Genomic DNA, 52,876 nt, shown 5'->3' on the forward strand with positions numbered 1-52,876 from the left:
GAAGGGGAATCATCACTATCCCGCAATCGTAAAGCAGCAGGCGGCAGAGCTGTATCTGTCCGGTCAGATAAGTATAGAGGCAGTCTGCAAAAAATATCAGCTGCGGTCAAGATCGCAGCTGGAACAGTGGATTAAGTTGTATAATGGTCAAAAAGGATTCCGTTCTCCCGGAGGCAGAAGGAGTGTTCCGTTGACCATGGTATCTTATGAAGAGCGTAAAGCAGCGGTGGAGTATTGCATCACTCATGGAAAAAACTACAAGCTGACCGCGGCTTGCTTCGGGTTCACATATCAGCAGGTTTATGGCTGGGTACAGCGATACCACAAGGCAGGCTTGGAGGGGTTGGACGGTGACCATCGTTCGTCCGGCCTTGCCGCGGAGAACCAGCGCCTGCGGATGAACAGCCTGGAACTGGAAATGAAAATGGCGGTACAGCAGAGATACCAGCAGATATGCTGGCCCAGAAATCAGCTGCCGGACTTCAGCGGGGTCCGGCATGAAACGGCCTATCAAACCGTCAAGGAACTGCATGAGACGTATCACTGGCCTGTGTGCAAGCTCTGTATGGCAGCAGGCGTCAGCCGGGCTGGGTATTACAAATGGCTCAACCGAGCGGCAAGTCCCAAGCAGAGGGAAGACGAAAAGCTGGCTCATCTAATTGTTGAAATATACCAAAGCCAGCACGGCGTTCCCGGTTACCGGCAGATGCAGATCATTTTGGAACGACGGTATGGAATCAAGTGTAATCTGAAGAGGGTATACCGGCTGATGCGGCTCCTTGACCTCCGCTCTGTATGCAGGAGAAGAAAGCGGACACGCAGGAAGAAGTCTTCGGATGAATATCTTGCGGAAAATATTTTGAACAGGGGCTTTGCGGCAAAGAAACCAAATGAAAAGTGGCTGACGGATGTAACAGAATTCAAATATGGGACAAGCGGAAAAGCTTATTTGTGCGCAGTCCTGGATTTGTACGGAAGGAATATTGTAGGTTTTTCATTCGGGCAGCGTAATAACATCGCTTTGGTCTTCGAAGCCTTTGAATGGGCGTTCCGGCAGTATCCCGATGCGCATCCGCTGGTTCATAGCGACCGGGGCGCACAATATACCAGCCGCGCCTTTCAAAAAAGGATGAAGGAGGCCGGTGTCTGTCAAAGTATGTCCCGTCCAGGAAAATGCCTGGACAATGCGCCCATGGAAGGATTTTGGGGTACTTTGAAATCCGAGATGTACTATTTACATCATTTTGATGACTACAGCCAGCTTTGCGAGGCGGTCGCCGCATACATCTATTTCTACAACCATGAACGATACCAAAAAAAGCTTGGGTGTGTGACGCCTATGGAATTCTTGGCAGCTGGGGTGAAATAGAGGCAAAAGCTATCTCATTGCCATTCCTGCCTTTCTTTTTCTCTGTTTTGTCTACTTGACAGGGGGCACTTCACAGAAAGGAGGTCTATCCAAATGAGCAGTGAAACCTACTATATTCCTGCCAACTTTACTGACGCAGGCCGGGTAATGGGCCTGTTCGAGCTCCGAAATCTCATTGAAGCGATCCTCCTGACCCTGCCCATGCTGTACCTGTGTCTCGCCTTTGTTCCTTTGGCTCTGACGCCGAAGATCATCGTCACCCTCACGGTGCTGGTGCCTGTGGGCGGCTTTGGGCTCATCGGCGTTAACGACGACAGCCTCACTCGCTGGCTGGGGGTCTGGTGGCGCTGGCGGAAGGGACGGAGGATCATTACCTACCGAGGGGAGTGCAAAAAAACATGAATGTAAAAGAACTGATTTTCGGCGGCGCGGTCAAAGCCTCCGCCGGGGACGGGGCCTACCGGGACAGCATCCAGGCGTGGCTCCCCATCAAGAATATCCGTGGCGGCGTGGTAATCACCCGGGACAACCGCTTCATCAAGATTCTGGAAGTCCTGCCCGTCAACACCTACCTGAAATCCGCCAATGACCGGCAGAACATCATCGCCAGCTACGCCGCCTGGCTGAAGATCGCCCCGGACAATTTCCAGCTGGAGGCCCGGGCCCTCCCCGCGGACACTGCCGACTACGTGGAGCGGATGAAGGGCTTCGCCGAGCAGGAGGAGAACGAGTCCTGCCGGGAGATGATCGAGGACAACATCGCCCAGATCGGCCAGGGTGTGGCCAGCGACGCCATCCGGCACCGCTTCTTCCTGATCTTCCAGTACGAGGCGCACATGAAGTCCAAAGGGCACAGCGTTGCCGCCATCATCCAGCGGCTGAACGAGGAGGTGGACACCGCCCGGCGGTATCTGGACGTCTGTGAATTGGAGGTGCTGGAGCCCCGGTACACGGACGATTTTGTTTTGAAGCTGCTGTATGAGATCATCAACAAGCGCACCAGCCGCCGGGTGAAGCTGCCGGAGGGCGTGTTCGACATGACCACGGTGGTGCATGGCATTTATGAGGAATAAACAAAGGGACGCCGCAGCGCCCCTTTAAAGTTCTATTCATTTTCAGAGAGTTGTGTTTCGCAAAATTCTTTCAATGTGGGAATATCGGTGGCAACTGTGTCCCAAAGAATATCCAGCTTGATGCTTCCATATGCGTGGGCAACAATGTTTCTCAGCCCCCTGATGGCGTTCCATTCCACATCTTCCCCGGTCAGTTTGCGATATTCTTCCGATAAACCGTTGCACAATTCACCGATCTGCAAGACAGAAAACGCAACAGATTGCTGGAAATCCATATCAGCTTTAAAGATATCAAATGAATCTCCGTAACGCAAGATCGTTTTTCCAACCTGGAGGCAATAATCCCGAATATGCTCGATACGCTGAAGATCAGGCGACAGCATAAATTTTCCTCCGTTCCCTACTCACGTTTTCACGAAAGTATACATCACTTTTTCTGCGGCACGGACCTTCCAGAGAATCTACTGTAAGAAAACTGATTTCTTTTTCCAATGCTTCTTCCAAATCATAACAAAGTCCGCCATACGCAAGCCCCCGCAAGCCGGAGTTTGTATCATCAATCAACAAATCAATATCACTGTCTTCGTTAGCCTCTCCCCGGGCATAGGAGCCGAACACATATACGGCTTTCAACTTGTACTTTTCCGCAACAGGCCGCACACGGCGGCTGATTTCTTCCAGGGTATAAACCATGAGACCGGCCTCCTTTCTGAAAAGCAGCAACCTTCTATATTTCTATTATACGCATTTTTCACACAAATTCAAGCAAAGGATGTGAGTATATGAATACCCTTTTGAAAAAGAAACCCGCGTAAACTCCGCCGCCCAAGGCGAAAAAGAAAAAGCCCGCCGCCAAAAAGAGCGGCCGGGAGAAATTTTCCCGCAAGCGCCTGCTGTTCGCCGAGGAAAAGCCGGACCTGACCGAGCTGGAGTCCGGCTCCACTACCATCCTGGACATCCTGTCTCCCACCACGGTGGACACCAAGAGCCGGGATTACATCGTGGTGGACGGTGTGTATCACGCCTACCTCTATGTCACCGGCTACGGCTACGCCACCACCGTCGGCTCCTGCTGGCTGGCCCCACTGGTGGAGGCCGGGGAGGGCGTGAACCTCAGCTTCATTTTCCGGCGTCAGCCCAAGGATAAGATTCTCTCCAAGATCGCCCAGACCACCATGGTCAACCGCTCCCGGATGCGGGATGTGGAGGACACCCGCAAGGACTTCGAGGAGCTGGACAGCGCCATCAGCTCCGGGCTCTACCTGAAGAACATGATGAACCGTCAGGGGGAGGACTTCTACTACATGCACACTCTGTTGGAGGTCGTGGCCGACAACCCGGAAACCCTGGAGCAGCGGGTGACGGCGGTGGAAAAGCTCTGCATCTCCATCGACATGATCGCCCGGCGCTGCGACTACAAAAATGAGCAGGTGTTCCTCTCCGCTCTGCCGCTTCTGGCCCTGGACCCAGATGTGGAGCGGAAATCCCGGCGGAACGCCTTGACCTCCGGCGTGGCGGCGGCGTTCCCTTTCGCCTCCTATGAGCTCAGCGACCGCAACGGCGTGTTCCTGGGGCTGAACCTCTACAACCGCTCCCCGGTGTTCCTGGACCCCTATGACGACTACAAGTACACCAACGGCAACTGCTGGATCGGCGGCTCCTCCGGCGCGGGCAAAACCTTTACCCTTCAATGCCTGGGCGGGCGGCTCCGGCAGCAGGGGCGGCGGGTCATCTTCATTGTCCCCAAGAAGGGCCATGAGTTCCGGCCCCTCTGTGAGCTGCTGGGCGGGCTATACCTGCGGATGTCCCCCTCCTCCCGGGACTGTCCCAACATCATGGCCATCCGGCGGAAGTCGCTGGATTCCTATGCGGGCCTCCGGGATATGGCGGCCCGGGACGATTCCGTTCTTGCGGATAAGATCTCCCGGCTGATTATCTGGTACTCCCTTCAGAAGCGGGACCTCAGTGACGAAGACAAGAATTATCTGGATTCCTCCCTGGTGGAATGCTACCGGCAGTACGGCATTACCTTCGACAACGACACCATCACGGACGAAACCGGGGCCTTTGTGGAAATGCCCATTATCGCGGACTGGTACAAGGTCCTGACGGAGAACCCGGAGACAAAACACCTCTCCGTGGTCCTGGCCCGGTACGTCACCGGCTCCGCCTCCGCCATGGGACAGCGGAACGACATTGACCTGGATAACAAGTACATCGTCCTGGACACTTCCGGGATGCCGGACGACCTGCTGCTGCCCGGCATCTTTTGGGCCACGGACATTGCAAACGACCTCATCATGGACTCCCGGGAAGACCTCTCCGCCCTGGTCGCGGACGAGCTGTGGAGCCTGGTGGGGGCCAACTCCAACCCTCTGGCGGCAGGCTTCGTCCAGGAGATGGTGAAGACCATTCGGGGCCTGGGCGGCATTGCCGTCACCTCCACCCAGGGGATGCAGGACCTGTTCGGCCTGGACGGTGGCAAGTACGGTAAGGGCATCCTGGACTCCAGCCGGATCAAACTGGTGATGCAGATGGAGGAACAGGAGGCCCGGCTGATCCAGGGCGTGCTGAACCTTTCAGAGGATGAAGTCCGGCAGATCACCCGCTTCCGCCGGGGAGAGGGACTTCTCTGCATCGGCTATAATCACGTCCCCATTCAATTTCACGCCACGGCGAAGGAGTACGACGCCATCACCACCTTCCCCACGGACCTGCGAGCCAGGAGAAAGGCGACTGAATCATGAACGAGCTGAAAAAAGATATTGAACAGATGCAGGGGTTGACACAGGGGATCGTGCGTCAGACGGAGAGTCTGGCTGCGCTGGCTGGTCAGGATATGCCCGCCCCGGAGAACCTGCAGAAGCATCTGGAATTGATCTCCGGTCGTTTTGAGCATTCTGCTATTGCGATGCGGAAACTATGCGAAAAGCATTGTCCAGGTGCCGGTGGCTATGGAAGTTTTCCGGAGCTGCCCCGGATGGAGATCGCAGGCTCTGTGGAGCAGTTTAGCTATGGCTGGCTGCATATCCAGCTCAACACTCAGCTCCCCCACTGCCGCTACCGGCCATCGGAATGGCTCAGCGATACCATCCGCCGCCTGTTGGACGACTATGAGGCGGGGGGGGGAGTCAATTGCCCTTCTACCGCAAGGCCATGCTGGTGATCGACGAACACTGCGGCGTGGATGGGCGGCACATCTTCGACCAGGACAACAAGGGCTGGAAGGTGGTCTCCAATGCCATCAAGGGGCGGCTGGTGCCGGATGACGACCAGTTCACTCTGGTCCTGGTGCTGCTGTCTGAGAAAAGTGAGCTGAATGTCTGCCATATCACCCTGCTGGACCTCTCCGACGCGGCGGATTTCTTTGCCACCCGCTCTGGGGACTATGCCGTCCCGGACTTCTATGGAGGCGGCTGGGAACATTAGACACCCATCCGGTATCCATCAGAATTGCGATATTTTTCCGCCCTTGGACAGAGGTAAGCCCCTGATGGGTATTTGCTGGCAAAAGGCCTTGCAAACACAGCCTTTTTTCCATGGCGGCGGTCCTGGAAACAGCGGTTTTGCTGACTACTATGCAGAGCCATCAGAATGGCGCTGCATAGAGGTCTCGAAAGGGGCCGAAACCGTTCTTTCGCCGCTCAGGCGAAAGGGCGGTTTCGGCCCAGCGCAGGAACAGCGGCAAAGCCAATTTGAGATGTGAAAGAGGTTATGATATGAAGCGTTTTCTGATTGTCGCGCTGGCAGCCCTGCTTTGCGGAACCGCCTTGCTCATCCACGCGTCCAGCCCTTCCACCGGCGATACCCCTGATCCTCCCGAGGTCATCCACTTTACGGATGTTTCCGGCGATTATCTGTTCGTTGAAAATCGCTGTGAGACGGAGCGGATGCTTCGCTCCCTCCAGGAGTATCTGGGAGACGGCAGCATCCAGATCCAGTCCTCTGTGCCGGAGGATGTAACCTGCTATGCCGAGAGCGAGTGGGACCCGGCGTGGGCTGCGGCGCTGCCCGGCGAGTCGGTCTACTGCGTAGAGGCATGGGATATCTTCAAAAATGGGACCTTCCAAAAGACCGCCTATCAGGTATGCAGAACATGAGGGACGGCCATGCTGTTCAGCGAACGGGAAATTGACGCGCTGCGCCTGCTCGGCTAGTGTCAATCTATTCTTCCAGAAAATTTGAAAAAGCTGTTGAGCGAAACAGAATGTGAAAACCTGATCGCCTTGAAGCTGATCCGGCGTCATGAAAAAAGCGGTGCCCTCATGCTTACCGCCAGCGGTGCTCTATTGCTGAAAACGATTTACGGGGACAACGCGATACCGAATATCTCCCCATCCTACCGGGAGTCCATCCTCCAGCGGCGGCTTCGCCTGTCCAGGATAGTCCTGACCGCGTACCAGGGGAAAGTAAATCCTTTCGCCGCGACAATGGCGGAGATTGCGGAATCCCCATCCCTGTTCCTCACGGCGCTCACACGGGACCGGGGCGCAAACCCTGGGGCAGACCCGCATCGCCGCCATCGCCCACCTGGGAGACCTGCTCTGCGCCATACATTACGTTTGCTCCGGTATCGGCAAGCTGGCCCTGACAGATGAACTGAACGCCTTTACCAACCAGACCGCCCGCTTCCGGAACGCCCGGCGGGCTTTTCTCTTTGCCGGAGAAAGCTGCGGCGATATCCTGACGGAGCTAGAAGCCTCCGAGCCCAGGACGGACACCAAGCTCATTTCCTACGGTGCAGCCCACCGCTGCGTACAGCTTCCGGTCCATTTGCTCCCCTGCGACGATACCGGCGCGGTCCAGCTCCAGATCATGTCTGTGCCGGACTACCGCCGGAGGCTCACCCAGGCCGCACTGAAATCCCAATACCAGCCCTCGCCTAATCCGGCTTGGGACGCTCTCTTTCAGGGGATGCCCTTTGTCATGGCGGCGGATATGGACCTCCGGCGGCTGGATGCCGCCGTTTCCATTGCCCGGCAGGAAGGTCATCCGCAGATCGCCCTTGCCGCTCTGGAGGGCCAGGCCGAGGCGGTCCTCTTCCCCCGCTACCGTGACACCGGAAAAGCCCGGGTCTTTATCCTCACTGGCGAGACGATCTCGGAGGTAACAGGCTGGCCGCCTGTTACCTACTCGCCGCCACGTACACAATTTTTAACAGCGGAAGGAGATGTGATTGATGCGCCGTCCCTCCAGGCTCCTGGAAGAGCTGGAAGATAAACTGGCTCAAAAATGCGGCCCTTGGTATGACCGCCACAAGAAGAAGTTTTCCGTTTATATCCCATTGGGCCTGACAGCCTGGTACTTCTACGGGATGTTCCTCAACTCACTGAAGCTGGGGACCGCCCTCACCTTCTGCCCGCCCGGCGAAACGCCGCCGGAAACTATTTGGGTGCTGAACCCGTTCCGAAACCTGTTTGTGCTGTTCACTCCCTTCGGTCTGGGCGTCACCGCCGTGATCGTACTGCTGATCTGCCTCATCACGAAAAAAGGCTATATCTGGTTCTCCGGCTATAAGTACACCCACGACCCCAGAGGCTTCGACATCCTCCCGGACGCCACCCACGGGTCCTCCGGCTTTCTGACAAAAAAGGAGATGGCGGAGTTCCTGGAGATCGGCCCGGCGCGGGAAGTCAAAGGCATGATGCTGGGTAAAATAAAGACCCGCCCCGACGACCTGGACAAGTACGCCGTCTACGCCGCCCACCGAATGGTCCCCGGCGACAACAACAACCTGCTCTGTATCGGAGCCCCTGGCAGCGGGAAGTCCAGGGGCTTTATCATCCCCTTCCTTATGGGCTGTGCGCAGAGAAACGGTGGAAAAGATTCTGAAGGCCATAGAGAATCCGTCATCGTCACAGATCCCAAGGGAGAGCTGTTTGAAAAAATGGCGCCCTACTTTAAAGAAAGAGGCTTTAATGTCAAGGCCATCAACTTTTTGGACATGGCTCACTCTGACGGCTGGAACTGTCTGTACTCCTTGGAGAAGGAAACCCAGCTGGTCCAAACTGTAGCCAACACCATCATCCAGAATACCTCCGGGACGAAGGAGGCCGACGACTTCTGGAGCCGGGTGGAGCTGAATCTGCTCATGGCCCTCATCCATTATGTATGCAATCTGAAAGACGACCAGGGGAACCTGCTGCCCATAGGACAGCGCGGCTTGGGAGATGTGTACCAGCTTCTGGCCAACAAAAGCATCAATGAGATCAACCGCATCCTGGCTGCCCTGCCGCCGGAGCATCCGGCAAAAGGCCACCACGGCCTGTTCCTCAAGGCCCGGGAAAATCTCTGGGGCAGCGCCTGGGCAACCGCCTCGCCATTTTCCAGAACAAACTGGTGGATAGCATCACCCGAAACCATGACGTAGATCTGCTCCTGCCGGGCCAGGAGCCTTGCGCCTACTTCGTTATCATCTCCGCCCAGGACAGCGCCTACCGTTTCCTCAGCTCTCTTTTCTTCTCCCTGGCGTTCCCACGGCTCTCCGACTATGCCCGGCTTCACGGCAAAAATGGCCGCCTGCCGGTACTGGTGAACTTCTGTCTGGACGAATACTGCAACATCGGCTACATGGAGGGCATCGCGGATTCTCTGAACAGCATCCGGGGCTTCAACATGAGCTGCCAGGTGGTGGTCCAGTCTCTCAGCCAGTGGCAGGAAAAGTATCCCGGCAAGGAGCGGGAGAACCAGCTGGCCACCTTCGACCAGACCCTCTATATGGGCTGCAACGACCTGACCTCGGCGGAGTACATCTCCAAGAAGTGCGGCAAGATGACGATTTCCGTCACCAATAACCAGATGCCCCTCATGCCGCTGTTTGTCAACGCCAATTTGAAATTGTAAGAAAACGCCGAAGAAATTTTGTAGTTTTTCGGCGGGGGGGGGGGTAACAGAATCAGTTATTTCCTTGCAGGAAAAGAGTATTTACGATTTGCTGTTTCTGGCGCATAAATTCCTTGCGCTCCTTCAGGCGGTAAGACTCACCCTTGATGTTGATAACGGTGCAGTGATGCAGTACACGATCCAGGATGGCGGAGGCGATGGTGACGTCGGCAAAGACCTCGTTCCACTGGGAGAAGGTTTTGTTGGAGGTGAAGACGGTGGATGTTTTCTCGTACCGCCTGGCAATGAGCTGAAAGAACAGGTTTGCACCCTGGATGTCCATGGGGAGGTAGCCGATTTCGTCGATGATGAGCATCCTGTACTTGGCCAGAACCTTGAGCTTGTCCGGCAGACGGTTCTCAAAATGGGCCTTCTTGAGCTGTTCAATGAGCTGGTGGCAGTTGATGTAGTAGGTGGAGAAACGGTGCTGTGCCGCCACCAGGCCCAAAGCGGAGGCCAGATGGGTCTTGCCCACGCCGGGCGGGCCGAGGAAGACCACATTCTCCCCGTTTTCCAGGAAGCGCATGGTAGCCAACTCATCGATCTGGCGCTTGTCGATGGAGGGCTGGAAAGAGAAATCGAAGTCGTCCAGGGTTTTCTTAATGGGAAAGCCAGACATCTGGATCTGCTTCTCATAGGCCCGTCTCCGCTTGGATTTGGCTTCTTCTGAGAAAATGTGATCCAAAACCTCCACAATGTTGAGCTTGTCCGCCACCGCCCGTTCCAGGTAGTTGTCCAGAATCTCCAGGGTGTTTTTCATTTTAAGGGCTTCCAGGTTTTCCCTCAGCCTGTCCATAGTAAATTCAGTCATACAGCACCTCGTCATATCTGGATAAATCGGAGGGCTTCAAGGGGAAATCTATTACTTTGCCCTGTTCCAGCAGAACATTTTCCGCATCTATTGTCTGTTTCAGCGTAATCCTTCTATAGTGCTGAGGATTGACAACCATGTCCTTCCTTTGATACGATATTCGATGCAGAGCGATCTGCTTTCCCTCATAGTAGGCGGCCAGCATACTGTCGAGGGCCACGACTGCCACATCTTTGCCGATGTACTCCGCTGGCACGGAGTACTGATTCCCGGCGTATGAGATGAGGCAGTCTTTTTGTACCCGCCTAAGGTTGATCTTGTCGATGATGTACTCACGGGAAAGAGGACTCAGCCCCTCTTTTTGCAGCCGTTCAAAGGGAATCTCGTTGGTGGTGGCATGGACTTTGCCATTGACCTTATTACACCAAGCCAAGGCTTGTCCATTCAAATCTGCCAGGCTGTTGTACTTGATCCCGACCATGAAGTTGTCCCGCACAAACTGCACCGTCCGCTCCACTTTTCCTTTCGTCTGACCACGATATGGCCGGCACAGGATGGGTTTGAATCCATAGAATCCCGCGAAGTCCTCAAACTGCCGGTTTAGTGTGGAGTCCTCCTGCTTCAAAAGCCGCTTGATGACTACCTGCTTCATGTTATCGTACAGAATCTCCTCCGGGTAGCCTCCGAAATACCGAAACGCGTTCTGATGGCACCGTATCAACGTGTTTGTGCTCATATCTGTGACAAATTCGATGTACCGCATCCTTGAGTACCCCAGAATCATGAGAAAGCAGTACAGCTTCTTCCACTTTCCGTCCTCGTATACCAGGTGATCCTCGAAGAATCCCCAGTCCATCTGCCCTTGCTTTCCTGGCATCGTCTCAAACCGCACCGTTGCTTTCTCATTCAAGTCCATCTTCCGGCTGCTCACATACGCCTTGACAATACTGTAACCTCCGTCAAACCCCATCTCCCGCAGCTTCTCCAGTATCCGCAACGCTGAATACGGCGCCTCTTCCAGCCACTCGTCCACGATCTGCTTGTACGGGTCCATCTTTGTTGGCTTGGGTTCGCTCAATGTGTACTCCGGCTTCTGCGGCGATTCCGCGTACCGCTTTGCCGTCCGCGGGTCCATGTGGTACTTCCGTCCCAGCTCCACATAGCTCAGCCCTTTTTGTCTGTCGCTTCGGATATCCATCCACTGTGCTCCTTTCATTTTCTGACTCCCTTTCCGGGCTCTTTCTCGCCCTGATTGGGAGTCTATCTTTTTCCCTTCACCTCCGCCACTAAACTACATTTTTTCCTCGGCGTTTTCTTACATTTTATCACTGGCGCTGACATTTATCTCCACGCCATTCCAGGAGTGGGGGACATCCCGCTGAACAAGCTGTCCCAGTCTGACCTCCAGCAGTTCTTCACCGAGATGAAAAAGGGTGGGCGAATCAACAACGTGGAGCGTCACGGCGCAGGAATGGCGGACCGCTCGGTGCGCAGTTGTCATGCGGTGTGCCAGATGGCACTGGATCGGGCGGTGAAGGAGGGGCTCATCCGGGTAAACCCGGCCATCGGCTGCAAGCTGCCGCCCCTGCGGGAGCGAGAGATGAAGATTCTGACCAAGGAGGAGATCCAGCGGTTCCTGATCCAGGCCAAGGCTGAGGGGATGTACGAGCTGTTTCTTCTGGAATTGACCACAGGGATGCGCCGGGGCGAGCTGCTGGCTCTGCAATGGTCCGACCTGGATTTCAAGACGGGGCGGCTCCGTATCAGCAGGCAGGTATACTCCGTCAACGGCAGGATGGAGGTCAACGAGCCGAAGACAAAGGCTGCCGTCCGCACCATCATCCTGCCGCCCGCCATGGTGGAACTGCTGGTGGAGTACAAGTCGCAGGTATTCTCAGAGTGGATGTTCCCTTCCCGCGTCAAGCCGGAGCAGCCCGTAGATCCCGGCTATGTCCGCAAGCGTCTGCAAGTCATTCTGGAGCGGGCCAGGTGCAAAAGGGTGAGGTTTCATGACCTCCGGCACACCTTTGCCACCATGTCCCTGGAGAATGGGATGGATGTAAAGACCCTGTCCACCATCATTGGGCATGTCTCCTCCGCTACCACGCTGAACATCTACACCCACGTCACCGGCGAGATGCAGCGGAACGCAGCTCGGAATATTGACCAGGGCATCGCCGGGGTGGAGATGCAGGAGCAGGATGAAACAGAGCGGGAGGAAACTGTTCCTCCAGTACAGTTCACCCCCTACCGCCCTCCCCACCGCAGGCCAGGGACGGGCTGCATCAGCCAAATCAATGACCACCTGTGGGAGGGCCGCTACTCGCCCAAGTGGATCGACGGCAAAAAGCACGCCCGCAACATCTACGCCCATACCCGCGAGGAGTGCGAGGAAAAACTGGCGGTGCTGATCGTTCAGATGAAACGGGAACTGGCGGAGCTGAAAGCGGCACAGGCGGCGGGAATGTCCTCCAGATACTGAGGTGCCATATCCAAAGATAGGACAGCGGGTCGAGGTGATTCGCTGTTCTTTTCTGAGGCGGAGGCAATTTGTGCAGATGGAGTCTGCATAAATTCTTTTCTTCTTGATAAACGACCGATGCCGTGATATGCTTGGTTTGTTCATTCATCTCGGATTTGATGGGGGTGAAGTCGTGGGGGAGCAGCGATTTACAAAACGGGATTGGATCCTTTTCCGCAGTAAAATCGGCAGTTGGCAGGAAGCCTACATGGGCAGGCTATGCGATGAATACATAGAACTGCTGAGCGGCGATGGTGATCCGTCAGAAAAATTCTGGAAGCTGGATAAGCGGATAAGAAGTGACAAAAGAAATCCAGGCGTCCAGTTACAGATGACACGGACAAATTTCATATACAACATCATTTCGCTTATCAACAACGACGTAATCAGCATGAAAGACCTTGAAGATTTTAGCGATGACTTGAAGGAGACTGTAAGAGTCTTCCTTGAACGGCAGAGCCGGGACTACTCGGATGAAAAGTAATCCCTGGTGGACAAAGCGCAAACTGACAGGATAAGGGAAAGCGGACAAAGCCATAGCCCACCGCATGGAAATTGTCAGGTCGCCTCTAATGGCTGTCGCTTCGCTTCTAACAGCTTCCTGTCATGACGCTTGATATAGGCAAAGGTATCGGCCAGTGAGAGGAAAAGCCGGGGCTGGCGGTGATAGAGCAAAGGGTTATCAGGTGTCGTAGTCAGGTTGATATGATCCACAGCGATGGGATTGCACTTCAGATGAATCCGCCACCGTCCGAGCGGGGTGCGGATGGTGAAATAACCTGCTTCTCTGCTGTATGTAAACTGGTTTTCTTCGCACAGGGCAACCAAATCCTGGACAGATTCGTCCTGCCGCTTTTGACTGGTAATGGGGATGGAGTAGATCATATCCTGCTTTTTGGTGGGCTTGCACAGCTTGCACGGCGTGTAACCCGCACGGCTCGCGTCCTGGAAGCGGGAGAACCCTTTCAGGTTGGACAGCCCCTTCAGCTTGCGGCAGTCCCGCCGGTGAAAGGTCTGATACCCGGCGGCAGCCCAAAAGGCATAGCCCGGCTGGGTGAGGGTGAGCAGATCCGCCCGCTCCTGGCCGGTCATGGAATCCAAAGGGGCGTTCCTACGCTCCTCCTGGGACTGTTTCAGACGCTGGATGGCCCGCTGCTCCGGATTCGGCAGATTTTTCTGGAACGGCCCATGGGCCGACTTGACCGGCGCATATATCTTTTCGGGAACTTTGACCAGATCCAGCGCGGATGGCTTGCAGAGCTTGCAGGGCCGCCGCCCCGTCTTTGCGCAGGCGTCGTAAAAAACGGAACCCATAATGCTGTCGGCGGACAGGATGCGGGAACAGTCCCGCCGGTGGAACACTGAGGATGTTTTGGCGTAGACAAAATTATACTGGGAGCGGTCAATGATGCTCTGATTCCGGTTTCGCTTCGCTGAGCGGTACTCCTCTGCCAGACATGGACAGGGCCGGGCTTTGCCATTAAAGCACGGCTTAAATGAGACAAAACCGGACAGAACCGCACCGTCCGGGATATCGTCGCAGTCCTTCCTGTGGAGAAGTCCGGTATTGGTGTCCAGCTGATAGGGCATATCTGCATGAACTGGGTCCTGCCTGGAACCGTACCGGCTTGTCCGTCTCTTTGCTTGGTTGCGCAAATTTTCCTGGGGGAAGTCCAGCGCCTGGAGAACAGCCTGGATGGTTAGCACGTCATGCTCAGAGCAGTGGGCGGGCGTTGGAACTGTCAGGCCCAGGGACGTGGCAATTTTGTAGGGATTTTCCTGTACAATACCCTTTGAAATCAGGATGGGGCTCACATGATCCAGCAGAACCCGGTGGGGCACAGCGGGCGGCACCTGCAAAACCGGTGTATGGAGCCGCTTAAAAACTTTGGGCGCCTCCTCCGCCCACCAGCACAGCACATCATCTTTTTGGAGCCACATGCGAAGGTTACGCAGTGCCGCGGACAGGGTAGGTGCGCATAAAAAGTCCTCCGGCTTCCCGCCGGAAAAGGCTATATGGGTCCAGTCGGGTGTATCTGTGCGATCTGGTCTGATCCGGGAAAAGAAGCAATCCCGCCTGTTCCAGCTTTCATCAGTGCGGAGTGCCGCCAGCTGTGTGGGAAAAATTCTGCCTCCGCTGCCGCAGTACCACTCCATGTCCATCAGAACATACATAGTGCCCCTCCTCTCTGCCTGTCGCTGACAGAATATCAGAGAAGCTGTCCTATAAACTGTACTTTTACTTGCGCGCTTCCCTGTCAAGCAAACAAAAATCAAAAGGGAGTTTTATTGGACACCTCCCGCTGTATCATACAGGCACAGCTTAAAGATTCCATACAGGAAGGATGATGTCCGATGAAACGAAAAATCGGGTTTTGGGCTGAAAACCAGGAAGATACCGTCAATACTGCCCAAGCTGTACCTGAAAATCCCGCCGCCGTACCGAGAAAGTCGCTGGTTCAGGTCTATTTTCCTCAGCGAGGCATGAATCTGTCCTACTTCAACAACCAGTTTGACCTCCAGGTGGGAGATATCGTCTATGTGGACGGCAAGCTGGAGGGCCTGCGGGGGCGTGTGACCGCTGTAAACTACAGCTTTAAGATCAAGCTCTCCGATTATAAGCGGGTGGTCGCTGTGGCGGATACCCACATCTCTGGAGAACTCCGCATGGCCGGCTCCCACCTGGTATCTTTTGACTCTCAGACGATCCCCTATGAGAAAATCATCACCTGGTTCAAGGCCCCGGACAAAGAGGATGACGTCTATGTGTCCGGCAGTGATGACCACAGCTTTCGGCTGGACGACCTCAGCGGAATGAAGGTCACCAGCGCCATTGCGGAGCGTGGGCACGACTACTATACAGAGAACCGGGTTGTCTACCTCTGCATTGACCGTGGTCATGGGCGGGGGATCGTGGAAGGAACTTCCCCTTATGAGATCGAGTTTGATTATGGCGGCGGCGAGATCAAAAATCTCACCTGCAGCTGTTATTGCGGCTATCCCTGCAAGCACACTTTTGCCGCCATGCTCCAGCTGCGGGAGACGCTGAAGCTATTGGAAGAGAAGGACGGTTTCGATTGGAATGAGGGCGGTTACGCTGCGGCGATCAGTCAAGGTGCCTTTTTCTCTTTTGCCGTGGATGGAAAAACGACCGGCAGCTTCGTGTTTCGATAGTCTCACACACAGTAAAGGTTGAGGCGCTATATCCAAAGAATAGGACGGCGGGCCAAAGTAACAGTCCGCCGCCCGAAAATTTTCTGAAACCCGTCTGTGGTATTTCTGTGGTCAAAAGAAAAATCACCCCAGTTTTTACTGAGGTGATTTCTTATTTGGTGGACTCGAAGGGGATCGAACCCTCGACCTCTGCGATGCGAAAAGATTCAGAAAACTTTTTCGGCTTGTTTCTGCTCCTTTTAGCCGTTTCCGCTGGAGTTAATTTCATCTGTAAGCCTCTTTAATGGGCTGTTCTCCATGTGCTCCGGCCGCGTCTGTGGTAGGTTCTGTGGTCAGAAACGCTTCCCGCTTCTGGCCATCGGTTTTCCGCCAGCGCTGAGCGGGAAGCGTTTCACATTTTTGCTGTCTGCATTGTAACTCTGGCAGGAAGGTTTTGCAACGGTTTTCTGCCAGAGCAGGCACTCAAATTTTGCGGAACTATATCCAAAGATAAGGACAGAAGATCAAATCGCAAGGCGCAGTGCAGGATGTCGAAAGCGTGTATGGGCACTCAGTTTGCTGAGGAGTACTCAAAGCTGGCATTGGGGTCCGTATGCTGAAGCAAGAGGTTATCCCCGTGCCAGAAGCGGTAGCGCACCTCCGCACAGAGGCTTTCGTGGATGGTGCGCTCCATGCGGCCCTCTATTGGAGCCCGGAGGGCCTGCCGCTGCTCGTTCAGCAATTCGACTTCCAGGTGGTACTTCCCCTGACGGATCACCGCACCGGAGGGAGACCACTTGTCAATTTTGGCGCCCCGGTAGGTTGCCAGGCGGTATTCCCGGCCACGGTACAAAACAGAGCAGATACAGCCGGTGAAGCCGCCCACAGGCAGGGGGATCGTCGCAATTGCAAGCATCAGACTGCCGCGCTCCGGGCCGTCCCAAACGCACTGCGTCCAGAGGTATTTGCTGGGAAAAGAGCGGCCCTGATCTGTTTCGATGTATCCGATCCCGTCGGAGAAGTCCAAACACTTGCCGTTCAGCTCCAGCGTTCCACTCAGGGAATGCCCCATGCTGATGACGCCGTGGGAGCACTGCATTCCTACGAAAAATCGAAACGGCCCCATAATGTCAGACCGCAGAGCGGTAAAAGAACCGTAGCGCAGTGAGCCGCAGAGGGAAAGATTGTCCTGTTGGATATGGAGATCGATTCCCTGACTGCCAAAGCTGGACGGTCCAATCTGCACTTGAAAAGGCTGCCGGGAGACTTGCAGTTGTGCCTCCGGGTACTCCAGCCACCACGACTGATTCCTTGAAATGACTTGGAGAGAGGCGGTGCGGCGTCCATCTCTATCGATATGGAACGCGGGAATCAGCGCAAGAGTCTGTCCCTGCGGATTCTGGTGCTTGAAGTACCAGCCCTCAAAATAGGGGCCTGTCCTATTTGTACCGCGGAAAAATCCCATAATTTATCACCCCAGATTCAGTTTTCCCTAAATCTGGGGATTTTATATGGGATATTCTCTGATGCTGGAGGCCGTCAAAGCTGTCTTGGTGAAATAGTTTTGCAGATATAAACCGCAAAACTATTTCTACAAAACATCCATATATCAGCAAGCCGATAGACGAAAATTATCAGAGAATCAAAACGACACGCACCGCAGATTTCTTGTTGAGCGCAGAATATTAAGCCGCTCCCGGCCAGGAAGCGGCTCAATCCTTGGGGGACTGTATCCAAAGATAAGCGGTGTGATTCCCCACCGATGTGGAGCGGCAGAATCGATAGCCCAGCTGGTCAAAGGCCTGGAGATCCTCCGGGCTTTTGATTTGGTTCTCCGCCAGCCAGCGCACCATCTGCCCGCGGGCCATTTTGCATTTGGTACCCTTTTCGACGACCTTACCGTCTTTCAATTCTCCGAAGACGCAGGTGATAAACTGCACCGTTTTAGGCGGGTGAGTCTCCACCGCCTTGCTGTACTCCTTGGAGGCCAGATTCAGCACCATATCCGTCTCAGAGGCCAACTGTCGGGCCAGGCAATCTCCCCAAAATTGATACAGATCCCGGCAGCTGTCCACCGCCAGCTTTGCCTGCATCTCCAGCCGGTAGGGAGTTACGCCGTCGAAGGGCCGCAGCAGACCGTAGAAGCCAGAGAGGATGCGCAGGTGCTCCCGGAGGTAGTCCAAGTGAGTCGTCTCCATCACGCTGGGGGCCATGTAGCGGTACTGAATGCCCTCGTAGGAAAGAATGGCGGGGGTGAGATTATGGCGCAGGTTCATCTGTCCCAGCCGCTCAATGTTCAGTTTGGCGATGGAGTCATTGCACTTCCAGAGGGCCTGTAAGTCCTTGGAGGACATACCCTGGAGGACAGCCTTCAGCCGCTCTGTCTGCTCCAGAAACTGAGGCAGACTATCCACGGCAAAGCTGTCCGTATCCACCACCATTTTCTTCGCCGGTGCGATGATGATGCGCATAGAGCCCCCTCCTTTCAGATTTGGGAAAGCATCTCCGTTAGCCGCCTTGCCGCTGTGTCCAGGCCTTCTATTCCCGCGCAGCGGCTGAGTTTAGCGTTGACCAGCTGCTCCAGCAGGGGTTGACTTTGGCTGCTTTCGTCCAGAGCCAGTTCCGTAGCCATCACATCCTCCCAGGCGCGGTTTAAAAAGGCCACCTCCCGGCGGCCATGAGTCCTGGCGAACAGAGGCAGTTCTGAACCGCACAGCTCCTTCGTCTCTTCTTCGGGAAAACCGGCGGCGGATAAACTGAGCCGCAGATCGTCCAGGAAAATGTCCGGCAGGCGCTCCCATTTCGGATGGCTGAGATCGTACAGCACAAATGTATAGCGTGTATGGCAGTGGATCGCCAGCAGACTGGGCCTGCCCCGCAGCGGAATAATGTGAATATCCCAGCAGAAGCGGTGGTCTGATTCCTGGCCGTAAGGGAGTGTTTTGATGTGTAAGTGCCGCTGGAGGAGAATGGTCAGGCCCAGCTCTATCGTATTATTTCTTTTCATGAGGAATGATCACTTTCTCAACCTGAAAATGTTCTCCGTCAACGGTCATGACAGCAAAGGTAATCTCTTGGTCAAAGCGCCGACATCCACAACTGCCGGGATTCAGCCACAGAACGCCATTCCGCTCCTCGCAAGCGTACTTGTGGGAGTGACCGTAAATCACCACATCCGTGTTGGGCAAATCCGAAGGAACATCACTCTTATTGTGAATCAGGAAGAAATGGATACCCTAGATGGAAAATATGAGGCTTTGCGGCAACCCCTCCGCCCAGTCCTTGTCGTTGTTCCCTCGGACAATATAGATCGGGGCGTACTCCCGGAGCTTGTCCACAATGGCCTGGGTGTTGATATCGCCGCCGTGGATGATGATGTCAGCCTGGGACAGGTATCCCACCACCTCCGGCCGCAGCAGACCGTGGGTGTCGGATAAGATGATGACACGTTTCATGTATAGGCCTCCCGGTTCAAATCAGAATCCCCTCGCAGTGGTCGATCTCGTGCTGGATGATCTGTGCCGTCCAGCCGGTGAAGGTCTTGAAGCGGGTCTGAAACCGCTCGTTCTGATACTGTACCTTGATAGACTGCCAGCGCTTAGCCTTCCGGGTGCCGGTGAGGGAGAGACAGCCCTCCTCCGCCTCATAAGGGCCGGACTTCTTGATGATCTCCGGGTTAAACATGACCATATATTTGCCCTTGTTGTCAAAGGCGATAATTCGCTTGCAGACGCCGATCATATTGGCCGCCATGCCCACACAGCCGTCCTTGTGGGCAGTCAGGGTGTCCAGCAGGTCCTGAGCGACAGGCAAGTCCTCCAAAGTGGCCGGTTCAGCCTTTTGGGAGAGGAACGCTTCATCCCGCATAATCTCTCGTACCACGGCATTGCACCTCCATTGCCTACTTCCCACAAGGGGAAATTTGTGGTATACTCATATAAAATAGCATAGACAGGGGAAAAAGGCAACTTGTTCTGAGAATGGTGGGTAGCATGGAGAAGAGAGTAATCGAAGTGGTGGCGGCACCGATCTGGAACGGGGACAGGTTTCTAATCTGCCAGCGTCCAGCCCACAAAATGCGAGGACTGCTTTGGGAGTTTGTCGGCGGCAAGGTGGAACCTGAAGAGACAAAGGAACAAGCTCTCATTCGGGAGTGTCAGGAAGAACTGGCTGTCACCATCTCAGTGGGTGAAGTGTTTATGGAAGTCGATCACATTTACCCGGATTTGAATGTACATCTGACACTGTTCAATGCGGCGATTATCGAGGGAACTCCACAAATGTTGGAACATAATGATATTCGGTGGATTGCAGTGAATGAAATGTCGCAGTACGAGTTTTGCCCGGCGGACGAGATAATTCTAAGGAAACTGCGATATGAAAGATAAAGCATTTGGCAAAGATTGAGAATCAAATTGAATTGTGTTGTTATAAAAGCATAAAAAGCACTATTTATCAGATAACCTTGGTTTTGAAAAGAGATAATAGTCCGTTTTTTGGTACAGCGGCTCTGCTATTGTGAATCTGAGAACTTTCTCAGGAAAGGAGGTTAGATTATGTGGTGTAGGTGTTGCAATTTGGAAACAAACGAGAATTACTGTTCCGTTTGTGGCTCACAAACGGTTGAAGATATTCCAATTCAGATTTATTGGTGCAAAAACTGCTCAATTCCGATTATACATCTTTCTACAGCAGTTGATAAAGGTATTTGTCCTATTTGCAAAGGAAAAACATATTATCTGACTCCTGATTTAAGACCTGTTTTTCCGGAAGAAAGGCTTTTGCTCGCAATTCTTTTGAGGAAAGAGCCAGACACTTACATGAATCATTCTGTCTGGGCAGCATATAGCAGATACTATATTGATGGAAAACCATTATCCATTCCAGCAAAAATTTTTGCTGAAGCGGATACTAACAAAATCGCAAAAAAAATTGCTAAATATTCTGGGAATGTAGATTACACCTTTTTTAGTGAGAGCATTTCACTCTTTGTTCAGGCTAACCAGCACCGCTTAGCCTATCTTAAAGATGAAGCGTTTGCGTTTGTTCAACAAGCAGCGAAAAAATATAAAGAAGAGAACATCGTAATTTCTTTCTCTGGAGGTAAAGATTCGACCGTTACCGCAGATGTCGTTATTAAGGCACTTAGTAATCCAAGCTTAGTACATATTTTCGGGGATACTACTCTCGAATTTCCTGCCACTATTGATTACGCAAGTAGATATAGAGATACTCATCCATTAGCGATATTTCAAACCGCCAAAAATGATGAACAGATATTTTATGACGTGTGCAAGGATATAGGCCCTCCAGCACGAATGATGCGCTGGTGTTGTTCAATGTTTAAAACGGGTCCGATTACGAGAGTAATCAACAGTATGTACCGAAGTCAGCAAATCTTAACTTTCTATGGAATCAGAAAGTCAGAATCAGTTAGCCGCAGCAAGTATAACCGAATTGAAGACGATGCGGAATCTGTTAAAATTCAGCAACAAACAGTAGCCTCCCCAATATTTTTTTGGGAAGACATTGACATTTGGCTTTACATTCTTACTGAAAAAATTGACTTTAACTCAGCATATCGCCTCGGTTATGATCGAGTAGGGTGTTGGTGTTGTCCAAACAATAACCAGCGAGCTCAGTTCCTTTCTCGAGTATATATGCCAAAGGAATCAAAAGAGTGGCGAGATTTTCTTCTCGATTTTGCTAAAAAAATTGGGAAGCCCGATCCGGAAGTTTATGTTGACAGTGGAAAGTGGAAAGCCCGTCAAGGCGGAAATGGGCTTGAGTCTGCCGGCGATGTGAAGATACGCTTTACTAACTGTACAGCTGAAGATCACGCTAAGATTTATCGGTTGGTACGTCCATTTGATGATGAATTAGTTGGTATGTTTGTCCCTTTTGGAAAACTAGCTCCAGAACTTGGAAAAAAGCTGCTCCGGGAAATTATTATCCTTGATGTAAAGTCCAATGTGCCGATTTTGTCACTCCAGCCGTTCAATCAGGATGGGTATGACTATGCGGTTAAGATTCGTACGATGAATGTTGCCAATCACGATGATTTGCAGCGGATGGCCAGCTATCAAATTAGAAAATTTAACGCTTGCAGAAAATGTCTTAAATGTGAATCAATTTGTAGACAAGGTGCGATCTCTATTATCGGAGACAATTATTATATTGATTCAGAAAAATGTATCCATTGCAAAATGTGTATGACTGCTAAGTATCTTGATGGTGGTTGTATGATGGACAAGTACTTGCGAACAAAGTGAAGATTTGGAGGACATAGTATGCCAATGAAATTTCGAGCTCATGATACATTTTTTATTAGAAAAGGCTGGCTCAGCAAGGGCATGCGCTGTGTCTTCAATAAGCCAGATGTATTTATAGCACATGATGAGAATCCAATGGATGTACTTGGAATCGGAGCAAACATGGTAAAGGCTCTTCGATACTGGCTTCAGGCGGTTAATCTTACTACGGAACCCAGTAAAGGCAAACGGACACAGAGTTTTACTGACCTTGGAAAATTGATTTTCAAGTATGATACTTATGTTGAAGAGCTTGGAACACTCTATCTATTGCAGTATAGGCTTGCTTCACAGAAAGAAGAAGCGACTGCATGGTACTTCTTCTTCAACGAATTTTCTGTGTCGGAATTCTCAAGGGAAGATTTTGTTGAAGCGTTACAGAAATATATTAAGATGACAGATGGCGAAATGAATTATGCTATTCGGTCGCTTAACGATGATTTTCAATGTATCATTAATACTTATTTACCTCGCTATAAGTCCAATCCAACAAGAGTGTCTCCGGAAAACAATATTGACTGTCCATTTGGTGAGCTTGGACTGATTGACATTTTGAATAAACGCAAGAAGACGTATAAAAAGAGTATTCCAGCAAGCGGTACACTCAACCCATACGTTGCGCTTGCAGTCATTGCGGACAATGCTAATGGCCGAAAAGAAATCAGCTTAAATGAACTTTTGACTGCACCGTGTAACATAGGAAAGGTGTTTAACCTCGATTCAATTGCTATGCTTGATATACTGTATCGAATTGAGAAACTCAGACTTATCAAGATCAATCGCACAGCAGGCCTTGACGTGATTACTATCCAAGAGGAAATCAATTTCCTCGAATGTGTAGAGAATTTTTATAGATCAATCAATGAGCGTTGTCAGGAGAATAGAACATGAGAGACATGATTTCTGTTGCCTCTGGATTCCAGTACTCCGTTAATATTGGGTATGATATCGGAAGCGACGATAAACTGAAAAACTTTATACCAACAAAATCGGCGCTTAATCTTCTGGAAGATATTATACGAAGTGTTAGTCCAACATCTTCAGATCGAGCGAGAGTGCTGATTGGAGCATATGGAAAGGGTAAATCTCATATTGTGCTCACGATTCTCTCCATTCTTATGAAACGGGATCTTAGACTGTTTGAGAAACTTATGCCAAAAGTCGAAGAAAACCCAATACTCTACCAACTTGTTCAAAATTACTATGAGAGCAAGGACAACATCCTTCCCGTTGTAATCAGCGGCAGCAATACCAGCCTTACCCAAGCGTTTCTACTTGCTTTACAAAGGACGCTTTCAGAGCATGATTTAATAAGTGCTATGCCAGACACTAATTATAGGGCGGCAATCAGTGCAATCACAAGGTGGGAGGCGGAATTTCCAGAAACTTTTTCCAAATTTCAAGCAGAAATTGATGAACCAGTCAACTTGTTTATCGATAGGCTGGAAAACTATGACGTTATCGCCTATGAAACTTTTGAAAAGATTTATCCAGCACTAACCTCGGGAAGTGTGTTTAATCCTTTCCTTGGTTTTGATGTGGTTGAGTTATATGAAAGTGTTGCTAAAAGTCTCAAGGCTAAAGGTTATACTGGGATTTATGTTGTATATGATGAGTTCAGTAAATTTCTTGAGGCCAATATAGTTGATGCATCGGTCAGTGATACGAAAATGCTCCAGGACTTTGCAGAAAAATGTGCTAGAAGTGGAGATCTACAACTCCACCTAATGCTCATTTCTCACAAAGAAATTTCAAATTATATTGACAGACTTCCAAAAGAAAAAACCGATGGTTGGCGTGGAGTGTCTGAACGTTTCAAACACATCCACATGAATAATAATTTTTCACAGACATATGAAATCATCTCCTCTGTAATTCAGCATAAAGAACCTCGTTGGAGAGAGTTTTGTGATGTACACGCTTGTGATTTTGATTCGTTATTCAATCGTTATCAAAAGCATCAGATATTTGTGGATTCCGAGGGAGAGATTGAAACGGCTATTAGGGGCTGTTTCCCACTTCATCCAGTTGCTACTTTTATTTTGCCAAGACTTTCTGAGCGTATTGCTCAGAATGAACGGACGTTTTTTACCTTCCTCTCTGCAGAAGGAACAGCTACGCTTCCTGCATTTCTCGACAAATATGAGAATGAGTTTACCCTTGTTACCCCAGATCAGATTTATGACTATTTTGAGCCGCTATTCAAAAAAGAAGTATATGCTGGAGGAATCCATGATACTTTTATTCTTACAAGCATGATACTTAACCAGCTCCCAGGAGAAACGCTTGGCAGCAAAATTGTTAAAACTATCGCACTGATTTATATGCTCGAACAGTTTGAGCGGTTAAGCCCTACAAAAGAACAGATTATTGGTATCTACTCTAGTTCATATGGTGTCACTGAAATTGAACAGGCTATTGCCAATCTGATTGAGAAAGAATTTGTTATTTATATCAAGCGAAGTAATGACTATCTCCGGCTAAAACAGACATCGGGAGTTGATATTCAGCAAAAAATTCACGATTTGATGGAAACACAGGCAGGAAAGATTGTAACGAAGGAAATACTCAATACTTCGAATTTTGACAACTATATGTACCCATCTCGTTACAATGACAGTCATGAGATGACTCGATTTTTTGCGTTCCAGTTCATTTCCGGCGCAGAAGTTACTCCCGATGTAAATTGGGATGTCAAGAGTGAAAAAATTGATGCTGATGGGATTATTTACGGAATCATTCCAGAAAGTCAAGATCAACTTCAGCAAATCAAAAAAGTTATCAGGACCTCTAGTAAGAACTGCAAACGGTTCATATTTGCATTTCCTAAGCACTTTCAAGCTATTGACAAGATTTCTCTGGAATATGCTGCGGTCACGCAACTCAGGGATCATGCAATTGATGATCCAATTCTATTTGATGAATATGAAGTAGTATTCGAGGACTTACAAGAGGTTATTAATGACTTTATTGGCACATACACGCATCCGGAGAACTATCGTTCGTTTTATATTTATAATGGCGAACTGATGAACATCCATCGCAAGTCGGGGCTTACTGAGTTAATGTCCAAAATATGTGATGAAGTCTACTGCCTGACTCCAGTAATCAATAATGAGTCCGTGAATAAGAACGATATTACACGCATTGCGCAGAATAGCCGAAACAAAATTATTGGAGCGCTGCTGCGCAGTGAATTGGAACCCAATCTTGGTCTTTCTGGCACAGGACAAGAGGTCTCTATCATGCGCAGTACTCTCTTTCGGACAGGGATCTGGAATGAGGACAGTGGTATTCCACAGATGAATCTACATCCCAAAGATGTTGCCATGCAAAATATGCTTAAAACAATTGAGGATTTTATCCTTGAGGCGCGTCAAAATGGACAAGTCAATTTTGGCGTGCTCTATGAGAGGCTAACTTCACCAGAGTATCATATTGGCCTACGATATGGGTTGATTCCGATTTATCTTGCCGCGGTCATGCACAATTATCGTCAACAGACTGTTATCAATGATCGCTTTGGTCCAGTACAGACGAGTGTGGATGTTCTCGTTCAGATTAACAGCGAACCTGGCAACTTTACACTCGAATATCTCGATTGGAATCCAGAGAAAGAACGCTATATCAAAAGATTGGCAGAAGCATTTGCGGATTATGTCGTTGATGCAGAAAAGGCTGGTAATTCTTACGACTATGTTGCAAATGCTATGCGCCGCTGGTATATGGCTCTTCCTAAATATTCTAAAGAGATCATAAAGCATCCAACAGGTGAAAGAATTCTTAGGCAACAACTCGAAATGATCAAACTACTTAAGCAAAATGTCAGTGGCTCTGATTTGTTATTTAAGAAGCTTCCAGAGGTATTTGATTATCACGACAAATTTGCGGATGCTGCCAGAGATATCATTGATTCTAAAGCAGTATTTGATGGACTTCTCGGAGAACTTAAGCACCATTTGCTCACAGAAACTAAAAATGCCTTTCTCCCAAAAGGGGACAGAGCAACTGGACGGAAGATATCACTTGTGGATGCGGTCAAGGAATGGTGTGATCAACTTGATCCTAAGAGTTTTGAACAACTTTTTCCCGATGGGACAGATCAGTTCCTCCAGCATCTGAAAAGTGTAACAAATGATGAGGATTTATTCATCATTCGTCTTGCAAAGTTGACAACTGGACTCAGAATCGAAGATTGGGATGGTAAAACCATAGAGCTGTACTTTGGATCGCTCGACCGTTTTATGAAGACAGCGAAAGACTTCCATAGTAGCGTTGTTGCGGAAACTATCAATGAAACTTCAAACTACCAAATCATATTCGCTGATGAATCCGGTGTTAGCACGACGAGACGGTTTGATAAGGTCAATGTATCTGGAAGAGGCAAGTTGTTGTTTAATCAGATCACAGCTTCTCTTGACGCAATGGGACACTCTATTTCTGAACAGGAAAAGCGGCAAGTTCTTATGGAAGTTTTAAAAAAGCTCTGCTAACAAGGAGGAGCAAATGGCATACTTTGATAATGCAGCAACTTCATATCCAAAACCTGATATCGTCTATACTTTTATGGATAGGTTCTATCGCAATCATGGAGGAAGTGCCGGTCGAGGTGATTATGCCTTGGCCAATTCCGCAAAAGGAATGATTGAAGAGACCCGAAGTCTTCTTCAAGAACTTTTCCATTGCCCCGCAAAACAAGTAGTGTTTACTCCAACAGCAACGATTGCACTAAATATGATTATTCGCGGAGTAATAGAAAAGGGAACTCGAAATATTTATATCAGTCCGTTTGAACACAATGCGGTAACCCGCACACTTTATCATTTTGAAAAACTCGGGCTAATTACAATAACAGAACTTGCTATCACTGATCTGCTTAAGTATGACATATTGAGAATCCGTTATCAGTTTGACTCTGTTCGTCCAGATTTAGTAATTGTTAGTCACGCAAGCAATGTCATTGGCCTTGTGTCTCCAGTTGAAGATATTTTCGCATTGGCAAAGGAATATGGGGCGGTAACACTTGTGGACATGGCACAGACAGCGGGACTTGTTGATCTTAATGTGGGCCTCGAAACCATAGATTTTGCAGTATTTGCGGGGCATAAGACTCTCCTTGGGCCAACAGGAATCTCTGGCTTTTTGATGAAACCTTCCGTTCAGCTTCCTCCTGTGCTATTTGGTGGGACTGGATATGACTCGGCAAATCAAGATATGCCAGAGAGTTTTCCTGAGAAATATGAGATGGGGACTCTCAATATTGTTGGAATTGCAGGATTGAATGCTGCACTTAAATGGATTAAAGAGCAGACAATTGTGAAGCTCTATAGCGAGGAAGCGGCGAAACGGAAAGAACTTTTAACACTAATTGAGGACTATAATTTCCTTACAGTTGTTGGAAACGTTGAAGGGAACAAATATGTCGGCATTGTTTCTTGCCTTGTAGATGGGATCAGTAGCGATAGCGCAGGAGGAATTTTCTCAGAAAGGGGTATCTCTGTTCGGACAGGGTTGCAATGCGCTCCGAGGGCCCATCAGTTCCTTGGCACATATCCAGCAGGTACAGTCAGATTAAGTGTAAACGCATTAACAGCTGACAAGGATTTTGAAGATCTTAAAGATGCACTTAATGACATCGAAACGAATTTGTAAAGGCGGGATGGAATGAGCTTCCGAGATATTGAACTGAAACCGGAATATAGGTCGCGACTTGATAATGTAATCAAAGACTTCTATAATCCAGCGCTAAAACAGGCAATCATATATAAGCGAGCAGTGGGGTTTTTCTCTTCTTCTGCGCTCCTGTCACTGACTATTGGAATCTGCGGCTTGATAGAAAACGGTGGTACAATACAGATGATTGCCTCTCCCCGCCTGTCGCCAGAGGATGTAGAGGCAATCAATGACGGAATCAGACGCCGTGACGAGGTAATCAAAGAGGCATTGCTTCGAGAACTCCAGGAGCCAAAGGGCAAATTTGAAGAGGCAAGGCTGAATTTGTTGAGCAACTTAATTGCAGCAGGAAGGCTAGAAATCAAAATCGCATTTTTGGAAGACGATAATACGGTTGGAATGTTTCATGAAAAGTTGGGACTAATGTACGATAGTGATGAAAATATTATTGCTTTCTCTGGCTCTATGAACGAAAGCGCAAATGCATTTACCCAAAATTATGAGGCTATCGATGTATTCGCTTCATGGACTCAGGATGCGGATAGAGTGCTTGCAAAACAGTCTGCATTCAATGCGATGTGGGGAGATTATGAGCCAAGCATTAAAGTTATGGATTTTCCAGATATAAAGGAAGAAATTTTACATCGATACAAGATTGATGATCGCATTGATACAAGACTCGATGAGGGTTCCATTAATGTCGAGTTTACACCCATTGAAGAACCTGTAGTTTCGGTTGGTCCGATGGTTCCATCTTATGTTCATATGCGTTCGTACCAGTTAGAGGCAATTGAAGAGTGGGCTAAGAGAGGATATGTTGGTATCTTTGATATGGCGACTGGTACTGGCAAAACCTATACAGCACTTGCGGCAGCTGCAAGGCTTTTTTCCGATAAGAGCCAAAATCTTGCTGTAATTATTATCTGTCCGTATCAGCACTTAGTGGAACAGTGGAAAGAAGATATTGTTGCATTTGGAATGAAGCCAATCGTATGCTACTCAGCTTCATCGCAACGAAATTGGCGAGATCGTCTTAAAACTGCTGTAACAAGTTTTAGCCTCGGAGTGCAGAAACACTTTTGTATGGTTTCAACAAATGCTACCTTTTCTATCGATTATGTGCAGGATTTGATGCTAAAACTCAATGGCAATGTAGTGTTGATTGTTGATGAGGCGCATAATTTTGGGGCCGAAAACCTCAGTAAGACGTTACTTTCCCATATTCCGTATCGGCTAGCACTTTCAGCAACGATTGATCGGCATGGTGATCCAGAAGGAACACAGAAATTGTACAATTATTTCGGAAAGAAATGTATTGAGTACACTCTGAAAGACGCTATTGATAATGATATGCTTACACCATATTACTATCATCCGGTTTCGGTGTCACTCAACGAAGAGGAACTTGGAGAATATCTTGAATTAACATCTAAAATTAGGAAGAATATCCATGCAGATAAGAATGGCAAGGTAAAAGTTAGTGAGTACGCTAAAATGCTTCTTATAAAACGGGCACGAATTGTTGCAGGAGCAGCGGGGAAGATTGAAACACTCATGCAACTTATTAAGGACTATAGGGATGACAATCAAATCCTTGTCTATTGTGGAGCCACCACAATGCACGATGTTGATTATCAGGAAGGCAAGCCTCCCATTGATGAAGCGAGGCAAATTGATATCGTTGCTAAAATGCTTGGAAATGATTTGGGGATGCGGGTCACAAAGTTTACATCCGAGGAAAGTGCCGAGGAGCGAGAGCGCATCAAAGCGGACTTTGCAGAGGGAACACATCTTCAGGCTCTTGTTGCTATTCGATGCCTTGACGAGGGTGTCAATATTCCGAGTATTCGAACTGCTTTCATTATGGCTAGCAGTACCAATCCAAAAGAATATGTACAGCGCAGAGGCAGAGTGCTCAGAAAATATCCTGGTAAACACCATGCACTAATTTTTGACTTCATTACACTTCCTATTCCTCTGGCCAATGTTGGAGATTATAATTCGGATGTGATTGAAAGTGTCAAATCTCTCGCAAGGCGAGAAATCATTCGTATGAAAGACTTTGCCGCTATTGCCGAAAATCCGTTTGATTCAGATTCACTAATCGCAGAAATTCAAAGAAGCTATGATATAGAAGTTGATTCTATCATGGAGGAGGAAGAAGAATATGTCTGACGAGCGGACAATCCAGGAAAAACGTCTTAATGCCATGAAGTATAAAATACTCAAGGCAGAACAAGAAAATCTTAAAACACGAGAAAAAACTACAGATCAAATGGTTGAGACACTTCGGCGCATCATTACTGATGAGGCCAAGAAGAATTACTGAGGTGACAGAACATGCTGATTAAAACATTAAGAATGGAAAATTTCCGGCAGTTCCGTGGAACCACAAAAGTCGATTTCTCTTGTGACCCAGAGAAGAATGTCACCATTATCCTTGGTGATAACACTTTTGGTAAAACAACACTTTTGCAGGCATTCAACTGGTGCTTTTATGGTAAGGTGAACTTTGACCAGCGGCCAGACTTCCTTCTCAACTATGAGCTCTCCGAGGAAATGCGAGACGGCGACCAGCAAATCGTTGAGATAGAGATTACTGTTTTACACGACGGCACAGAGTATGTGATTACTCGAACACAACGATATAACTGCGCTGCTGGAACTGTCCGAGGTGAAAGCGTTCCAAATGCTAAGATCTCTTATAAGCAGGGAGATGGCCAGACTGAGTCGGTCAAGGCTGCTCAGATTAACAATGTCATCAATAATATCTTACCAGAAGATTTGTCGACATACTTCTTTTTTGATACAGAGCGTGTCAGCAATATCAGCACAAGAAAAGATGTTGCAGAGGCGGTCAAGGGACTGCTGGGCCTTTCTATTATGGATAGCGCAATCAAACACCTTGGTGATCGTGCTAAGAAGACTACAGTAATCGGTAAACTGTACGGAAGTATGGACTTGGATGGTGATGCCAAAGCGCAGGAAGCCCTGAATCGAATTCAGACGGCTGAGGCGAAACGTGCAGCAATTGCCGAGCAACTTGAAGATTGTAATTCTCAAATCAACCAATACGAAGCTAGGAAAGAGCAGCTTGATGCAATTCTCAGAGATAACCAGACTACAGCAGCTCTCCAAAAGAAAAAGGAAAAATTTGAACAAGACATTGCTAGAGAACGCAGAGCGCTTACAGAGACGACTGTTGCATATTTTCGAGAGTTTAGCACTGGAGCATTAGCTTTCTTTTCTCAACCCCTTCTCAGTACAACAAGTGCATTTCTCAAAGAAGTCAAAGTCGACGATAAAGGTATCCGAGATCTTACGAAGCCGACAATCATGGAACTTATTAAGAGGGGCCGTTGTGTTTGTGGTCAGGAAATCTGTGAAGGAAATGAAGCCTATCAGCATTTGATAGCGGAACTTTCTTTTGTTCCTCCTGAGTCGATTGGAAATACTGTGCGCCATTACCGAGAGAAGCTTAATAGTTTCTCCCGCCCGGCAGAACATACATATAGTAGTCTTGACGAGCGATATAAGACAATTCTTCGATCAAAAAGCCGTATTCAAGAGTGGGAAGATGAACTTCTGACAATTAGCGATCAAATCAAAGGCAAAGAAAATATGCGGCAATATGAGTCTGAGCTTTCTGATATTCGTACTCGCCTTCGTGATCTCCACGCCAAAAAGGATCGCTTAAACCGAGATGATGGAGCTCAGAAAAATATAATTGAAAGCTGTAAGAAAATCTATGATTCACTTACAGCAGTCTCCGGAAAGAATCGTCAAGCGATGGAGCTGATTGCTTATGCTGAAGCGATTCGAGAGTGGCTTGCAGAAACCTATAAAGAAAAAGAACTTACAATCCGTGAAGATTTGGAAACAAAGGTCAATGAAATTTTTGAGCGGATGTATCATGGCCACCGTCGGGTCGCGATCAATGCTCGATATCATGTTGAACTACTTACAACAGTTGCGGACAAAGAAATTGCGGCGGGTGAATCTGAAGGCTCGAACCGTGTAAAGAATTTTGCGTTTATTGCTGGCCTTGTGGCACTTGCAAAGAGCAAAATTGTCACAGATAACTCGGAAAACGGTATCAATCTTTCTTCTGAACCCTATCCGCTAGTTATGGACGCTCCGTTCTCTAATGCTGACGAAACCCATACCGCTAACATTTCCAAGGTGCTGCCTGAGATTGCGGAGCAAGTCATTATGTTTGTTATGCAGAAAGACTGGAACTATGCGGAACCTGTCATGAATGAAAAAGTCGGTCAAAGGTATCACTTAAATAAAATTAGTGAGACTCTCACTCGTCTTAGCTAAGGAGGTGGCATTATGTTTGAGAATGACTATACTATCTACGGCAAGCATGCCACATTTCTGAAGTTTCTTGCCAAGAAAAACTCTCGAGATGACCAGAGTCCTGATAATCCGTCCGCAGCGAGAATTTTTGAGCGCTATATCGATGTATACATGAACGCTGCGGTATTTGGACTTCTTTACTCTCGGACAGCAAAGCGTGACACAACATCTGTCGACCGTGCTCGCATATATGCAGATGCGTTTGCTAAGGAACGGGATAATTGTATTTTTCTTTACCGAATGGTTATGCTCCTCGATAAAACCGTTGAGCTTACTCCGGAAGAGCGAATCAACAGGGCATTTCGATATGATGTCCAACCTGAAAAAGAGGAAGAATTCCAACGTAATTTGGAGCTTTTCCATGACTATGTACGCGGTGGAATTGAAGCCATGTACGAGCAATTTACAGATGGATGCCAGACTCAGGACGATTATCTTAGCAAAATTTATGAGGTTATGACCACATTTAAAAAAGAACTTGAGGGTGTCTCTTATGCAAACGAGATTGCTAAATTAATTAAATAATTCGTTAAAGATGATAGGCCAGAAGAAGGTGGTTATGTGTTGCTTTTAGAGCATAACGGTGAAGATTTCTATAAATGCGCAATGGAGCTTTTCTCTAATGCTGGACACATCTCCACCTTCGAGCCTGAATTTTTCAATCATTCACCTGAACAGTTTATTTATTTTGATAATAAAAGTGAAATATCTTTGTCTCAAAATCAGCGAGAGATGTTTAAGCTGTTCAATAATGTATCACGTCTATTTTCAGTTAATGACTGTGTCTTTTTCTCAATCAATTTGCTAACGGCTCAAAGATATCGTAGCCAAGCAGCGCATGATTTACATACGATGATGCATCCACTTATCGAAGCGGATGGGACGATTTGCCTATTCAAATGCAATAATGAGATGATACTATCATTTATTGGATATGGCAATCGTTGCGTTTTATCGGACTGGTATCCAATAACAGACGATTATCGAACGCTTCTTAGCAAACTTGATATTGCGAATATTTCAATCCAAAGCGGAGTTGAGTATTTTGCAGATATGGTTTATATTTTGGCAAGAAGTTACTATTTTGCTGGCTGTAAATTAACGATTCATGATTTGCTACCTGTTGATTTCATTTATAAAGAACTTGATCGAGAAGAACTTAACCAAATTATCAAGGATACGCTGTCTGCTCCGGAGTACGAATATGGTGACGATTATGTCGAGTACGAAGAGTCTATCGGAACGTACCAAGCTGATATCGGCGTAGAGTTTGATCTCATGTTTTTAGAGACGGACATTGAGGATGATAACCCGTTTGGCGAAGAGATTGAGGATAGTGGGGATGAGAGCGATGATTTTTTTAATAGTGATGAATTAGAACAAGATATATACGAATTTGACGATGTGGATCAAGAGATATTTCAGGATCCAACTCTTATGATCAAGTGGCTAAAAAAGCAAGAGGGTAGTGATTTATAATATGAAAAGCACACGATAATTGGACTATCTAAATTGCTACATTTGACCGTATAAATTTCTCTGCTGTCAACATATATTCCACTCGACTTTCTCCTCCTCATTCGGTATTGTGTTGGTTGCCAAGAGCACCAAAAATACTGAATACAGGAGGAAAAAGTATGACCAGCATGAAAAAGCACATTGCCACTACACTGACGGTGGCCATCCTTGTAACCGCACTTGCTGTCCCTGCTGTAGCAGAGGATTCTGCCATCCGGGTAAGCAGTTACAAGGGCAGCACCCTGGAGGTGGGAGAGCGAAGCGGCCTCATCATCGGGCCCAGTGGAACAGACTACACTGTTACCTCCAGCGACCCGGACACAGTAGCGGTTGAGCAGGTACTGACCTTCTGGGCAGCTGTTGCCAAAGCGGAAGGGAGTGCGGAGATCACCGCCTCCAACAGCGCGGGAGAGTCCGGAACCGTAACGCTGACGGTCGGCCCCGCTACTCCTGACACACCGGAAGCCCCCGCCGACGGGAACAGCGTCAGTCTAACAGACAACCTTGAGATACGGCAGGAGATAGTCCAGTTGGTCAACCAAACCCGTAAGGCCAATGGGGTATCGGAACTGCCCATCAACGAAGCCCTGATGAACGCCGCCCAAGTTTGCTCTAACCGGCGCTACACATGGCATCACGCCCCGGAGGAGAGCCAAGCCGCTGTTGACGCTGGCTATCCCTACGGCTTCGGTGACAACCTCACGGTCTTCACAGGTACAGTCGACGCCGCCCGGCGCGCCGTCGACAACTGGGTCAACTCCCTCGGACACTTCGAGACGATGATCGACCCAAGATGCGACTGTATCGGAGTGGGGGTGACTCAGTGCGATGGTATAACCTACTGCTACCTGTTCCTTGGAATCCCCAACAGTGTCAACTTCTACGCATAGCAACCGCCCAACGAAACTCAAGAGCAGACCACATCTGAGGTCTGCTCTTGGCTTTCAGATTCTGCTCCTCAATATCCAAAGAAAAAAGTCAAGCCGCTACGAAAAGCACACAGCAATGCCCTTATGGTCAGACATCAGCTTATCCTGATTCCATTCTGTGATCTGAATGCCGCTGTTGGAGATAAAGCGCTTCGAGACAGCAATGTGGTCGATGCACTCTGCCTCGTTTTTTGTAAGTAGCTAAATGTCGTAATCGGAAAAGGTGCGGAGCAAAGTCTCTCTGCCCTGCTTCGTAAAATAGTAACCGTCGGAAAAGCTACAGTTGAAGTCGCCGCAAACACACAGAGGTATCCCACTATTGGAGAGCCTCTTGATATCGTCGAGCTGTTGGACCAAGGACTGCTGAAACGAAGGGTGTCTGTTTCCATAAATGCCGATGATGGTTCCGTAGACCAACAGACGGCCTTTAGGGGTCTCCAACTCAACACACAGTGCGGTATACTCGTCACAGGTCTTATGCTGTCGGATACAAGGGTAATTTGTGTAGATGGATACTCTGTTCTCGGTGAGGTTATAGAATACAGGCTGAATATCTGTCAGCGGCGGCGTGTGGAAGCTGTACGGATAATCCAGTCTCACACGATGGTCTGTCTCGGTAAGCACGAGGATATCCGCCTGAGTCTGTTCACAGGCAAACAGAATCTGCTCCAGTGATTTTTTGTGTTTCAGCCGTTCGATGTTCCAAGTGGCAATCCTCAAGTCGCATCTCCTCCCGTGTCCAGTTGAACGATACGGTTCGTCTGTCAATATTTTATTCGATTTCAAATGGATAATCAAGGCCGCCCATATCGTCGGACGCAAGAAGCACACCCCAACAGCCATGGAAAATTTTATAGTATTCCCAATTCCAAAAATTTTTATACGCACCCTCTTGACAAAAGCTGCCTGATCGAGTATCCTATACACAGAACATATATTCGAGTACAACAACTGAACAAACTGCCTCGCTCTACTTCCGACTTACATATCCGAGGCTGTGCAAGACCTCGCGGTACAATATTCTGTACCGCTGGTTGTTTTGCCAGCAGGGATGTGTAGGTTTTTTTATTTTCTCTGGTATGGCAAGAACAGTGTGGACGGCTATCACACTCTGTCCTGTGCTCCAATGCAGAGAGAAAAATCATCACAACTAATAAGGAGAGCAAGTACAGTATGAAAGAATCCATCTACAAGACCTACGATGAGCTGTCGCTGTTCCTGAACGCGGAGACAGTGGCGAAGGTGCTGGGCGTCTCGCCGTCCAGCGGGTACGAGCTGATGCACGAGCAGGGGTTCCCCTCTCTGCGCATCGGCAGCCGCATCGTGATTCCCAAGGAGGCGTTCATCCGTTGGGTGGAAGAGCACACAGGAGGTACGGCATGAAGAAGTACGATCTCTATTCCAAAGGCGACCCAGCCAAGAATTTTTCTCCTCTGCCCAATGAGGTGTTCTATCTGGACCTGTCCTACGGCGCCATCGCAATCTACGGTTACCTGATGCACATCGAGGACAGGAAAACCTTCCAGTCCTACGCCAGCTACAACACCATCGGCAGAGCGGTGAAGATGAGCGCCAACACCGTCCGCAAGTATGTGCTGGAGTTGGAGGACAAGTGCCTCATCCGCACGGAGCCCACCACCGTCGTCACCCGAGACGGACGCAAGCGCAACGGCACACTGCGCTACCACATCCGCCCCATCCGTGAAGCGGTGGATCACTACTACGAGCGGCAGCTCAGTCAACTGGAGCTGGACACAGAACGACAGAAAGCACAGGCACGATTGTCGCAGCTGTGCGCGGCTCAGGAGCCGCCCCTGCCGGCTGGGCATCCTACAACGCCCCCAACAGTGGAACGCGGTGTGTCGGGGCTGTGCGGCCCGGTGTACGGAACGGGTGACCTCAGCGATTTTCAAAACGGTCAGGTGAACCGGGGGGTCGAAAAAAGTGCAGGATAAAGGCGTGGCGCCTTGCGCCGCCACGCCGGGTCACACCGGCCCGCAATGCGGGCCGGGAGGCGGGAAAACCGAGGTTTGAAGCCGTTTGCGGTACATTTTAAGAAAAACTGTGCAAATCGCAGAATGGCATCAAATTCCCCGGCGTGGCATTGGATATGGCATTGATAAGGACGCAAACTCTACTGCCGCAAGGAAAATTCTGGCATTACAGGTGGCGAAAGCCCCGAAAAACACAGTTTTGGAGGATAACATCATGGCAGAAGAAAAAGTGAGATTTCAGATGAGAATTGATCCGGATACCGACCGGAAGATCAAAGCGGCGATGCCGCTAGCACACTGTCGCAGTCAAAATGAGTTCGTGGAAACTGCTCTGCGGTTCTACTGCGACTACCTGACAGCGGGAGACTGCACAGCCGTAGCGCCTATGTACATGTCCGCTATTCGCGGTACAGTGCAAGACTCGGAGAACCGCGTCTGCCGACTGCTCTTCAAGCTAGCGGTGGAGCAGGACATGGTGATGAATGTGCTGGCGGCGGGGATGGAGATTCCCGATGAGCAGCTCAAGGCGCTCCGTGGGCGGTGCGTCCAGAATGTAAAAAAGACCGGCGGCAGTGTTACGCTGGACGATGCGGTCCGCTACCAGAACGGCGGGCTGTAAAAAAGTAGTAGCTATTCCCGACGAAGTGTGGTATGTGTTGGTGTTGCAAAGGAGGTAGCAGACATGAGAACGACTCTGGAGGATCTCTACTACGGCAACATCACACCCTGTGAGCAGCAGATGATACCTGGCTCAGAGCTGAAGCGGGCGATGGACCGTGTCGCTAAGTACGAGGCGCAGCTGATGGAACTCCTTAATGAGGAAGGGCAGCAGACCCTCACAAGGTTCATCCGCTCCCAGCATGAGATCAACAGCATCACGGCAACCGAGAATTTCATCCTGGGCTTCCGATTGGGCGTCAGGATCATGGCCGAGTGCATGGATGACAACGACGGAGATATTCGGGTTGGAGGTGAGTAACAAATGGCAAAGCGCAGACCGTCTGGCGACGGCATGGTGCGCAAACGTGAGGACGGACGCTGGGAGGGCCGCATCGTGGTGGGCCACAAGGAAAACGGCGACTCCATCTTCCGGTACGTCTCCGCCAAGAGCCAGAAGGCCCTGATGAAAAAGCTACACCGGAGCATCGAGGAGTACCGGGATGTGGATCTGAGCGAGGACAGCCGGATGTCTCTGGGGGACTGGCTGGACCGCTGGCTGGAGGAGTACGTCTCACCTACGGTGCGGGAGTCCACGCTGAGAGGCTACCGCCAGTACATCGAGTGCTACATCAAGCCCCGCCTGGGGGACAGGCCGGTGTGCAAGGTGACTGCCGCTGACGTGCAGGCCTTGTACCGGGAGGTGCAAAAGAACGGGCGCAAGACCGAGCATCCCGAGTACGGGTACGCGCTCTCCGGCTCTACCGTCCGCAGTCTCCACGGTGTGCTCCACCAGGCCATGGACGCGGCGGTGCGGGAGCGGCTCACGGCGAGAAACCCCACGGAGGATGTCACCCTCCCCAAAAAGAAGACCGCCGCCAAGCAGATCCTCAACAACGAGCAGCTGGAGCGGTTCATGGAGGAGATCAAAAAGGACCCTGTCTGGTGCGATTTCTTCTACACTGAGCTGACCACCGGGATGCGCCGGGGTGAGATCTGCGGGCTGATGTGGTCCGACTTCGACGGGAAGAAGGGGACGCTGACGGTGCGCCGGACGCTCCACCGGCGCAAGGGCGGCGGGCTGACCACCGGCGAGACCAAGACGGGAAAGGGCCGGCGCACCATCACCCTGCCGCCCAGTACGGCGCAGCTGCTGCGGGAGCGGCAGAAGCGCTCCTGCTCCCAGTGGATCTTTCCTAACCCTCTCCGCCCGGAGGACCCGGTCAATCCCGGCAGGGCCTACAGCCGCCTGAAGACCCTGCTGAAAAGTGCCGGCCTGCCCGGCATCCGGTTCCACGACCTGCGCCACACCTTCGCCACTCACGCCCTGACCAGCGGCGTGGACGCCAAGACCCTCTCCGGTATCCTGGGTCACACCAAGGCGTCCTTCACCCTGGACACCTACACCCACGTCACCGGGGATATGCACCGCCGGGCGGCTGAGATCGTGGGCGGCTTTCTGGATGACATCATGGTAAGGGGGTGAGGGTATGGCGAAGAAACGGAAGAAGGGCGAGGGAACGCTCCGTCAGAGAAAAGACGGCCGCTGGGAGGGCCGGGTGGTCATCGGCTACGATGACAATGGCAATCCCAAGACGAAAAATGTGCTGGCCAAGAGCAAAAAGGAGTGCGCCGAGAAGCTGGAACAGCTGAAAGCGGCCCAGGGCGGCTCCGGGCCGGTGAAGGTCGGGGCGGAGATGCGGTTCGGGGACTGGCTGGACTTCTGGTATCAGAACTGCTCCAAGCCGGCTCTGCGGCACACCACCCAGCTGAATTATGAGAACTGGATCTACCTCCACGCCATTCCGGGAGTGGGGAACATCCCGCTGAACAAGCTGTCCCAGTCCGACCTCCAGCAGTTTTTTACCGAGATGAAAAAGGGCGGGCGGCTCAACAACGTGGAGCGCCACGGCGCGGGGATGGCGGATCGCTCGGTACGCAGCTGTCACGCGGTGTGTCAGATGGCGCTGGACCGGGCGGTGAAGGAGGGGCTCATCCGAACCAACCCGGCCATCGGCTGCAAGCTGCCGCCTCTACGGGAGAAGGAAATGAAAATACTGACCAAAGAGGAAATTCGGCGCTTCCTGATCCAGGCCAAGGTGGAGGGAATGTACGAACTGTTTCTCCTGGAACTGACCACGGGGATGCGCCGGGGTGAGCTGCTGGCCCTGCAATGGACCGACCTGGATTTCAAGACAGGCCGGCTCCGTATCAGCAGACAGGTGTATTCGGTCAACGGCAGACTGGAGGTCAATGAACCCAAAACTAAGGCCGCCGTCCGCACCATCATTCTGCCGCCTGCCATGGTGGAACTGCTGGCGGAGTACAAGGCGCAGGTATTCTCAGAGTGGATGTTCCCCTCCCGCATCAAGCCGGAGCAGCCTGTAGACCCAGGCTATGTCCGCAAGCGTCTGCAAGTTATTCTGGAGCGGGCCGGGTGCAAAAGGGTGAGGTTTCATGATCTCCGTCACACCTTCGCTACCATGTCCCTGGAGAACGGTATGGATGTGAAAACCCTGGCCACCATCATCGGGCATGTCTCCTCCGCCACCACGCTGAACATCTACACCCACGTCACCGGCGAGATGCAGCGGAACGCGGCTCGAAATATTGACCAGGGCATCGCCGGGGTGGAGGTACAGGAACAGGGCGAAGTGGAACAGGAGGAAGCCGTTCCTCCTGTGGAGTTTACGCCGTACCGTCCCCCTCACCGCAGGCCGGGGACGGGCTGCATCAGCCAAATCAATGACCACCTGTGGGAGGGCCGCTATTCCCCCAAATGGATTGACGGAAAAAAGCACGCCCGCAACATCTATGCCCATACCCGCGAGGAGTGCGAGGAAAAACTGGCGGTGCTAATCGTCCAGATGAAGCGGGAACTGGCGGAGCTGAAAGCGGCACAGGCAGCAGGGGCGCCCTCCAGACATTGAGTCGCCATATCCAAAGATAGGGCAGCGAACCGAAAACGATTCGCTGTCCTCCGATAAAAAGGAGCTTATGCAGACAATTCTAACAGGGCACGGAGAGATTTTGATTCTGCCATCATAATTTTATTTTCCTATTTTCTCTTCTGAAATTATGGTGTATACTAAGAGGCAGAAGGGGGTGCTGGTATGCCTCAAAGCCTAACGGATATACAGATGGTGCTTGCGCCTGTTTTCGCCGCTTATGGCATCTCGCGCGCCGTCCTGTTCGGTTCTGTAGCCAAAGGAACTGCCACAGAGAAGAGCGACCTGGACTTATTGGTGGACAGCAAATTACAGGGGCTGAAGTTTGTGGGCTTTATGGAGGCCGTCCGGCAAGCGGTGGGGATGCCTGTGGACATTTTTGATGTGCGGCATATTGAGAAGGACTCAAAAATCGACCGTGAGATTTGTTCTACTGGGGTAACAATTTATGAGAAATGAAGTCATCCTCCAAAAGCTGTATAGTTATTCCGAAAAGCTGATGAACTATTGCCAGGGCTATACCTATGAGAGCTTTTCTGAGGATACAAAGCTGGCGGAGGCCTGTGTGTTTAATCTCAGTCAGATGGGAGAATTGTGCCGGATTGTGGATGCTGCTTTTGCAGAGTGTCGTCCTGAAATACCCTGGCGTGAAATGAACGGCCTTCGAAATCGCATCGTCCACAATTATGAGGGAGTAAACCTTCGACTTGTGTGGGAGATTATCAGTGGAGATATTCCGGGTCTGAGGAACATCTTGAAGGAATTGCTGTAAGATGTGAAGGCAAGCAATTTGCCAGACCGCATATCTCATTTTTGGCTGGAGGAATGAGGCCTTGCAGGAACAGCGATTTACAAAACGGGATTGGGCCCTTTTCCGCAGTAAAATTGGCAGCTGGCAGGAAGCATACATGGGCAGGCTATGCGATGAATACATAGAACTGCTGAGCGGCGATGGTGATCCGTCAGAAAAATTCTGGAAGCTGGATAAGCGGATAAGAAGTGACAAAAGAAATCCAGGCGTCCAGCTAGAAATGACCCGGACAAATTTTATCTACAACATCATTGCGCTTATCAACAATGATGTGATCAGCATAGAAGCTCTGGAAGATTTCAGTGATGAACTGAAGGAAACTGTAAAAGCCCTCCTTGAGCGGCAGAACTGGAACTGCTCAGATGAAGAGTAACTTCGGGTAGCAGAGTGTGAGCTGGATTGCTCCTATTGGAACAAAAAATTAAAAGGGAGTTTTATTGGACACCTCCTGCTGTAAGCTGGAAGCACAATGCGAGACACCACGCCAAAAGGAGGATTCTGTATGAAGCAGAAAATTGGTTTTTGGAATGAGATTCAAGGAGATGCCGACAATATCACTTGCTCTAAGGATGAAGCTCCAATCTCCGCACCGAAAAAGTCCCTGGTGCAGGTTTATTTCCCCAAGCGAGGAATGGATCTGTCCTACTACAACGACCAGTTTGACCTCCAGGTGGGAGATACCGTCTATGTGGACGGCAAGTTGGAGGGCCTGCGGGGGCGTGTGACCGCTGTGAATTACAGCTTTAAAATCAAGCTCTCCGATTATAAGCGGGTGGTCGCTGTGGCGGATACCCACATCTCTGGAGAACTCCACATGGCCGGCTCCCACTTGGTATCCTTTGACCCTCAGACAATCCCCTATGAGAAAATCATCACCTGGTTCAAGGCTCCGGACAAAGAGGATGACGTCTATGTGTCCGGCAGTGATGACCACAGCTTTCGGCTGGACGACCTCAGCGGAATGAAGGTCACCAGCGCCATTGCGGAGCGTGGGCACGACTACTATACAGAGAACCGGGTTGTCTACCTCTGCATTGACCGTGGTCATGGGCGGGGGATCGTGGAAGGAACTTCCCCTTATGAGATCGAGTTTGATTATGGCGGCGGCGAGATCAAAAATCTCACCTGCAGCTGTTATTGCGGCTATCCCTGCAAGCACACTTTTGCCGCCATGCTCCAGCTGCGGGAGACGCTGAAGCTATTGGAAGAGAAGGACGGTTTCGATTGGAATGAGGGCGGTTACGCTGCGGCGATCAGTCAAGGTGCCTTTTTCTCTTTTGCCGTGGATGGAAAAACGACCGGCAGCTTCGTGTTTCGATAGTCTCACACACAGTAAAGGTTGAGGCGCTATATCCAAAGAATAGGACGGCGGGCCAAAGTAACAGTCCGCCGCCCGAAAATTTTCTGAAACCCGTCTGTGGTATTTCTGTGGTCAAAAGAAAATCACCCCAGTTTTCACTGAAGTGATTTCTTATTTGGTGGACTCGAAGGGGATCGAACCCTCGACCTCTGCGATGCGAACGCAGCGCTCTCCCAGCTGAGCTACGAGCCCAAATCAGCACTTTTTATGCGAAAAAAGTTGCGAATTTTGGATTTCTCAAATATTCAATTTTCAGGGGGAAGTCCAACAAATCGGACAGGAAAACGGGGAACAGAAAATCGGGTCGAATGTGTCTCACTATGGATGCGAACGCAGCGCTCTCCCAGCTGAGCTACGAGCCCAAATCGGCACTTTTCATGCGAAAAAAGTTGCGAATTTTGGATTTCTGGAATATTCGATTTTCAGGGGGAAGTCCAACAAATCGGACAGGAAAACGGGGAACAGAAAATCGGATCGGATATGTCTCACTATGGATGCGAACCGTGCGCTCTCCCAGCTGAGCTACAGGCCCAAATCGGCACTTTTCACGAAAAAAAGTTGCAAATTTTGGATTTCTCAAATATTCGATTTTCAGGGGAAAGTCCAACAAATCGAACAGGAAAACAGGGAACAGAAAATCGGGTCGGATGTGTCTCGCTATGGATGCGAACCGTGCGCTCTCCCAACTGAGCTACGAGCTCGTATTCTGAACCTGCTGACCGCTAATGCCAGCTCTCTTAACGGTTCACACAAGACTACTTTGGTTATTATACCATAAATTTTCTCTTTGTAAAGTATGATTTTTTCAAAACCGCAGAAAATTTTAGTTGAAAATCTCAGCAGGATATAGTAAAATAAACAAGATATGAATAGATCCTCCGCGTGCAGCTGCGGAGCCGGTCTCGCGCAATGGATGCCCGCGAACCATGTCAGGCGGGGAACCGAGCAGCATTAAGCGGGATGTTTCATGTGCCGCGAGGGCGCCGGTTCCGCAGCTGCGTACGGAGGATCTTTTTCCATTTTTTGTGGGGAGGCGCGCTATGTATCAGGCCCTGTATCGCAAATGGCGGCCCAAGACCTTTTCGGATGTCATCGGCCAGCCCCAGATTACCGAGACCCTGCGCAGGCAGGTGTCGGAGGGGCGGACCTCTCACGCCTATCTCTTCACCGGCACCCGGGGCACCGGCAAGACCACCTGCGCCAAAATCCTGGCCCGGGCCGTCAACTGTGAGCACCCTGTGGACGGGGACCCCTGCAACCAGTGCGACGCCTGCCGGGGGCTGGAGAGCGGCAGCTTTCTGGACGTTCTGGAGCTGGACGCCGCCTCCAACAACGGCGTGGATCAGGTGCGGGCCCTGCGGGATGAGGCCATCTACTCCCCAGCCCATGTGAAGAGGCGGGTGTACATCATCGACGAGGTGCATATGCTCTCCACCCCGGCCTTCAACGCCCTGCTGAAGATTCTGGAGGAGCCGCCGGAGCATTTGATGTTCATTCTGGCCACCACGGAGCTGCACAAGGTGCCCGCCACCATTCTCTCCCGGTGCCAGCGTTTCTCCTTCAAGCGCATCACCCCGGCGGACGTGGCCCGGCGGCTGAGGTATGTGGCCGAGCAGGAGTGCATTGATCTGACGGCGGACGGCGCGGAGATTTTGAGCCGCCTTGCCGACGGCGCCCTGCGGGATGGGCTGAGTCTTTTGGACCAGTGCGCCGCCGCCGGCGGGACCATTGACAGCAGCGCGGTGCTGGAGGTACTGGGGCTGGCGGGAAATCTCCAGACCGCCCAGCTGATGGAGCGGATTTTGGCCCGGGACGCCAAGGCGGCCCTGCTTCTCTTAAACCAGTTGTACGGCAACGGAAAAGATGTGGGCGCGGTGCTGGGGGAGCTCTCCGCGCTGACCCGGGACCTGCTGCTGCGCAGGACCGCGCCGGAGGGCGGCAGTGTGCTGCTGTCTGGCGGATACGATACGGCCACGCTGGACCGGCTGAGCAGGGATGTGCCCGCCAACCGTTTTCTCTATCTGGCGTCCACGCTGCAAAAGGCGGCGGCGGACCTCTATTACAGCACCAACCGCCGCACCGACGCGGAGCTGTGCCTCCTGCGGCTGTGCGACGAGTCCCTCTCCGGGGATCTGACGGCCCTGGACGCCCGCATCCGCCGGCTGGAGGAGGCCGCGGCTCGGGGACAGGTGATCCGGTCTGCCGTAGAGCAGAGCGCCGCCTCCAAGGAGACGCGTCCGGCCCCGGCGGAACAGCCGCCCGCCGCAAAGACGGCGCAGGCCCCGGCGGACCCGCCCCCCTGGGACGAGCCGCCGCTTCCCGAGGAACCGCCCCTGCCGGAGGAACCCGGGACGCGGGTATTTGATCTTCTGGAGGAACCGTCCGCGGCGGCTGAGGCTCCGCAGGCCGGGCGGCCTTCCGTGCTCCAGGCGGAGCCGTCTGCAGCCGCTCCGGTTCCAGTGGTGGACGGGAGCTGGTGGCGGGCCCTGGCGGAGAGCTGCAAGGGCCGTCTGCCGCCCATGTACCGGGCGTTTCTGGACATGTGCGGCGGCGTGCTGGAGGGGGATCAGGTGACGGTCTACGCCCCGGACGACATCACCCTGGGCCGGCTGGACAACGACCGGGTGCGGGGCGCCCTGACGGAGGAGGCGGAGAAGGCCGCCGGAATGGCGGTGCGGCTGGTGTTCCGGGTGGGGGAGCCCCCCAAGGCCTCGCCCCAGGAGAATCTGAAGAACCTGCTGAAATTCGGCAGTCAGTTCGATAATATCACCATTAAATAAAGGAGAATTGTTATGGGATACAGTGCGCGCCGCGGGTTTTCCAACGGCGGAATGAAGGTCACCGGCGCCCAGCGCCAGGCGGAGATGCAGCAGAAGATCGTCCAGATGCAGGAGGCCATGGCCGCCGCTCAGGAGGCGGTGGAGGCGCAGACGTTCTCCGCCAGCGTGGGCGGCGGCGTGGTGGAGGCCAAGGTCAGCGGCAAGAAAGAGGTGGTGTCCATTGCCATCAAGCCGGAGGCCGTGGACCCGGAGGATGTGGAGATGCTCCAGGACCTGGTGGTCTCCGCTGTGAATGAGGCCCTGCGCCAGGCCGACGAGGCCATGGAGGCCGGCATGAACGGCGTCACCGGGGGACTGAACCTGGGCGGCTTTGGACTTTGAAAGAGGCGGGGAGCGGAGCCGGAGGGCACGCTCCCCCTTTGCTTTACGGAAAGAGGAGTGCTGAGATGAAGAACAAGACCCGCCTTTTGGCGGCGGCGCTGGCCTGTGCCCTGGTCCTGACGGGCTGCGGGCCGCGGAGGACGGAGCCGGAGCCCTACCCGGAGCCCGCGAGCTCGGAGAGCGCAAAGACTGTGGCCTATGTTCCCCTGGACGACCGGCCCGACAATGTGGAACGGGTGGCGTATCTGGCGGAGTCTTTGGGGTACGCCCTGGCCATGCCGGAGGCGGACTGGTACCGGACCGCGCTGGACGGACAGCCTCTGAACGAAAACGGGACCCAGTACGGCGACATGGGGCGGCTGTACCAGTGGGTACTGGAGCAGGAGGCGGCGGGGTGTGACCGGTACATCCTGTCCCTGGACCAGATCCTCTTCGGCGGGCTGGTGAGCTCCCGGGCTGTGACGGCGGAGGCGTGCGTCGTCACCCTGCCGGACGGCGGAACCATTCACCTCCAGAAAATGCTGGAGAATATGATAGCGGTTCTCTCGTCGGACCCGGACAACGTGGTCTGGCTGCTGGACAGCGTCATGCGGCTGGCCCCCACCGTGGGCTACCAGGGCGGTACGCTGGAGGAGTACAACTGGCTGCGGGACTTTGGCTCTCTGCCGCGGGAGACGCTGGAGGGAGAACAGCTGACCTTTGAGGGCATTCTGGACAGCTATTCGTGGGGCCCCCATAAGGAAAACCTCTGGAATCAGACCGCGGCGGAGCATGACGGCGTGAAGAACGAGGAGGCGCTTTCCCGCTATCTGTCCGCCCGGGAGGGGAAACTGACGTTTTCCGATTTGGTGCAGGAGATCCTTCGCCAGCCAGGCCATGAGAACTTCCGTCTGATGGTCGGTATCGACGACTCCTCCCTGGAGGACTGCATCCAGAAAAACGAGATCGCCTACCTGCGCCAAGGCCTGCGGACGGACCGGGCGGGAAATCCTCTGGACTGGCTGCTGGCCGGGGTGGACGATCTGGCCTTCAAGGCCGTGGCCCGGATGTATCTGGACGAGACCGGCTGGCGGGGAGGCACGGCGTCGGTGCGGTACTACGGCGGCACCGAGGACAGCCCCGCCTGCGACTACGATTTCCAGCCCCTGACTACCGTGGTGGCGGAGCATTTGGACCTGTTTGGCCTGACGGAGAGCGCCAATCCTCTGGCGGCGGAACTGCAGATCCTCGTCTTGACCCAGCCGGCGGAGGAGGGCGCAGGGAGCGCCTATTGTGAGGCGCTGATGCGGGACCTGCGGGAGTGCCGGGAGGCGAACCGGCCCGTGATCCTCATTGACGCGGGCAACGGGCGGTACGGCACCGCTTTCCATGAGGCGCTGAAGAAGGAGGCGGAGCTGGGCTGGCTTTTGAGCTACGCCGGATTTCTGGACATGGCCATCGTCACCGGCACGGCCTTGAGCCACGGCGTCGCCCGGTATGCGTATCTGCGAAACGGGGAGGAGAGCGAGACGGCGGAGCGGGCCTTTGCCCGCACCCTGGCGGACAGCGTCATCAAGGACTTCTGCTACAAGAACGTGGTGCGCAACGACCTGCTGGCCTATATCCGCAGCGATCTCGGCGGCGACCCCAACAACTTCTGGACTCCGGAGATCGACCGGGAGGCCGTCCAGGCCCGGCTGGAGCGGGGCATGGACAGCGCCGTAAAAGATGTAATCAAAAATCTCCAGCGGAGCAACTTCTTCGCCCTGGAGCCCGGTGGGGAGAAGGGCTGGGGCGGCGTAGCCCTGGAGAATTACCGCTTCCCCTGGGACCGGGCCTTTGAGATCGGCATGGACATCCGGCTGGGGGTATTCACGGAGCCCCATGAGAGGATTCTGGGGATCTACTATCAATAAGCGCGCCTTGATGGGAAGCGCCCCGTCTGCCGGGCAGTACACAGTACTGTCCGGCGGACGGGGCGTTTGATTCCTGAACGCGGGTCATGTCTCCTGCTGGTCTTCCCTATTGCCGCCGCCCTGGAGCTGATTCCACTGGGCGGCCATCCGGGAAATATCCGCGGCAAGGGCGGCGTCTGTGCCCTCGGGCTGGAAATGCTTCGGGAAGTTCCGCCAGCCCGCCTCTACATCGAACTGGGGAATGGCGGGATCGGCCGCCTCCCGCCGGGCGATTACCTCTGCTACGCAGGTGATGAACGTGTCGCTCTCCGGGGTGCTGGGTTCCTTCGATGCAAAGTCTTCCCGCAGGAGCTGGCGCAGCGTCTTTGTGCTGAACCGATTCAAAAACGGATAGGAGCCGTTTTTCTCGCCGATAGGGCCGGGCATATATGCAGACCTCCTTCTTGTGAAGTTCAAAACGGGCGGCGCTTCAATCCTCCAGCAGCTTCCGGAGAAGCTGCTTTGCCCGCGCGGCCCGCTTGCGGCAGGCCTCCGCCGTGGTGTTCAGCTCCTGGGCCGCCTCGGCGTATGTACAGCCGTCCACGGCCAGACGCTTGAGCAGGTGCAGGTCCTGCCGGCTGATAAGGCCGTCGTACTCCAGCTCCACGTCCACGGGGTCCTCGCGCCTCCCCAGGACGTCCTCCGGCAGCGCGTCCGCGCTGACCAGCAGACTGTTTCGGCGCTCGCTCCGGCGGAACTGGTTTTTCATCACGTTTTCTGCGATCTTCCGCAGCCACGTCTTGGGATACTCGATCTCCTGCTGCCGGGCGGTCTCCCAGGCGACGCGGAACGTCTCCTGTACGATCTCCTCTGCCGAATGGCGATCCGTGAACTGGCAGGCGTAGTGGAAGATGAATGCCGCATACTGCCGGTACCACTGTTCCACCAGCAGATGCTTTTCCCGACTGTTCAAACCGATCCCTCCGATCCGGCAGCTTCTTTTGTAATTTTATGCTGTTTTGGGCAGGAATGCAAGAGGAGACAGAAATTTTTATGGCAGACATCAAATTTCCGGCAAACGGGCGGCAGCCCGGTGTGCAATTTTGAAAATTATTATAAAAGAGCTGTCCGGTTTTCCGCTTTTCCCGACACTATGATATTAAGGCCTGTTCACATGAGCTCAAACGCAGGGCTTTCAGGAAAATTTTGCCGGCTGCTGCGTGAATCATTTTTGGCGTACGTCAACGCCTGCAAATTTTTGCCTTGCATCCGGCGGAAATTTGCTCGGGAATCCGCATGTTTGTCTTAGGCGAACAGGCCCTGGAGCGGTTTTCCAAAATGCTGAGAAAAGTTCAGCGGTCCGGGAATTGTATGACTTCGTTGTCGTCCTTGGCGGGCGTCAGCCTGCCTGCGTCCTCCGCCTTGTCCTGCAATCCCCGTCCTCGATTCCTTTTTTCATTATTTTGGGAACTGCTCCAGAACCAATAAACGGCGGAATACACCGCTGGGAAAAGGAGTTATGAAAGATGAGAGTTACAGGAAATTCCGGAGCGTGGCCCTCCCCGTATTCCACATCCAAAGGCCGCCGAACGGAGAGCGGCCCGGGATGGGAGCAGTATCTGGACCCGGAGGTCCAAAAGCGGAAAATGGCGGCCCTGCCGGAGAAGGGGGCTCTGGGCTCCGTATTTATGCAGTTCGAGGATGACTACAAGGCCTGGAAGGCCCAACAGCCGGAACTGGCTTTGCCGGACTCCCAGGGCTGGACGGAGGAGAACCTGGCGTTTTTGAAAGAGCACTACTCCGGGGATCTCTCCGCCTATGAGGTCTACGATGTCCTGGAGACCATGCGGCGCATGGGGGTCATCAGCCAGAAGGAGGAAAACTATGCCAGCGGCGCCGTGATGATCGTACTTGATCCCTCCGAAATCAATGGCGTCATGTACTATACGGACCAAGAGGACCCCAGCTTCTGGCTGGGAAATTTTCACAAGACGCCCATGGTGAGCTTCCACAGCCTGGATGATATACTCTCCTGGGTGGAGGAGTTCCGCACCGAAGAGCACCCGGACGTCATCACCCACGCGGAGGCCATGGCCCGGGGATGGGTCCCATATAGAGCAAAGGTTTAGGAGGATCGCCATGGAAGCGGGACATACATCAGGGGCCTTTCACTCCAGCTGGTTCAACTACATTGACATCCCTGGGATCTACCCCGGAAAGATGAGATATGCGGTGCTGAAAGACGAATGCCGGGACCAGTTTCGGGAGGCCGTCCAGGCGAAGCGGGAGGAGCAGCTGCTGGCTTTTCAAAAATTCAAGGAGGATGCGCGGAAGCGTGGAAAGTCCGTCAAACTGACGGACGCGCAGCTGGGGCACCTCTCCGCCTCATACAACCCGAAGGAGATGAACCAGGAGGAGTATCAGGCCTTTATTGACGACCTCTGTGAGTACGGGATTCTCGACGAGGCGGACAAGGACTATATCTCATACAGCGGCCTGGTGCCCATTGACTTCTCCGAGCCCACATGCACCGGCACCGCCGCGCCCTATCAGCCGTACGACAGGGATTTCGGGTCCAGCGGGGGCAATGTGCTGGACTGGTCGAAGTATCTCTCCACCTTTGAGTATTTCAATTCGGATACCAACCGGTTTGAACCAACCAGGAACGCCATCCTGTTTGAGAGAATTCAGAAGGTGCTGGTGAAAATGGGCGGGTAGGCGGCCCATTGCGGATGATCCGGGACATCAAGAGCGCCCCGCCAAACGGCGGGGCGCTCTGACGTTATGAGATCATCTCGTTTCCGATGCTGTAGCCGTCCCACGTTCCGAACTCCGGCCAGAGGGCGGAGCAGTCGTAAAGGCAGTAGGCCCCCAGGGGCGTGTGCCATTTCTCGGCGTTGAAGAACAGGATGGGCAGGGAGTAGACCTCCTCCTGGTGGTTCTCGTTGGGCGTGATGGAGAAGAGACATCCGTCCTCCCACTGGTACCACAGGGGGGAGGGGCCCTCTCCCTCCTCCGGGGCGGGGGTGCTCACGGCGCTGGCGGTGAGGTAGCCCTGGTCCCGCAGCTCCTCAAAGGTGAGGTCCAGAACCTCCGCCCCGTGGAGCTCCCCAAACCGCCAGCACAAGGCGGATTTTTCACTTTCCAGCAGTTCGCCAGGGGCCTGAGTGAGGTCCAGAGAGGCCAGGGAGATGTCCTCGTTCAGGGCTGGGTCCCTGCGCCACAGGTCGTCCAGGACCTGGAGATACAGCCCGCACAGGTCGTAGTGCGCCCCGCCGGGGCACTGAGGTGTGCCGATGGACCAGGCGGAGATGGAATAGACCTGGCCCAGCTGGGCGGGGAAGGTCTCCAGGACATCGCCGCTGAAGGCGATTTCCAGGGGCATCCCGTCCCGGAGGTCCCCGGCGGAGGCAGGGCGGCCGTCCAGATCAACGGGGATGTCCTCCGTCACGGCCAGGCGGTAGACGTTTTTTCCGCCGCATAGACTGTCGCGGCCGTCGGACAGCGGCGCGTCCAGCTCTGCCAGGAGCAGATTTCCGTCCTCTGCGCCGTCCACGATGCGGCAGGCGAGATAGAAGGGGGTCTCGTCCTCTGCCAGTGAGAGGGCGCCGTCCTCCGGCGGAGGGGCCCCGGCGGGAGATGAGGCGGCGGGCGCGCCGCAGGCGGTGAGGAGCGCCAGACAGAGCGCGAGAGACAGCAGACATTTTTTCATGGGGCAGCCCTCCTGTTTGTATTCACCTGTTTAGTCGGAAGGGGAGGGCGTTTGGTTCCGCGGGGGCAAAAATTTTTCCCGGGCGCAGAGAGGGGAGTAACAGTTGACAACCCGGGCCGGAATGGATACAATAGGGATTCAGTGAGAACCGCAGGAAGCGATACATTATAATATATTATAGAGCAAAGGAATGGAAGCATATGGCACAGGATAAGAGACAGGTGGACGCCATCACCGCCCGGGATGTGGACTTCGCCCAGTGGTATACCGACGTCTGCAAGAAGGCCGAGCTCATCGATTACACCTCCGTCAAGGGCATGTTTATCTACCGCCCCTACGGCTACGCCATCTGGGAGAACATCCAGGCGGAGCTGGACCGGCGCTTTAAGGCCGCGGGCCACGAGAACGTGTACCTCCCCGTTCTGATCCCCGAGTCCCTGCTCCAGAAGGAGAAGGACCACGTGGAGGGCTTTGCTCCGGAGTGCGCCTGGATTACCATGGGCGGCAGTGAGAAGCTGGAGGACCGCCTCTGCGTCCGCCCCACCTCTGAGACGCTGTTCTGCGAGCACTACGCCAGCATCATCCACTCCTGGCGGGACCTGCCCAAGCTGTACAACCAGTGGTGCAGCGTCCTGCGCTGGGAGAAGACCAGCCGGCCCTTCCTGCGCCACCGGGAGTTTTTGTGGCAGGAGGGCCACACCATGCACGCCACGGCGGAAGAGGCACGGGAAGAGACCATGCGGATGCTGAACATCTACGCCGATTTCATGGAGAACTACCTGGCCATGCCGGTGATCCGGGGCCGCAAGACGGACAAGGAGAAGTTCAAGGGCGCCGAGGAGACCTACACCGTGGAGTGCATGATGCATGACCGCAAGGCCCTCCAGGGCGGCACCAGCCACTACTTTGGCGACGGCTTTGCCAAGGCCTTTGACATCACCTTCACCGGGAAGGACAACCAGCTCCACCATCCTCACCAAACCAGCTGGGGCGTCAGCACCCGGATGATCGGCGGCATCATCATGACCCACGGCGACGACAACGGCCTGGTTCTGCCTCCCCGTGTGGCCCCTGTCCAGGCGGTGGTAATTCCCGTGGCCCAGCACAAGCCCGGCGTGCTGGACGCGGCGGCGGGTCTGCGGGACCGTCTGACGGCGGCGGGCCTGCGGGCGAAGATGGACGACAGCGACAACAGCCCCGGCTGGAAGTTCGCCGAGTACGAGATGAAGGGCGTGCCCCTGCGGGTGGAGATCGGTCCCAAGGACATGGAGAAGGAGCAGTGCGTCATCGCCCGCCGGGACACCGGGGAGAAGGTATTTGTCCCTCTGGAGTCGCTGGAGGAGACGGTGAAAAAGCTGCTGGACGCGGTGCATGACAATATGTACGCGCAGGCGCTGAAAAACCTCCAGGACAACAGCTTTGACATCAGCTCCCCGGAGGAGGCCAAGGCCATTGCCGAGGGCAAGGGGGGATTCCTCCGCTCCAAGTGGTGCGGCAGTCTGAACTGCGAGCTTGCCATGAAGGAGCAGGCGGGCGTTACGTCCCGGTGTATGCCGCTGGCACAGAGCGGGACTGAGGGCGTGTGCCCGGTATGCGGCAAGAAATGTGCCACTGATATTTACTGGGGTGTCGCTTACTAAGCGGGGAAATGGGTGGAGAGGCGAAAGCCTCTCCGCTTTTTACGCTTTCAGCGGGGGAGGGGAGTTTGATTTCTTCGGAATCCGCCCCACGGGGGCGGGACGGGGGGAGACCGCCCT

Annotated in this window: 54 protein-coding genes, 1 tRNA gene, 1 other RNA gene and 1 pseudogene; 42 read left to right on the forward strand and 15 right to left on the reverse strand. The window is 52.5% G+C overall.

Annotated features, from left to right (window positions below):
- The 3 genes from C816_RS22315 to C816_RS03000 all read left to right on the forward strand — a co-directional run.
- The coding region (locus C816_RS22315; RefSeq protein ID WP_016320936.1) for an IS3 family transposase at positions 1-1,369 on the forward strand (1,369 nt) is incomplete at its 5' end.
- Between the two features lie 93 nt (positions 1,370-1,462).
- A complete protein-coding gene (locus C816_RS02995) occupies positions 1,463-1,771 on the forward strand; it encodes a hypothetical protein (RefSeq protein ID WP_016320937.1) in 309 nt (102 codons plus the stop codon).
- Positions 1,768-2,442, forward strand: coding sequence for a hypothetical protein (locus tag C816_RS03000; RefSeq protein WP_016320938.1), 675 nt, complete (start codon positions 1,768-1,770; stop codon positions 2,440-2,442). The genes C816_RS02995 and C816_RS03000 overlap by 4 nt, the downstream gene beginning before the upstream one ends.
- Positions 2,443-2,474: 32 nt before the next feature.
- On the opposite strand, the gene C816_RS03005 is transcribed toward C816_RS03000, so the two are convergent.
- The gene (locus C816_RS03005; RefSeq protein ID WP_016320939.1) at positions 2,475-2,825 is read right to left on the reverse strand and encodes a HepT-like ribonuclease domain-containing protein; all 351 of its coding nucleotides are present in this window, start codon (positions 2,823-2,825) and stop codon (positions 2,475-2,477) included.
- Positions 2,812-3,135, reverse strand: coding sequence for a nucleotidyltransferase family protein (locus tag C816_RS03010; protein ID WP_016320940.1), 324 nt, complete (start codon positions 3,133-3,135; stop codon positions 2,812-2,814). Before C816_RS03010 ends, C816_RS03005 begins: the two co-directional genes overlap by 14 nt.
- Positions 3,136-3,416: 281 nt before the next feature.
- On the opposite strand from C816_RS03010, the gene C816_RS03020 reads away from it, so the two are divergent.
- The 8 genes from C816_RS03020 to C816_RS22320 all read left to right on the forward strand — a co-directional run bounded on the left by C816_RS03020 (position 3,417) and on the right by C816_RS22320 (position 9,285).
- A complete protein-coding gene (locus C816_RS03020) occupies positions 3,417-5,189 on the forward strand; it encodes a VirB4 family type IV secretion system protein (protein ID WP_016320941.1) in 1,773 nt (590 codons plus the stop codon).
- Positions 5,186-5,608 (forward strand): hypothetical protein, encoded by a 423-nt coding sequence (locus C816_RS03025; protein WP_016320942.1) that lies wholly within the window; start codon positions 5,186-5,188, stop codon positions 5,606-5,608. Before C816_RS03020 ends, C816_RS03025 begins: the two co-directional genes overlap by 4 nt.
- Positions 5,578-5,871, forward strand: a complete 294-nt coding sequence (locus C816_RS03030) for a hypothetical protein (protein WP_016320943.1) — start codon at positions 5,578-5,580, stop codon at positions 5,869-5,871. Before C816_RS03025 ends, C816_RS03030 begins: the two co-directional genes overlap by 31 nt.
- A 64-nt stretch (positions 5,872-5,935) precedes the next feature.
- Positions 5,936-6,148, forward strand: a complete 213-nt coding sequence (locus C816_RS24440; RefSeq protein WP_242832100.1) for a hypothetical protein — start codon at positions 5,936-5,938, stop codon at positions 6,146-6,148.
- Between the two features lie 13 nt (positions 6,149-6,161).
- Entirely contained in the window at positions 6,162-6,542 is a 381-nt protein-coding gene (locus C816_RS03035; RefSeq protein ID WP_016320944.1) for a hypothetical protein, read from the forward strand.
- Positions 6,543-6,882: 340 nt separating this feature from the next.
- Positions 6,883-7,662, forward strand: coding sequence for a hypothetical protein (locus C816_RS03040; RefSeq protein WP_016320945.1), 780 nt, complete (start codon positions 6,883-6,885; stop codon positions 7,660-7,662).
- Complete coding sequence (locus tag C816_RS03045; protein ID WP_016320946.1) at positions 7,622-8,812, forward strand: type IV secretory system conjugative DNA transfer family protein; 1,191 nt, start codon at positions 7,622-7,624, stop codon at positions 8,810-8,812. The genes C816_RS03040 and C816_RS03045 overlap by 41 nt, the downstream gene beginning before the upstream one ends.
- Complete coding sequence (locus tag C816_RS22320) at positions 8,782-9,285, forward strand: type IV secretory system conjugative DNA transfer family protein (protein ID WP_016320947.1); 504 nt, start codon at positions 8,782-8,784, stop codon at positions 9,283-9,285. Before C816_RS03045 ends, C816_RS22320 begins: the two co-directional genes overlap by 31 nt.
- 52 nt (positions 9,286-9,337) lie before the next feature.
- On the opposite strand, the gene istB is transcribed toward C816_RS22320, so the two are convergent.
- Together istB and istA are read right to left on the reverse strand one after the other, a co-directional pair.
- Positions 9,338-10,135 carry an IS21-like element helper ATPase IstB gene (istB, locus tag C816_RS03055; RefSeq protein WP_016320839.1) on the reverse strand — a complete coding sequence of 266 codons (798 nt, stop codon included), beginning with the start codon at positions 10,133-10,135 and terminating at the stop codon, positions 9,338-9,340.
- On the reverse strand, positions 10,128-11,333 hold the full coding sequence (gene istA, locus C816_RS23400; RefSeq protein ID WP_016320838.1) for an IS21 family transposase: 1,206 nt from the start codon (positions 11,331-11,333) through the stop codon (positions 10,128-10,130). The genes istB and istA overlap by 8 nt, the downstream gene beginning before the upstream one ends.
- 165 nt (positions 11,334-11,498) lie before the next feature.
- Between istA and C816_RS03065 the strand changes: the two genes are divergently transcribed.
- Entirely contained in the window at positions 11,499-12,617 is a 1,119-nt protein-coding gene (locus C816_RS03065; protein WP_051147028.1) for a tyrosine-type recombinase/integrase, read from the forward strand.
- A gap of 127 nt (positions 12,618-12,744) precedes the next feature.
- A complete protein-coding gene (locus tag C816_RS03070; protein WP_242832101.1) occupies positions 12,745-13,140 on the forward strand; it encodes a hypothetical protein in 396 nt (131 codons plus the stop codon).
- A 74-nt stretch (positions 13,141-13,214) separates the two neighbouring features.
- On the opposite strand, the gene C816_RS03075 is transcribed toward C816_RS03070, so the two are convergent.
- The gene (locus C816_RS03075; RefSeq protein WP_016320950.1) at positions 13,215-14,831 is read right to left on the reverse strand and encodes a 3'-5' exonuclease family protein; all 1,617 of its coding nucleotides are present in this window, start codon (positions 14,829-14,831) and stop codon (positions 13,215-13,217) included.
- A gap of 180 nt (positions 14,832-15,011) precedes the next feature.
- Here C816_RS03075 and C816_RS03080 point away from each other — a divergent pair, with 180 nt between their 5' ends.
- Entirely contained in the window at positions 15,012-15,830 is an 819-nt protein-coding gene (locus C816_RS03080) for an SWIM zinc finger family protein (RefSeq protein ID WP_016320951.1), read from the forward strand.
- A gap of 550 nt (positions 15,831-16,380) precedes the next feature.
- Here C816_RS03080 and C816_RS03085 read toward each other — a convergent pair.
- The 5 genes and pseudogenes from C816_RS03085 to C816_RS03105 all read right to left on the reverse strand — a co-directional run bounded on the left by C816_RS03085 (position 16,381) and on the right by C816_RS03105 (position 19,691).
- Positions 16,381-17,274, reverse strand: a complete 894-nt coding sequence (locus C816_RS03085; protein WP_016320952.1) for a tocopherol cyclase family protein — start codon at positions 17,272-17,274, stop codon at positions 16,381-16,383.
- 247 nt (positions 17,275-17,521) lie between these two features.
- Positions 17,522-18,280: a peroxide stress protein YaaA gene (gene yaaA, locus C816_RS03090; protein ID WP_016320953.1), complete on the reverse strand. Its 759-nt coding sequence runs from the start codon at positions 18,278-18,280 to the stop codon at positions 17,522-17,524.
- A gap of 14 nt (positions 18,281-18,294) precedes the next feature.
- Positions 18,295-18,816 (reverse strand): DUF6933 domain-containing protein, encoded by a 522-nt coding sequence (locus C816_RS03095; RefSeq protein ID WP_016320954.1) that lies wholly within the window; start codon positions 18,814-18,816, stop codon positions 18,295-18,297.
- Positions 18,803-19,264, reverse strand: a pseudogene (locus C816_RS03100) (metallophosphoesterase family protein). The gene C816_RS03095 and the pseudogene C816_RS03100 overlap by 14 nt, the downstream one beginning before the upstream one ends.
- Before the next feature lie 16 nt (positions 19,265-19,280).
- The gene (locus tag C816_RS03105) at positions 19,281-19,691 is read right to left on the reverse strand and encodes a peptide deformylase (protein WP_016320956.1); all 411 of its coding nucleotides are present in this window, start codon (positions 19,689-19,691) and stop codon (positions 19,281-19,283) included.
- Between the two features lie 110 nt (positions 19,692-19,801).
- Here C816_RS03105 and C816_RS03110 point away from each other — a divergent pair, with 110 nt between their 5' ends.
- From C816_RS03110 to C816_RS03155, 11 genes are all read left to right on the forward strand, one after another.
- Positions 19,802-20,197 (forward strand): (deoxy)nucleoside triphosphate pyrophosphohydrolase, encoded by a 396-nt coding sequence (locus tag C816_RS03110; protein ID WP_016320957.1) that lies wholly within the window; start codon positions 19,802-19,804, stop codon positions 20,195-20,197.
- A gap of 168 nt (positions 20,198-20,365) precedes the next feature.
- Positions 20,366-22,081: a phosphoadenosine phosphosulfate reductase domain-containing protein gene (locus C816_RS03115; RefSeq protein ID WP_016320958.1), complete on the forward strand. Its 1,716-nt coding sequence runs from the start codon at positions 20,366-20,368 to the stop codon at positions 22,079-22,081.
- Between the two features lie 18 nt (positions 22,082-22,099).
- Positions 22,100-23,011, forward strand: a complete 912-nt coding sequence (locus C816_RS03120) for a DUF4007 family protein (RefSeq protein WP_016320959.1) — start codon at positions 22,100-22,102, stop codon at positions 23,009-23,011.
- A complete protein-coding gene (locus tag C816_RS03125; RefSeq protein WP_016320960.1) occupies positions 23,008-26,613 on the forward strand; it encodes a hypothetical protein in 3,606 nt (1,201 codons plus the stop codon). The genes C816_RS03120 and C816_RS03125 overlap by 4 nt, the downstream gene beginning before the upstream one ends.
- A 13-nt stretch (positions 26,614-26,626) precedes the next feature.
- A complete protein-coding gene (locus C816_RS03130; protein ID WP_016320961.1) occupies positions 26,627-27,772 on the forward strand; it encodes an aminotransferase class V-fold PLP-dependent enzyme in 1,146 nt (381 codons plus the stop codon).
- 12 nt (positions 27,773-27,784) lie between these two features.
- Positions 27,785-29,968: a DEAD/DEAH box helicase family protein gene (locus tag C816_RS03135; RefSeq protein ID WP_016320962.1), complete on the forward strand. Its 2,184-nt coding sequence runs from the start codon at positions 27,785-27,787 to the stop codon at positions 29,966-29,968.
- Positions 29,961-30,122, forward strand: coding sequence for a hypothetical protein (locus C816_RS24160; RefSeq protein ID WP_016320963.1), 162 nt, complete (start codon positions 29,961-29,963; stop codon positions 30,120-30,122). Before C816_RS03135 ends, C816_RS24160 begins: the two co-directional genes overlap by 8 nt.
- 11 nt (positions 30,123-30,133) lie before the next feature.
- Positions 30,134-32,116, forward strand: coding sequence for an AAA family ATPase (locus C816_RS03140; RefSeq protein WP_016320964.1), 1,983 nt, complete (start codon positions 30,134-30,136; stop codon positions 32,114-32,116).
- Between the two features lie 12 nt (positions 32,117-32,128).
- Positions 32,129-32,680, forward strand: a complete 552-nt coding sequence (locus C816_RS03145; protein ID WP_016320965.1) for a hypothetical protein — start codon at positions 32,129-32,131, stop codon at positions 32,678-32,680.
- 36 nt (positions 32,681-32,716) lie between these two features.
- Positions 32,717-33,634, forward strand: coding sequence for a hypothetical protein (locus tag C816_RS03150; protein ID WP_040654564.1), 918 nt, complete (start codon positions 32,717-32,719; stop codon positions 33,632-33,634).
- A 158-nt stretch (positions 33,635-33,792) separates the two neighbouring features.
- Positions 33,793-34,563 (forward strand): CAP domain-containing protein, encoded by a 771-nt coding sequence (locus tag C816_RS03155; RefSeq protein ID WP_016320967.1) that lies wholly within the window; start codon positions 33,793-33,795, stop codon positions 34,561-34,563.
- A gap of 240 nt (positions 34,564-34,803) precedes the next feature.
- On the opposite strand, the gene C816_RS03160 is transcribed toward C816_RS03155, so the two are convergent.
- The gene (locus C816_RS03160) at positions 34,804-35,322 is read right to left on the reverse strand and encodes an endonuclease/exonuclease/phosphatase family protein (RefSeq protein WP_016320968.1); all 519 of its coding nucleotides are present in this window, start codon (positions 35,320-35,322) and stop codon (positions 34,804-34,806) included.
- Between the two features lie 453 nt (positions 35,323-35,775).
- On the opposite strand from C816_RS03160, the gene C816_RS03165 reads away from it, so the two are divergent.
- The 10 genes from C816_RS03165 (at position 35,776) to C816_RS03210 (ending at position 42,333) form a co-directional block, all read left to right on the forward strand.
- The gene (locus C816_RS03165; protein ID WP_016320969.1) at positions 35,776-35,985 is read left to right on the forward strand and encodes a helix-turn-helix domain-containing protein; all 210 of its coding nucleotides are present in this window, start codon (positions 35,776-35,778) and stop codon (positions 35,983-35,985) included.
- On the forward strand, positions 35,982-36,557 hold the full coding sequence (locus tag C816_RS03170; protein ID WP_016320970.1) for a helix-turn-helix domain-containing protein: 576 nt from the start codon (positions 35,982-35,984) through the stop codon (positions 36,555-36,557). The genes C816_RS03165 and C816_RS03170 overlap by 4 nt, the downstream gene beginning before the upstream one ends.
- Before the next feature lie 253 nt (positions 36,558-36,810).
- The gene (locus C816_RS03175; protein WP_016320971.1) at positions 36,811-37,215 is read left to right on the forward strand and encodes a hypothetical protein; all 405 of its coding nucleotides are present in this window, start codon (positions 36,811-36,813) and stop codon (positions 37,213-37,215) included.
- 63 nt (positions 37,216-37,278) lie between these two features.
- Complete coding sequence (locus tag C816_RS03180; protein WP_016320972.1) at positions 37,279-37,575, forward strand: DUF6809 family protein; 297 nt, start codon at positions 37,279-37,281, stop codon at positions 37,573-37,575.
- A 3-nt stretch (positions 37,576-37,578) separates the two neighbouring features.
- Positions 37,579-38,739 (forward strand): tyrosine-type recombinase/integrase, encoded by a 1,161-nt coding sequence (locus tag C816_RS03185; RefSeq protein WP_016320973.1) that lies wholly within the window; start codon positions 37,579-37,581, stop codon positions 38,737-38,739.
- A gap of 4 nt (positions 38,740-38,743) precedes the next feature.
- Positions 38,744-40,183 (forward strand): tyrosine-type recombinase/integrase, encoded by a 1,440-nt coding sequence (locus C816_RS03190; RefSeq protein WP_016320974.1) that lies wholly within the window; start codon positions 38,744-38,746, stop codon positions 40,181-40,183.
- A 210-nt stretch (positions 40,184-40,393) separates the two neighbouring features.
- Entirely contained in the window at positions 40,394-40,660 is a 267-nt protein-coding gene (locus tag C816_RS03195) for a nucleotidyltransferase family protein (protein ID WP_207636881.1), read from the forward strand.
- A complete protein-coding gene (locus tag C816_RS03200; RefSeq protein ID WP_016320976.1) occupies positions 40,650-40,973 on the forward strand; it encodes a HepT-like ribonuclease domain-containing protein in 324 nt (107 codons plus the stop codon). The genes C816_RS03195 and C816_RS03200 overlap by 11 nt, the downstream gene beginning before the upstream one ends.
- Positions 40,974-41,034: 61 nt before the next feature.
- Positions 41,035-41,385, forward strand: a complete 351-nt coding sequence (locus tag C816_RS03205; protein WP_016320977.1) for a hypothetical protein — start codon at positions 41,035-41,037, stop codon at positions 41,383-41,385.
- Positions 41,386-41,514: 129 nt separating this feature from the next.
- Entirely contained in the window at positions 41,515-42,333 is an 819-nt protein-coding gene (locus C816_RS03210) for an SWIM zinc finger family protein (RefSeq protein WP_016320978.1), read from the forward strand.
- Between the two features lie 155 nt (positions 42,334-42,488).
- Here C816_RS03210 and C816_RS03215 read toward each other — a convergent pair.
- Positions 42,489-42,564: transfer RNA gene (locus C816_RS03215), tRNA-Ala, on the reverse strand.
- 701 nt (positions 42,565-43,265) lie between these two features.
- Here C816_RS03215 and ffs point away from each other — a divergent pair.
- From ffs to C816_RS03235, 4 genes are all read left to right on the forward strand, one after another.
- Positions 43,266-43,365: signal recognition particle sRNA small type (gene ffs, locus C816_RS22335), an RNA gene on the forward strand.
- A gap of 47 nt (positions 43,366-43,412) precedes the next feature.
- Entirely contained in the window at positions 43,413-45,152 is a 1,740-nt protein-coding gene (gene dnaX, locus C816_RS03225) for a DNA polymerase III subunit gamma/tau (RefSeq protein ID WP_016320979.1), read from the forward strand.
- A 12-nt stretch (positions 45,153-45,164) separates the two neighbouring features.
- Positions 45,165-45,533, forward strand: coding sequence for a YbaB/EbfC family nucleoid-associated protein (locus C816_RS03230; RefSeq protein ID WP_016320980.1), 369 nt, complete (start codon positions 45,165-45,167; stop codon positions 45,531-45,533).
- Between the two features lie 65 nt (positions 45,534-45,598).
- Entirely contained in the window at positions 45,599-47,428 is a 1,830-nt protein-coding gene (locus tag C816_RS03235) for a DUF4127 family protein (RefSeq protein WP_016320981.1), read from the forward strand.
- Between the two features lie 84 nt (positions 47,429-47,512).
- On the opposite strand, the gene C816_RS03240 is transcribed toward C816_RS03235, so the two are convergent.
- A complete protein-coding gene (locus C816_RS03240) occupies positions 47,513-47,854 on the reverse strand; it encodes a hypothetical protein (RefSeq protein WP_016320982.1) in 342 nt (113 codons plus the stop codon).
- A 43-nt stretch (positions 47,855-47,897) separates the two neighbouring features.
- Positions 47,898-48,380 (reverse strand): RNA polymerase sigma factor, encoded by a 483-nt coding sequence (locus tag C816_RS03245; protein ID WP_016320983.1) that lies wholly within the window; start codon positions 48,378-48,380, stop codon positions 47,898-47,900.
- Between the two features lie 553 nt (positions 48,381-48,933).
- Here C816_RS03245 and C816_RS03250 point away from each other — a divergent pair.
- Positions 48,934-49,536, forward strand: a complete 603-nt coding sequence (locus C816_RS03250) for a hypothetical protein (RefSeq protein ID WP_016320984.1) — start codon at positions 48,934-48,936, stop codon at positions 49,534-49,536.
- Positions 49,537-49,546: 10 nt separating this feature from the next.
- On the forward strand, positions 49,547-50,125 hold the full coding sequence (locus tag C816_RS03255; RefSeq protein WP_016320985.1) for a hypothetical protein: 579 nt from the start codon (positions 49,547-49,549) through the stop codon (positions 50,123-50,125).
- 64 nt (positions 50,126-50,189) lie between these two features.
- Here the strand turns inward: C816_RS03255 and C816_RS03260 are convergent, their stop codons facing one another.
- On the reverse strand, positions 50,190-51,119 hold the full coding sequence (locus tag C816_RS03260) for a hypothetical protein (protein ID WP_016320986.1): 930 nt from the start codon (positions 51,117-51,119) through the stop codon (positions 50,190-50,192).
- Positions 51,120-51,319: 200 nt separating this feature from the next.
- Between C816_RS03260 and proS the strand changes: the two genes are divergently transcribed.
- A complete protein-coding gene (proS, locus tag C816_RS03265; protein ID WP_016320987.1) occupies positions 51,320-52,759 on the forward strand; it encodes a proline--tRNA ligase in 1,440 nt (479 codons plus the stop codon).
- Positions 52,760-52,876 lie beyond the last annotated feature (117 nt).

Source organism: Oscillibacter sp. 1-3, from assembly GCF_000403435.2.
In the GTDB taxonomy this organism is placed as follows: domain Bacteria; phylum Bacillota; class Clostridia; order Oscillospirales; family Oscillospiraceae; genus Oscillibacter.

What these genes read in the sequence shown, in the direction of transcription:
- istB (WP_016320839.1), bottom strand. Translation starts at nt 10,135, where the DNA reads ATGACTGAATTTACTATGGACAGGCTGAGGGAAAACCTGGAAGCCCTT.
- C816_RS03000 (WP_016320938.1), top strand. Translation starts at nt 1,768, where the DNA reads ATGAATGTAAAAGAACTGATTTTCGGCGGCGCGGTCAAAGCCTCCGCC.
- dnaX (WP_016320979.1), top strand. Translation starts at nt 43,413, where the DNA reads ATGTATCAGGCCCTGTATCGCAAATGGCGGCCCAAGACCTTTTCGGAT.
- C816_RS03250 (WP_016320984.1), top strand. Translation starts at nt 48,934, where the DNA reads ATGAGAGTTACAGGAAATTCCGGAGCGTGGCCCTCCCCGTATTCCACA.
- C816_RS03115 (WP_016320958.1), top strand. Translation starts at nt 20,366, where the DNA reads ATGTGGTGTAGGTGTTGCAATTTGGAAACAAACGAGAATTACTGTTCC.
- C816_RS03025 (WP_016320942.1), top strand. Translation starts at nt 5,186, where the DNA reads ATGAACGAGCTGAAAAAAGATATTGAACAGATGCAGGGGTTGACACAG.
- C816_RS03045 (WP_016320946.1), top strand. Translation starts at nt 7,622, where the DNA reads ATGCGCCGTCCCTCCAGGCTCCTGGAAGAGCTGGAAGATAAACTGGCT.
- C816_RS03140 (WP_016320964.1), top strand. Translation starts at nt 30,134, where the DNA reads ATGCTGATTAAAACATTAAGAATGGAAAATTTCCGGCAGTTCCGTGGA.
- C816_RS03175 (WP_016320971.1), top strand. Translation starts at nt 36,811, where the DNA reads ATGGCAGAAGAAAAAGTGAGATTTCAGATGAGAATTGATCCGGATACC.
- istA (WP_016320838.1), bottom strand. Translation starts at nt 11,333, where the DNA reads ATGGATATCCGAAGCGACAGACAAAAAGGGCTGAGCTATGTGGAGCTG.
- C816_RS03200 (WP_016320976.1), top strand. Translation starts at nt 40,650, where the DNA reads ATGAGAAATGAAGTCATCCTCCAAAAGCTGTATAGTTATTCCGAAAAG.
- C816_RS03170 (WP_016320970.1), top strand. Translation starts at nt 35,982, where the DNA reads ATGAAGAAGTACGATCTCTATTCCAAAGGCGACCCAGCCAAGAATTTT.
- C816_RS24440 (WP_242832100.1), top strand. Translation starts at nt 5,936, where the DNA reads ATGGGTATTTGCTGGCAAAAGGCCTTGCAAACACAGCCTTTTTTCCAT.
- C816_RS03255 (WP_016320985.1), top strand. Translation starts at nt 49,547, where the DNA reads ATGGAAGCGGGACATACATCAGGGGCCTTTCACTCCAGCTGGTTCAAC.
- C816_RS03035 (WP_016320944.1), top strand. Translation starts at nt 6,162, where the DNA reads ATGAAGCGTTTTCTGATTGTCGCGCTGGCAGCCCTGCTTTGCGGAACC.
- C816_RS03260 (WP_016320986.1), bottom strand. Translation starts at nt 51,119, where the DNA reads ATGAAAAAATGTCTGCTGTCTCTCGCGCTCTGTCTGGCGCTCCTCACC.
- C816_RS03075 (WP_016320950.1), bottom strand. Translation starts at nt 14,831, where the DNA reads ATGTATGTTCTGATGGACATGGAGTGGTACTGCGGCAGCGGAGGCAGA.
- C816_RS03235 (WP_016320981.1), top strand. Translation starts at nt 45,599, where the DNA reads ATGAAGAACAAGACCCGCCTTTTGGCGGCGGCGCTGGCCTGTGCCCTG.
- C816_RS03110 (WP_016320957.1), top strand. Translation starts at nt 19,802, where the DNA reads ATGGAGAAGAGAGTAATCGAAGTGGTGGCGGCACCGATCTGGAACGGG.
- C816_RS03085 (WP_016320952.1), bottom strand. Translation starts at nt 17,274, where the DNA reads ATGGGATTTTTCCGCGGTACAAATAGGACAGGCCCCTATTTTGAGGGC.
- C816_RS03210 (WP_016320978.1), top strand. Translation starts at nt 41,515, where the DNA reads ATGAAGCAGAAAATTGGTTTTTGGAATGAGATTCAAGGAGATGCCGAC.
- yaaA (WP_016320953.1), bottom strand. Translation starts at nt 18,280, where the DNA reads ATGCGCATCATCATCGCACCGGCGAAGAAAATGGTGGTGGATACGGAC.
- C816_RS03010 (WP_016320940.1), bottom strand. Translation starts at nt 3,135, where the DNA reads ATGGTTTATACCCTGGAAGAAATCAGCCGCCGTGTGCGGCCTGTTGCG.
- C816_RS03155 (WP_016320967.1), top strand. Translation starts at nt 33,793, where the DNA reads ATGACCAGCATGAAAAAGCACATTGCCACTACACTGACGGTGGCCATC.
- C816_RS03240 (WP_016320982.1), bottom strand. Translation starts at nt 47,854, where the DNA reads ATGCCCGGCCCTATCGGCGAGAAAAACGGCTCCTATCCGTTTTTGAAT.
- C816_RS03185 (WP_016320973.1), top strand. Translation starts at nt 37,579, where the DNA reads ATGGCAAAGCGCAGACCGTCTGGCGACGGCATGGTGCGCAAACGTGAG.
- C816_RS03005 (WP_016320939.1), bottom strand. Translation starts at nt 2,825, where the DNA reads ATGCTGTCGCCTGATCTTCAGCGTATCGAGCATATTCGGGATTATTGC.
- C816_RS03070 (WP_242832101.1), top strand. Translation starts at nt 12,745, where the DNA reads ATGCTTGGTTTGTTCATTCATCTCGGATTTGATGGGGGTGAAGTCGTG.
- C816_RS03190 (WP_016320974.1), top strand. Translation starts at nt 38,744, where the DNA reads ATGGCGAAGAAACGGAAGAAGGGCGAGGGAACGCTCCGTCAGAGAAAA.
- C816_RS02995 (WP_016320937.1), top strand. Translation starts at nt 1,463, where the DNA reads ATGAGCAGTGAAACCTACTATATTCCTGCCAACTTTACTGACGCAGGC.
- C816_RS03135 (WP_016320962.1), top strand. Translation starts at nt 27,785, where the DNA reads ATGAGCTTCCGAGATATTGAACTGAAACCGGAATATAGGTCGCGACTT.
- C816_RS03165 (WP_016320969.1), top strand. Translation starts at nt 35,776, where the DNA reads ATGAAAGAATCCATCTACAAGACCTACGATGAGCTGTCGCTGTTCCTG.
- C816_RS03145 (WP_016320965.1), top strand. Translation starts at nt 32,129, where the DNA reads ATGTTTGAGAATGACTATACTATCTACGGCAAGCATGCCACATTTCTG.
- C816_RS03125 (WP_016320960.1), top strand. Translation starts at nt 23,008, where the DNA reads ATGAGAGACATGATTTCTGTTGCCTCTGGATTCCAGTACTCCGTTAAT.
- C816_RS03080 (WP_016320951.1), top strand. Translation starts at nt 15,012, where the DNA reads ATGAAACGAAAAATCGGGTTTTGGGCTGAAAACCAGGAAGATACCGTC.
- C816_RS03180 (WP_016320972.1), top strand. Translation starts at nt 37,279, where the DNA reads ATGAGAACGACTCTGGAGGATCTCTACTACGGCAACATCACACCCTGT.
- C816_RS24160 (WP_016320963.1), top strand. Translation starts at nt 29,961, where the DNA reads ATGTCTGACGAGCGGACAATCCAGGAAAAACGTCTTAATGCCATGAAG.
- C816_RS03095 (WP_016320954.1), bottom strand. Translation starts at nt 18,816, where the DNA reads ATGAAAAGAAATAATACGATAGAGCTGGGCCTGACCATTCTCCTCCAG.
- C816_RS03195 (WP_207636881.1), top strand. Translation starts at nt 40,394, where the DNA reads ATGGTGCTTGCGCCTGTTTTCGCCGCTTATGGCATCTCGCGCGCCGTC.
- C816_RS03120 (WP_016320959.1), top strand. Translation starts at nt 22,100, where the DNA reads ATGCCAATGAAATTTCGAGCTCATGATACATTTTTTATTAGAAAAGGC.
- proS (WP_016320987.1), top strand. Translation starts at nt 51,320, where the DNA reads ATGGCACAGGATAAGAGACAGGTGGACGCCATCACCGCCCGGGATGTG.
- C816_RS03230 (WP_016320980.1), top strand. Translation starts at nt 45,165, where the DNA reads ATGGGATACAGTGCGCGCCGCGGGTTTTCCAACGGCGGAATGAAGGTC.
- C816_RS03130 (WP_016320961.1), top strand. Translation starts at nt 26,627, where the DNA reads ATGGCATACTTTGATAATGCAGCAACTTCATATCCAAAACCTGATATC.